This is a genomic window from Acidovorax sp. SUPP1855 (assembly GCF_030158955.1).
Lineage (GTDB): Bacteria > Pseudomonadota > Gammaproteobacteria > Burkholderiales > Burkholderiaceae_C > Paracidovorax.
Genome location: NZ_BQXI01000024.1, coordinates 1 through 56,376 on the forward strand (window position 1 = coordinate 1; position 56,376 = coordinate 56,376).

52 protein-coding genes and 1 pseudogene (1 of these 53 only partly in view) are annotated in these 56,376 nt (G+C 66.3%); 21 read left to right on the plus strand and 32 right to left on the minus strand.

Annotation, left to right across the window (positions count from 1 at the left end; all coding sequences use genetic code 11):
* Positions 1-206: 206 nt before the first annotated feature.
* The 3 genes from ilvC to AVMA1855_RS18745 all read right to left on the minus strand — a co-directional run bounded on the left by ilvC (position 207) and on the right by AVMA1855_RS18745 (position 3,709).
* Complete coding sequence (gene ilvC, locus AVMA1855_RS18735; protein ID WP_272569461.1) at positions 207-1,223, minus strand: ketol-acid reductoisomerase; 1,017 nt, start codon at positions 1,221-1,223, stop codon at positions 207-209.
* Positions 1,224-1,286: 63 nt separating this feature from the next.
* A complete protein-coding gene (ilvN, locus tag AVMA1855_RS18740) occupies positions 1,287-1,778 on the minus strand; it encodes an acetolactate synthase small subunit (RefSeq protein WP_092743827.1) in 492 nt (163 codons plus the stop codon).
* A 143-nt stretch (positions 1,779-1,921) separates the two neighbouring features.
* A complete protein-coding gene (locus AVMA1855_RS18745) occupies positions 1,922-3,709 on the minus strand; it encodes an acetolactate synthase 3 catalytic subunit (protein WP_284426843.1) in 1,788 nt (595 codons plus the stop codon).
* 285 nt (positions 3,710-3,994) lie between these two features.
* On the opposite strand from AVMA1855_RS18745, the gene AVMA1855_RS18750 reads away from it, so the two are divergent.
* The 6 genes from AVMA1855_RS18750 (at position 3,995) to AVMA1855_RS18775 (ending at position 7,478) form a co-directional block, all read left to right on the plus strand.
* Positions 3,995-4,564, plus strand: coding sequence for an RNA polymerase sigma factor (locus tag AVMA1855_RS18750; protein ID WP_284426844.1), 570 nt, complete (start codon positions 3,995-3,997; stop codon positions 4,562-4,564).
* Positions 4,561-5,007 (plus strand): DUF3619 family protein, encoded by a 447-nt coding sequence (locus AVMA1855_RS18755; RefSeq protein ID WP_272569458.1) that lies wholly within the window; start codon positions 4,561-4,563, stop codon positions 5,005-5,007. The genes AVMA1855_RS18750 and AVMA1855_RS18755 overlap by 4 nt, the downstream gene beginning before the upstream one ends.
* A 16-nt stretch (positions 5,008-5,023) precedes the next feature.
* Positions 5,024-5,878, plus strand: a complete 855-nt coding sequence (locus tag AVMA1855_RS18760; RefSeq protein WP_284426845.1) for a DUF3106 domain-containing protein — start codon at positions 5,024-5,026, stop codon at positions 5,876-5,878.
* Positions 5,879-5,912: 34 nt separating this feature from the next.
* Positions 5,913-6,431 (plus strand): RDD family protein, encoded by a 519-nt coding sequence (locus AVMA1855_RS18765; protein WP_284426901.1) that lies wholly within the window; start codon positions 5,913-5,915, stop codon positions 6,429-6,431.
* A gap of 62 nt (positions 6,432-6,493) precedes the next feature.
* Positions 6,494-6,889, plus strand: a complete 396-nt coding sequence (locus tag AVMA1855_RS18770) for a diacylglycerol kinase (RefSeq protein ID WP_284426846.1) — start codon at positions 6,494-6,496, stop codon at positions 6,887-6,889.
* Positions 6,882-7,478: an LOG family protein gene (locus tag AVMA1855_RS18775; RefSeq protein ID WP_284426847.1), complete on the plus strand. Its 597-nt coding sequence runs from the start codon at positions 6,882-6,884 to the stop codon at positions 7,476-7,478. The genes AVMA1855_RS18770 and AVMA1855_RS18775 overlap by 8 nt, the downstream gene beginning before the upstream one ends.
* A gap of 70 nt (positions 7,479-7,548) precedes the next feature.
* On the opposite strand, the gene AVMA1855_RS18780 is transcribed toward AVMA1855_RS18775, so the two are convergent.
* Positions 7,549-7,887: a P-II family nitrogen regulator gene (locus AVMA1855_RS18780; protein WP_092743842.1), complete on the minus strand. Its 339-nt coding sequence runs from the start codon at positions 7,885-7,887 to the stop codon at positions 7,549-7,551.
* Between the two features lie 62 nt (positions 7,888-7,949).
* The gene (locus AVMA1855_RS18785; RefSeq protein WP_284426848.1) at positions 7,950-9,602 is read right to left on the minus strand and encodes an NAD+ synthase; all 1,653 of its coding nucleotides are present in this window, start codon (positions 9,600-9,602) and stop codon (positions 7,950-7,952) included.
* 283 nt (positions 9,603-9,885) lie between these two features.
* Here AVMA1855_RS18785 and AVMA1855_RS18790 point away from each other — a divergent pair, with 283 nt between their 5' ends.
* Positions 9,886-11,157, plus strand: a complete 1,272-nt coding sequence (locus AVMA1855_RS18790) for a GNAT family N-acetyltransferase (RefSeq protein ID WP_284426849.1) — start codon at positions 9,886-9,888, stop codon at positions 11,155-11,157.
* 162 nt (positions 11,158-11,319) lie between these two features.
* Here the strand turns inward: AVMA1855_RS18790 and AVMA1855_RS18795 are convergent, their stop codons facing one another.
* The 3 genes from AVMA1855_RS18795 to AVMA1855_RS18805 all read right to left on the minus strand — a co-directional run bounded on the left by AVMA1855_RS18795 (position 11,320) and on the right by AVMA1855_RS18805 (position 13,555).
* Entirely contained in the window at positions 11,320-11,829 is a 510-nt protein-coding gene (locus AVMA1855_RS18795; protein ID WP_272569450.1) for a chemotaxis protein CheW, read from the minus strand.
* A 270-nt stretch (positions 11,830-12,099) separates the two neighbouring features.
* Positions 12,100-12,741, minus strand: coding sequence for a 3-oxoacid CoA-transferase subunit B (locus tag AVMA1855_RS18800; RefSeq protein ID WP_284400194.1), 642 nt, complete (start codon positions 12,739-12,741; stop codon positions 12,100-12,102).
* 1 nt (position 12,742) lies between these two features.
* A complete protein-coding gene (locus tag AVMA1855_RS18805) occupies positions 12,743-13,555 on the minus strand; it encodes a CoA transferase subunit A (protein WP_284412434.1) in 813 nt (270 codons plus the stop codon).
* 78 nt (positions 13,556-13,633) lie between these two features.
* On the opposite strand from AVMA1855_RS18805, the gene AVMA1855_RS18810 reads away from it, so the two are divergent.
* Both AVMA1855_RS18810 and AVMA1855_RS18815 read left to right on the plus strand, forming a co-directional pair.
* Entirely contained in the window at positions 13,634-14,179 is a 546-nt protein-coding gene (locus AVMA1855_RS18810; protein WP_272569447.1) for a PAS and helix-turn-helix domain-containing protein, read from the plus strand.
* A gap of 273 nt (positions 14,180-14,452) precedes the next feature.
* On the plus strand, positions 14,453-15,229 hold the full coding sequence (locus tag AVMA1855_RS18815) for a hypothetical protein (RefSeq protein ID WP_284426850.1): 777 nt from the start codon (positions 14,453-14,455) through the stop codon (positions 15,227-15,229).
* An 82-nt stretch (positions 15,230-15,311) separates the two neighbouring features.
* Here the strand turns inward: AVMA1855_RS18815 and AVMA1855_RS18820 are convergent, their stop codons facing one another.
* From AVMA1855_RS18820 to AVMA1855_RS18840, 5 genes are all read right to left on the minus strand, one after another.
* Entirely contained in the window at positions 15,312-16,592 is a 1,281-nt protein-coding gene (locus AVMA1855_RS18820) for an NAD(P)/FAD-dependent oxidoreductase (protein WP_272569444.1), read from the minus strand.
* A 166-nt stretch (positions 16,593-16,758) separates the two neighbouring features.
* On the minus strand, positions 16,759-19,014 hold the full coding sequence (gene katG / locus AVMA1855_RS18825; RefSeq protein ID WP_284426851.1) for a catalase/peroxidase HPI: 2,256 nt from the start codon (positions 19,012-19,014) through the stop codon (positions 16,759-16,761).
* A gap of 92 nt (positions 19,015-19,106) precedes the next feature.
* Positions 19,107-22,214, minus strand: coding sequence for an efflux RND transporter permease subunit (locus AVMA1855_RS18830; RefSeq protein ID WP_284426852.1), 3,108 nt, complete (start codon positions 22,212-22,214; stop codon positions 19,107-19,109).
* The gene (locus AVMA1855_RS18835) at positions 22,211-23,371 is read right to left on the minus strand and encodes an efflux RND transporter periplasmic adaptor subunit (protein WP_284426853.1); all 1,161 of its coding nucleotides are present in this window, start codon (positions 23,369-23,371) and stop codon (positions 22,211-22,213) included. The genes AVMA1855_RS18830 and AVMA1855_RS18835 overlap by 4 nt, the downstream gene beginning before the upstream one ends.
* Entirely contained in the window at positions 23,368-24,720 is a 1,353-nt protein-coding gene (locus AVMA1855_RS18840; protein WP_284426854.1) for an efflux transporter outer membrane subunit, read from the minus strand. Before AVMA1855_RS18840 ends, AVMA1855_RS18835 begins: the two co-directional genes overlap by 4 nt.
* Positions 24,721-24,951: 231 nt before the next feature.
* Here AVMA1855_RS18840 and AVMA1855_RS18845 point away from each other — a divergent pair.
* Positions 24,952-25,577 (plus strand): annotated as a pseudogene (locus tag AVMA1855_RS18845) (winged helix-turn-helix domain-containing protein).
* 3 nt (positions 25,578-25,580) lie between these two features.
* Positions 25,581-26,639, plus strand: coding sequence for a HAMP domain-containing sensor histidine kinase (locus AVMA1855_RS18850; protein WP_284426855.1), 1,059 nt, complete (start codon positions 25,581-25,583; stop codon positions 26,637-26,639).
* 62 nt (positions 26,640-26,701) lie between these two features.
* On the opposite strand, the gene AVMA1855_RS18855 is transcribed toward AVMA1855_RS18850, so the two are convergent.
* The 10 genes from AVMA1855_RS18855 to AVMA1855_RS18900 form a co-directional block, all read right to left on the minus strand.
* Positions 26,702-27,637, minus strand: a complete 936-nt coding sequence (locus AVMA1855_RS18855) for an SMP-30/gluconolactonase/LRE family protein (protein ID WP_284426856.1) — start codon at positions 27,635-27,637, stop codon at positions 26,702-26,704.
* Between the two features lie 73 nt (positions 27,638-27,710).
* On the minus strand, positions 27,711-28,613 hold the full coding sequence (locus AVMA1855_RS18860) for an amidohydrolase family protein (RefSeq protein WP_284426857.1): 903 nt from the start codon (positions 28,611-28,613) through the stop codon (positions 27,711-27,713).
* An 8-nt stretch (positions 28,614-28,621) separates the two neighbouring features.
* Positions 28,622-29,581: a Bug family tripartite tricarboxylate transporter substrate binding protein gene (locus AVMA1855_RS18865; protein WP_284426858.1), complete on the minus strand. Its 960-nt coding sequence runs from the start codon at positions 29,579-29,581 to the stop codon at positions 28,622-28,624.
* 108 nt (positions 29,582-29,689) lie between these two features.
* Positions 29,690-30,622 (minus strand): Bug family tripartite tricarboxylate transporter substrate binding protein, encoded by a 933-nt coding sequence (locus AVMA1855_RS18870; protein ID WP_502870349.1) that lies wholly within the window; start codon positions 30,620-30,622, stop codon positions 29,690-29,692.
* Between the two features lie 188 nt (positions 30,623-30,810).
* Positions 30,811-31,749 carry an NAD(P)-dependent oxidoreductase gene (locus AVMA1855_RS18875; RefSeq protein WP_284426860.1) on the minus strand — a complete coding sequence of 313 codons (939 nt, stop codon included), beginning with the start codon at positions 31,747-31,749 and terminating at the stop codon, positions 30,811-30,813.
* A complete protein-coding gene (locus tag AVMA1855_RS18880; protein ID WP_284426861.1) occupies positions 31,746-32,432 on the minus strand; it encodes an RraA family protein in 687 nt (228 codons plus the stop codon). Before AVMA1855_RS18880 ends, AVMA1855_RS18875 begins: the two co-directional genes overlap by 4 nt.
* A gap of 61 nt (positions 32,433-32,493) precedes the next feature.
* Entirely contained in the window at positions 32,494-33,513 is a 1,020-nt protein-coding gene (locus AVMA1855_RS18885; protein WP_284426862.1) for a Bug family tripartite tricarboxylate transporter substrate binding protein, read from the minus strand.
* A 19-nt stretch (positions 33,514-33,532) separates the two neighbouring features.
* A complete protein-coding gene (locus tag AVMA1855_RS18890; protein WP_284426863.1) occupies positions 33,533-34,441 on the minus strand; it encodes an amidohydrolase family protein in 909 nt (302 codons plus the stop codon).
* Positions 34,442-34,489: 48 nt separating this feature from the next.
* Positions 34,490-35,497 carry a Bug family tripartite tricarboxylate transporter substrate binding protein gene (locus tag AVMA1855_RS18895; protein WP_284426864.1) on the minus strand — a complete coding sequence of 336 codons (1,008 nt, stop codon included), beginning with the start codon at positions 35,495-35,497 and terminating at the stop codon, positions 34,490-34,492.
* On the minus strand, positions 35,479-35,712 hold the full coding sequence (locus tag AVMA1855_RS18900) for a hypothetical protein (RefSeq protein WP_284426865.1): 234 nt from the start codon (positions 35,710-35,712) through the stop codon (positions 35,479-35,481). Before AVMA1855_RS18900 ends, AVMA1855_RS18895 begins: the two co-directional genes overlap by 19 nt.
* On the opposite strand from AVMA1855_RS18900, the gene AVMA1855_RS18905 reads away from it, so the two are divergent.
* The 4 genes from AVMA1855_RS18905 to AVMA1855_RS18920 all read left to right on the plus strand — a co-directional run bounded on the left by AVMA1855_RS18905 (position 35,693) and on the right by AVMA1855_RS18920 (position 40,368).
* Positions 35,693-36,448 carry an IclR family transcriptional regulator gene (locus AVMA1855_RS18905; RefSeq protein ID WP_284426866.1) on the plus strand — a complete coding sequence of 252 codons (756 nt, stop codon included), beginning with the start codon at positions 35,693-35,695 and terminating at the stop codon, positions 36,446-36,448. The genes AVMA1855_RS18900 and AVMA1855_RS18905 overlap by 20 nt on opposite strands.
* 50 nt (positions 36,449-36,498) lie before the next feature.
* A complete protein-coding gene (locus AVMA1855_RS18910) occupies positions 36,499-37,071 on the plus strand; it encodes a peroxidase-related enzyme (protein ID WP_284426867.1) in 573 nt (190 codons plus the stop codon).
* Between the two features lie 240 nt (positions 37,072-37,311).
* Positions 37,312-39,324, plus strand: coding sequence for a multicopper oxidase family protein (locus tag AVMA1855_RS18915; protein WP_284426868.1), 2,013 nt, complete (start codon positions 37,312-37,314; stop codon positions 39,322-39,324).
* A 69-nt stretch (positions 39,325-39,393) separates the two neighbouring features.
* Positions 39,394-40,368, plus strand: a complete 975-nt coding sequence (locus AVMA1855_RS18920; protein ID WP_284426869.1) for a DJ-1/PfpI family protein — start codon at positions 39,394-39,396, stop codon at positions 40,366-40,368.
* Positions 40,369-40,401: 33 nt separating this feature from the next.
* Here the strand turns inward: AVMA1855_RS18920 and AVMA1855_RS18925 are convergent, their stop codons facing one another.
* Together AVMA1855_RS18925 and AVMA1855_RS18930 are read right to left on the minus strand one after the other, a co-directional pair.
* On the minus strand, positions 40,402-41,064 hold the full coding sequence (locus tag AVMA1855_RS18925) for a TetR/AcrR family transcriptional regulator (RefSeq protein WP_284426870.1): 663 nt from the start codon (positions 41,062-41,064) through the stop codon (positions 40,402-40,404).
* Positions 41,065-41,185: 121 nt separating this feature from the next.
* Positions 41,186-42,193 (minus strand): LacI family DNA-binding transcriptional regulator, encoded by a 1,008-nt coding sequence (locus AVMA1855_RS18930; protein WP_284426871.1) that lies wholly within the window; start codon positions 42,191-42,193, stop codon positions 41,186-41,188.
* A 303-nt stretch (positions 42,194-42,496) separates the two neighbouring features.
* Here AVMA1855_RS18930 and AVMA1855_RS18935 point away from each other — a divergent pair, with 303 nt between their 5' ends.
* The 3 genes from AVMA1855_RS18935 (at position 42,497) to garD (ending at position 46,343) form a co-directional block, all read left to right on the plus strand.
* Complete coding sequence (locus AVMA1855_RS18935) at positions 42,497-43,456, plus strand: Bug family tripartite tricarboxylate transporter substrate binding protein (RefSeq protein ID WP_284400249.1); 960 nt, start codon at positions 42,497-42,499, stop codon at positions 43,454-43,456.
* A gap of 58 nt (positions 43,457-43,514) precedes the next feature.
* On the plus strand, positions 43,515-44,669 hold the full coding sequence (locus AVMA1855_RS18940) for an L-talarate/galactarate dehydratase (RefSeq protein ID WP_284426872.1): 1,155 nt from the start codon (positions 43,515-43,517) through the stop codon (positions 44,667-44,669).
* 78 nt (positions 44,670-44,747) lie between these two features.
* Positions 44,748-46,343 (plus strand): galactarate dehydratase, encoded by a 1,596-nt coding sequence (gene garD / locus AVMA1855_RS18945; protein WP_284426873.1) that lies wholly within the window; start codon positions 44,748-44,750, stop codon positions 46,341-46,343.
* Positions 46,344-46,385: 42 nt separating this feature from the next.
* Here garD and AVMA1855_RS18950 read toward each other — a convergent pair whose 3' ends face one another.
* Complete coding sequence (locus AVMA1855_RS18950) at positions 46,386-46,808, minus strand: acyl-CoA thioesterase (protein WP_284426874.1); 423 nt, start codon at positions 46,806-46,808, stop codon at positions 46,386-46,388.
* A 340-nt stretch (positions 46,809-47,148) separates the two neighbouring features.
* On the opposite strand from AVMA1855_RS18950, the gene AVMA1855_RS18955 reads away from it, so the two are divergent.
* A complete protein-coding gene (locus tag AVMA1855_RS18955) occupies positions 47,149-48,042 on the plus strand; it encodes a metal-dependent hydrolase (protein ID WP_284426875.1) in 894 nt (297 codons plus the stop codon).
* 83 nt (positions 48,043-48,125) lie between these two features.
* Here AVMA1855_RS18955 and AVMA1855_RS18960 read toward each other — a convergent pair whose 3' ends face one another.
* From AVMA1855_RS18960 to AVMA1855_RS18980, 5 genes are all read right to left on the minus strand, one after another.
* On the minus strand, positions 48,126-48,770 hold the full coding sequence (locus tag AVMA1855_RS18960; protein WP_284426876.1) for an ankyrin repeat domain-containing protein: 645 nt from the start codon (positions 48,768-48,770) through the stop codon (positions 48,126-48,128).
* A gap of 111 nt (positions 48,771-48,881) precedes the next feature.
* Entirely contained in the window at positions 48,882-50,408 is a 1,527-nt protein-coding gene (gene katB, locus AVMA1855_RS18965) for a catalase KatB (RefSeq protein ID WP_284426877.1), read from the minus strand.
* 256 nt (positions 50,409-50,664) lie between these two features.
* Positions 50,665-51,384: an autoinducer binding domain-containing protein gene (locus AVMA1855_RS18970; RefSeq protein ID WP_284426878.1), complete on the minus strand. Its 720-nt coding sequence runs from the start codon at positions 51,382-51,384 to the stop codon at positions 50,665-50,667.
* A gap of 154 nt (positions 51,385-51,538) precedes the next feature.
* Positions 51,539-52,456 (minus strand): DMT family transporter, encoded by a 918-nt coding sequence (locus tag AVMA1855_RS18975; RefSeq protein ID WP_284426879.1) that lies wholly within the window; start codon positions 52,454-52,456, stop codon positions 51,539-51,541.
* A 10-nt stretch (positions 52,457-52,466) separates the two neighbouring features.
* Complete coding sequence (locus AVMA1855_RS18980) at positions 52,467-53,249, minus strand: SDR family oxidoreductase (RefSeq protein WP_272563733.1); 783 nt, start codon at positions 53,247-53,249, stop codon at positions 52,467-52,469.
* Between the two features lie 139 nt (positions 53,250-53,388).
* On the opposite strand from AVMA1855_RS18980, the gene AVMA1855_RS18985 reads away from it, so the two are divergent.
* Both AVMA1855_RS18985 and AVMA1855_RS18990 read left to right on the plus strand, forming a co-directional pair.
* Positions 53,389-55,095 carry an electron transfer flavoprotein-ubiquinone oxidoreductase gene (locus tag AVMA1855_RS18985; protein ID WP_284406895.1) on the plus strand — a complete coding sequence of 569 codons (1,707 nt, stop codon included), beginning with the start codon at positions 53,389-53,391 and terminating at the stop codon, positions 55,093-55,095.
* Positions 55,096-55,288: 193 nt separating this feature from the next.
* The gene (locus AVMA1855_RS18990; protein ID WP_272563735.1) at positions 55,289-55,891 is read left to right on the plus strand and encodes a lipocalin family protein; all 603 of its coding nucleotides are present in this window, start codon (positions 55,289-55,291) and stop codon (positions 55,889-55,891) included.
* Positions 55,892-56,028: 137 nt separating this feature from the next.
* On the opposite strand, the gene AVMA1855_RS18995 is transcribed toward AVMA1855_RS18990, so the two are convergent.
* On the minus strand, positions 56,029-56,376 hold the 3' portion of the coding sequence (locus AVMA1855_RS18995; protein ID WP_272563736.1) for an Lrp/AsnC family transcriptional regulator. Its footprint extends 111 nt past the window's final position; only the last 348 of its 459 coding nucleotides appear in the window; its start codon lies off the right edge, out of view; its stop codon occupies positions 56,029-56,031.

Consider the following 56,376-nt stretch of genomic DNA (forward strand, 5'->3'; position numbering starts at 1 on the left):
ACCTGATCCACCACCGCCAGCTTAAAGGCCAGTGTGTAGTCCTTCTGCGTTCTCTTAACCCATTGATCCACTTGACTTTCCTTTCTGATGAACAGAAAGGTGTCAACCTCATTCAGGACGGGTCAGAAGCCAAAAAAAAAGGCCACCGAAGTGGCCTCTCTGCAATCTTGGTGCCCACGGCCAAAACCGCAGGCACGCGGCGGCAATCAGTTGCGGGTCTGGTCCACCAGCTTGTTCTTGGCGATCCAGGGCATCATCGCGCGCAGCTTGTTGCCCACCACTTCGATGCTGTGGTCGGCCGTGTTGCGGCGGCGAGCCGTCATCGATGGATAGTTCAGGCGGCCTTCCTGAATGAACATCTTGGCGTAATCGCCGTTCTGGATGCGCTTCAGGGCGTTGCGCATGGCTTCGCGCGACTGGGCATTGATCACTTCTGGGCCAGTCACGTACTCGCCGAACTCGGCGTTGTTCGAGATCGAGTAGTTCATGTTGGCAATGCCGCCTTCGTAGATCAGGTCCACGATGAGCTTGAGCTCGTGCAGGCACTCGAAGTAAGCCATCTCAGGAGCGTAGCCGGCTTCGACCAGGGTTTCATAACCCATCTTGATCAGCTCGACCGCGCCACCGCACAGCACGGCCTGTTCACCGAACAGGTCGGTCTCGGTCTCTTCCTTGAAGTTGGTCTCGATGATGCCGGCCTTGCCGCCACCATTGGCCATGGCGTACGACAAGGCCAGGTCACGGGCCTTGCCGGACTTGTCCTGGTGCACCGCCACCAGATGGGGCACGCCGCCGCCTTGGGTGTAGGTGTTGCGCACGGTATGGCCGGGAGCCTTGGGAGCCACCATCCAGACGTCCAGGTCAGCGCGGGGCACGACCTGGTTGTAATGCACGTTGAAACCGTGTGCGAAGGCCAGCGATGCGCCCTGCTTGATGTTGGGGGCCACATTGTTCGTGTAGACCTCGGCGATCTGCTCGTCGGGCAGCAGAATCATGACGACGTCGGCAGCCTTCACCGCTTCGTTCACTTCCAGCACATTGAGGCCAGCCTTGCCGACCTTGTCCCACGAGGCCCCGCCCTTGCGCAGGCCAACCACGACCTTCACACCGCTGTCGTTCAGGTTTTGCGCATGGGCATGCCCTTGCGAGCCATAGCCAATGATGGCCACGGTCTTGCCCTTGATCAGGCTCAGGTCACAGTCTTTGTCGTAGAAAACTTTCATGTTGGCTCCAGGTTGAATCGATGAGGGGGTGTTGAAAAAAGGTGAGGAAATAAGCGGAATGGATCAGACACGCAGAATGCGTTCACCGCGGCCAATGCCGCTGGCGCCGGTTCGCACGGTTTCCAGGATGGCGGTGCGGTCGATGGCTTGCAAAAACGCATCGTTCTTGGACTGGTCTCCCGTCAGCTCGACGGTGTAGCTCTTCTCGGTGACGTCGATGATTCGGCCGCGGAAGATGTCTGCCATGCGCTTCATCTCTTCGCGCTCCTTGCCGACGGCACGCACCTTCACCATCATGAGCTCTCGCTCGGTGTAGGCGCCCTCGGTCAGGTCGACCACCTTCACGACTTCGATGAGGCGGTTCAGATGCTTGGTGATTTGCTCGATCACGTCATCGGACCCCGTGGTCTGGATCGTCATGCGCGAAAGCGACGCGTCCTCCGTGGGAGCCACGGTCAGCGATTCAATGTTGTAGCCCCGTGCGGAAAACAGGCCGACGACGCGGGACAGCGCGCCGGGTTCGTTTTCCAGCAGGACGGCAATGATGTGCTTCATGGGTGCAGATTCCTCTTTTCGCTGCCCTCCCCTGGCGCTGGTAAGCGCCAAGCTCGGCAGGCAATAGATTCGTCGTTGGAGATATTGCTATTCAAAGAATAGCTGGAAACGCTTTATGGCAAAGCGCCGAAGAGCGATTAGGCTTAAAGATCTTCCGATCCCAAAAGCATTTCGGTAATGCCCTTGCCAGACTGAACCATCGGGAACACGTTCTCCGTGGGATCAGTGCGGAAGTCCATGAAAACCGTGCGGTCCTTGAGCTTGCGCGCCTCGCGCAGCGCGGGCTCGACGTCTTGCGGCCGCTCTATCAAAAGACCCACGTGGCCATACGCTTCCGCCAGCTTCACGAAGTTGGGTAACGCGTCCATGTAGCTGTGACTATAGCGGCCAGAATATTCAATTTCCTGCCACTGCCGCACCATGCCAAGGTAACGGTTGTTCAACGCACAGATCTTGATGGGAGTGTTGTATTGCAGGCAGGTGGACAACTCCTGAATGTTCATCTGCACCGAGCCTTCGCCCGTGATGCAGAACACTTCGGCGTCCGGCTTCGCCAGCTTGATGCCCATGGCATAAGGAATACCCACACCCATCGTGCCAAGTCCACCGGAGTTGATCCAGCGGCGCGGCTCATCAAATCGATAGTACTGAGCCGCCCACATCTGATGCTGCCCCACGTCGGAGGTCACATAGGTGTCGGCATCCTTGGTCATGTTCCAAAGGGTTTCGACCACGTATTGCGGCTTGATGACTTCGTTGTTGCTGCGATCGTATTTGAGGCATTCGCGCTTGCGCCAGCCTTCGATCGTGTCCCACCAGGCGGCCAGGGCACCGGCATCGGCCCGCGTGCTCGATTCGCTCACCATGGTGATCAGCTCCGTCAGCACATCCTTGACGTCGCCAACGATGGGAATATCGACCTTGACGCGCTTGGAGATGCTCGACGGATCGATGTCGATATGGATGATCTTGCGATCGTTCTGCGCAAAGTGCTTCACGTTGCCGATGACGCGGTCATCGAACCGTGCGCCGACCGCCAGGAGCACGTCACAGTTCTGCATGGCGTTGTTGGCTTCGATCGTGCCATGCATGCCCAGCATGCCGAGGAACTTGCGATCGCTCGCCGGGTAGGCGCCCAATCCCATCAGGGTATTGGTCACCGGATAACCCAGCATGTCCACCAACGTGCGCAATTCTTGCGTGGCATTGCCCAGCAAAACGCCGCCACCCGTATAGATGTATGGCCGCTTGGCGGTCAGCAGCAACTGCAGCGCCTTGCGGATCTGGCCGCCATGGCCTTTGCGAACAGGGTTGTAGGAGCGCATTTCGACGCTCTGCGGATACCCGTGGTAGGCCACCTTCTTGAAGGAGACGTCTTTCGGGATATCGACCACCACCGGTCCGGGCCGGCCGGTGCGGGCGATGTGGAAGGCCTTTTTCATCGTCATGGCCAGATCGCGGGCATCCTTGACGAGAAAATTGTGCTTCACGATGGGGCGCGTGATGCCCACGGTATCGCACTCCTGGAAGGCGTCCAGCCCGATCGCGGCCGTAGGCACCTGTCCGGAGATGATGACCATGGGAATGGAATCCATGTAGGCCGTGGCGATTCCGGTCACTGCATTGGTCAATCCGGGGCCGGAGGTGACGAGGGCAACCCCCACTTCACCAGTGGCACGGGCGTAGCCGTCGGCAGCATGCACTGCAGCCTGCTCGTGGCGCACGAGCACGTGCTGAATGGTCTCTTGCTTGTAAAGCGCGTCGTAGATGTAGAGAACCGCGCCGCCCGGATAGCCCCAGATGAATTGCACGCCTTCGGCCTGCAAAGACTTGATGAGGATTTCGGACCCCATGAGGTCCTGGGACGGGGAATGCGAAGCGCCCTGCGTGGCAGCGGCCGCCGAAGTGATTTCGGCCTTGGAGATTTCCATGATCAACCTTTGCGAATTTCTCTAACGAAAAACCTTGGGTGCCCCTCGTGCGGACTCTTGTGGAGCCGACTTGGAACTTGAGGCTTCGGACATGGGCGAGATGATTGCTGCGCCGGACCGAAACCCGTTTGCCTTTTGAATTGCAGGTCGGATTATGGCACTGCAACATGGATTCTGGGCACGGCAGGCCCAAAAGACTTGAAGTCGATGCGATAAACTCGGCAATCCACGCGCTGGCGTTTGTCGCCAACGGACCCCAAGCCCCGATCAGCGGGCACCTTTGTCTTGGCTACCGAACAAGAACTCTCCAACTTCCTCAAAAGCGTAGAAAAGCGGGCCTACAAGCGCTCGCTCTATCACGTACGCAATGAGGAGTCGGCACTGGACATCGTTCAGGACAGCATGCTCAAACTGGCCGAGCACTATGGCGACAAGCCGGTGGCCGAGTTGCCCATGCTCTTTCAGCGCATTCTGTCCAACTGCACGCTGGACTGGTTTCGGCGCCAGAAGACACGCAATGCGTTGTTTTCCAGCATGAGCGACTTCGAAGGCCCGGGAGAAAACGGCGCAGATTTCGATCTGCTGGAAGCCTATTCGGGTCCCGAAGGAGGCGAGACAGCCCAAAGCGCGGAAGATCTGGTCAGGCGTGCCCAGGTTTTTCATGACATCGAAGCGGAAATTCAAGAGTTGCCGGCCCGTCAACGGGAGGCGTTTTTGATGCGTTACTGGGAAGAGATGGACGTTGCAGAAACGGCGGCTGCGATGGGCTGCTCGGAGGGCAGCGTCAAAACGCACTGTTTTCGTGCCGTCCAGACCCTCAGCAAAGCACTGAAGGCGAAAGGAATCGAACTATGAATTACCAGTCCTCACCCCATCCTGCGGAGATTGCCGCAGAGCGTTTTGCACGCCGTGTGACGGCGCGTCTCTCCGATGGCACGGCCGAGCTTCCCTACGATATTTCCGAACGGCTCCGTGCTGCACGGGTGCAGGCCCTTGCGAAACGCAAGGTGGTGGCGCCAGTGCGACAGACGGCTCCCGCCGTGTTGGCGTCCGGCAACAGCGCGGTGCTGGGCTGGGGTGGCGAGGGCGGCAGCTGGTGGCGCGCACTAGTGTCGGCCGTTCCGATCACCGCTTTGCTCGTTGGGCTGGTCGTCATCAATGTCTCGCAGGACGAAAAAGGGGTGAACGAAGTGGCAGAGGTGGACGCCGCCTTGCTCACGGACGATCTTCCGCCATCCGCTTATGCCGATCCGGGATTCCTTCAATTCCTCAAGACGTCCGCCAACCCAACCCACTGACCTTATTGCAGATTGCATGCCCACCAGCCCTTTGGATGCCCCCCGCCTGATGCCAGCCGCCGTGCTGGCTTTTGTCTTGCTGGGCGCGCTCGTCGCGGGCGGCTGGCAAGCCTGGACACAGGTGGGGATGGCACCGGTGGCGCCCATGCCGGCCGAGGCGCTGGCCAGCAAACACACAGCCCGCGGGCCGGAGCTTCGGGTTCAGGACCCTGACAGCGCGGGCTCGGGGCCTGCATGGCAATCGTTGACGGCCGCGCAGAAGGAAGCGCTCGCCCCCCTCGCTTCCCGCTGGAACCTGCTCAGCGAAGCGCAAAAACGGCGCTGGATCACGCTGTCCGCGAGCTTTCCCACCTTGTCGCCGCAAGAGCGCGAAAAGATGCTGGGGCGCATGACCGACTGGGCCAACCTCAGCCTTCAGCAGCGCAGTCAGGCCCGCTTGAACTACGCCGCCACCAAGAAACTGGCCGTGGATGACAAGTGGGCCCAGTGGGAAGCGTACCAAGCCCTTCCTACCGAGGAAAAGAAGCAGCTGGCGGCCCGTGCGGCCCCTCGGCCCACCGGCGCGGCCACGGCGATCCGGCCCGTGGCCCCTCGCAAGCTGGCCCGCGTTCCCGCCGCCGCGGTCGCGAATGCGAACCGGCCCAATCCCCCCAAGATTCCACCGGTGAGCGAGTTCCATCCGACCCAGGCATTGCCGGTATCGGTCCCCGCGGCCAGTGTGGCGCCCCCAGTGGAAACAGCCCCAATTTCGGTGCCGATCGCTGTTCCGTCGCCCCTGGCGCCACTGAGCGGCGCAGAGCCGGTGGCCGCCGAGGCAGCCCCCCCTGCCACGCCGCCCCAGGACAACACCCCGCTTCACCCGCCTCAGTGATACCGCCATGTCTGCTTCTCCGTCTCAGAGCACCATGGCCAGCCATGACGTTTCCGGCGCCGCGATGAACGGCACGACCCCTTCGCTGCGCCGTCGCATGGCTTGCTGGCTCTACGAGGGCATGCTGATGTTCGGAGTGGTGTTCATTGCCGGCTATCTTTTCGGCACGCTCAGCCAGACACGCAATGCGCTGGACAACCGCCATGCGCTCCAGGGATTTCTTTTCGTTGTCTTCGGCATCTATTTCGTTTGGTTCTGGGCCAGAGGACAGACGCTGGCCATGAAGACCTGGCACATCCGGGTGGTGGACCGGCTGGGACGGCCCATCACGCAGACCCGGGCCCTCGCGCGTTACGCGCTGAGCTGGCTGTGGTTTTTGCCGCCGCTGGCGGCCATGGCGCCGTTACAGCTGTCTGGTGGCGAGTCGGCGGTCATGCTGCTGGGATGGGTGGCGGTCTGGGCGTTGTTGAGCCGCTTTCAGCCGGAGCGGCAGTTCTGGCACGACATCTGGGCCGGCACGCGGCTCGTGCATTTCGAACACGCCAAAAAGTAAGCCGACAACTTCTTTTGCCGGATGCGATAACTGCCACACAGGCCGGCGAAAATGCCTGGCCTATGTCTGCCCCCTTCACACCCCACCCCCACAAAGCCCGCACCGGCCTGCACCGCCTGCGGCATGCCGGACAGTATTCGTTGCAGGGCCTTCAGGCCGGCTGGGGCGAGAAGGCTTTTCGGCTGGAGGCATGCATGGCCTTCGTGCTGCTGCCCGCAGCATTCTGGCTGGGCCGTGGCTGGTTGGAGGTCGCAGCGCTCGCCGGCACGGTGGTTCTGGTGCTGATCACCGAACTGCTCAACTCCGGCATCGAATCCGCCATCGATCGCATCGGTCCCGAGCTGCACGATTTGTCCAAGCGCGCCAAGGACATGGGCAGCGCTGCCGTCTTGTTGAGTGTGTTGCTGTGCTCAGGCGTCTGGGCCGCAGCCCTGTTTCAGAGGTTTTTCCATGGCTGAGCCATCTTTTTCCCTGTGCGTCTATCTGGGTTCGCGTCCGGGCGAGAACCCGTTGTTCACCGAATCGGCCATCGCTGTCGGCGAATGGATCGGCCGCCATGGTGGCCAACTGGTCTACGGCGGCGGTCGCAGCGGCCTGATGGGTACGGTGGCCGAGGCCACACGGCGGGCGGGTGGTCGCGTGCTGGGCGTGATTCCCCGGGCGCTCGTGGACAAGGAACTGGCCAACCGGGATTGCGATGAACTGCACATCGTCGAGACGATGCACGAGCGCAAGGCCATGATGGCCGAGCGCTGCAACGCGTTCCTGGCCCTTCCAGGCGGCATCGGAACGTTCGAAGAGCTGTTCGAGGTGTGGACGTGGCGCCAACTCGGCTACCACGACAAGCCCATCGGCCTGCTGAATGTGGATGGCTACTACGACGGGCTGCTGGCATTTCTGCAAACCAGCGTGGCCAGCGGGCTCATGAGCGACTGGCAGATGGGGTTGATGACGGCCTCCTCCGACCGCGAAAGCCTCCTGCAGTCCTTGGTCGAGGCCGCCGGCACGCAGGCCGCGCAGCCGGTTCCACTGCGGACGGTGATCTGATGCGCCGAGGGTGAATCTCGCCTGGCCTACCGGCAACGACCGTGCTGCCACCCAAGCGCGGCATCGACCATCAGACGGCGGCTTCGTCCAGGTCGCCCGTGCGGATGCGCACCACACGCTCCACGGCGGTGACGAAGATCTTGCCGTCGCCGATCTTGCCCGTGCGCGCCACGTTGACGATGGCGTCCACACAGCGGTCCACGTCGTCGGTCTTCACGACCACTTCCACCTTCACCTTGGGCAAAAAATCCACCACGTACTCGGCGCCACGGTACAACTCGGTGTGGCCCTTCTGGCGGCCGAAACCCTTCACTTCGGTGACGGTCAGGCCCGTCACGCCGCACTCGGCCAGGGCTTCGCGGACTTCTTCGAGTTTGAAGGGCTTGATGACGGCGGTGATCATTTTCATGGCGGAAACTCCTGGAAAGGTGAAATGCGAGGGATGCTCAAGGCCGCGTCGTCGTCGATCGCTCACGCCCGGAAACGGTTGGTGATGGGATAGCGCCAATCCTTGCCGAAGCTGCGGCGGCTGATGCGGATGCCCACCGGCGCCTGGCGGCGCTTGTATTCATTGAGCTGGATGAGGCGCGTCACGCGCTCCACGTCGGCCCGGTCGTAGCCGGCCTGCACGATGGCATCGATGGGCTCGTCGTTCTCCATGTACCGGGCGACGATCGCGTCGAGCACCTCGTAGGGCGGCAGGCTGTCCTGGTCCTTCTGGTCGGGGCGCAGCTCGGCGCTCGGCGGGCGCGTGATGATCCGTTCGGGAATGGGCTGCGCGCCGGTTCCGAAGGGGTCGTTGGCATTGCGCCAGCGCGCCAGCGAGAACACGGCCGTCTTGGCCACGTCCTTGATGACAGCAAAGCCTCCTGCCATGTCGCCGTAGAGCGTGCAGTAGCCGGTCGCCATCTCGCTCTTGTTGCCGGTGGTGAGCACCACCGCACCGAATTTGTTGGACAGCGCCATGAGCAATGTGCCGCGGATGCGCGCCTGCAGGTTTTCCTCGGTGGTGTCTTCGGGCAGGCCGGCGAACTCCTGGGCCAGCGCGGCCTTGAACGCCTCGAATTGCGGGGCGATCGAGATTTCGTCGTAGCGCACGCCCAGGCGCTCGGCCATGTCGCGCGCGTCGATCCAGCTGATGTCCGCGGTGTAGGGCGAGGGCATCATCACGGCGCGCACCTTTTCTGCGCCCAGCGCATCCACGGCGATGGCCAGGACCAGCGCGGAATCGATGCCACCCGACAGCCCCAGCAGCGCGCCGGGAAAGCCGTTCTTGCCGACATAGTCGCGCACGCCCATGACCAGCGCGCTCCACAGATCGGACTCCAGCGCGGGCAGCGGCGCGACCTCGGCCTTCAATTCGATCGCACCCTGCGCGACGTCCACGAGGACCGGAAAGCAGGCTTCCTCGAAGCCCGGCGCACGCGCGGCCACGAAACCGTTGGACTGCAGGGCGAAGGAGCGCCCTTCGAAGAGCACCTCGTCCTGGCCACCGACCAGGTGGGCATAGACCAGCGGCAGGCCGGTCTCCGTGACCCGCTCGCGCATGATCTGCTCGCGCTCGGCGCTCTTGCCCAGGTGGAACGGCGACGCGTTGATGGTGACCAGCAACTGCGCCCCCGCCTGCGCCGCCCGGCGGGCGGGGCCCTCGAACCAGGCGTCCTCGCAGATCAGCAGGCCGACGCGCACGCCCTCCACGTCAAAGAGGCAGGTGCCGTCGCCCGGCAAGAAGTAGCGCCGCTCGTCGAACACGTCGTAGTTCGGCAGTTCCTGCTTGAGGTAGGTCTGCTCGACCACCCCGTTGCGCAGCACGCTGGCCGCGTTGTAGCAAAGGCCTTCGCCATCCGCTTCGGCCCGCTGCGGATGGCCGACCACGATGGCCAAGCCCTCGAATCGCGCCGTCTCGCGCGCCACCGTTGCCAGCGCATCCTCGCAACCCGACAGAAAAGCGGGCCGAAGGTAGAGGTCTTCGGCGGCATAGCCGCACAGCGACAGCTCGGGCGTGAGCAGCAGGCGCGCGCCGGCAGCATGGGCTTGCTGGGCACAGGCGATGATCTTGCGGGCATTGCCCGGCAGATCGCCCACCACGAAATTGAGCTGGGCGACGCTGATGACGAATGGCATACGGGGATGGAAAAAGGACTCGGACGATTATGTCACCCGTGTCACGCACGGCAGCACCTCGTGCCACAAGGCCCTGCGTTATCCCCGCGGGCACTGGAAAACTCTGTGGATAAGTCGTGGCTTGCCCTGTAAGGCGAGCCTAAGTCCTTATCAGGGCTGAAGGAATGTCCCCGTGCCCTCTTTTTAGGCACCCGGGCCGGTGTGGATGCCATACCCGCCCCGCGGCGGCGCAGCCCGGTTTGGGCCATGATGGCGGCCACCTTCCAACGACCCGCACGCCGCCTTGTCCCAACCCGCCGATACCGCCTACGTCCTGCGCCTGCACCCGTCTCCTGACGACGTGAACGCCGATGCCTGGGACGCACTCCTGGCCGCCCAGCCCCACGCCACCCCCTTCATGCGCCACGCCTACCTTGCGGCGCTGCACAGCAGCGGCAGCGCGGTGCCGGAGACCGGCTGGACGCCCGTGTTCTGCACGCTCTGGCGGGAGGAGGTGCTGCAGGGCGCGTGCGCGGTGTATGCCAAGCCGCACTCCTACGGCGAATACGTGTTCGACCAGGGCTGGGCCGGCGCCTATGCGCGCCACGGCATGGACTACTACCCCAAGGCCGTCGTGGCCGTGCCCTTCACCCCCGTGCCCGGCGCGCGGCTGCTGGCCGTGGACGCGGCGGCGCGGCATGCGCTGGTGCGGGCGCTGGTGCAGTGGTGCGACGAGGCGGGCCTGTCGTCGCTGCACCTGCTGTTCACCGCGCCGCAGGACGTCGAGGCCGCGCAGGCGGCGGGGCTGATGCTGCGGCACACGGTGCAATTCCATTGGACGAACGCGGCGCACCCGTCCGGGAGCGAGGGGCCTGGGCCGATGGCCGACGCGAGCGGCGAAGCGCCCTCGCCTGCCGGCGAACGGCCGTTCGAATCCTTCGACCATTTCCTGGCGAGTCTGTCGCAGGACAAGCGCAAGAAGATCCGGCAGGAGCGGCGCCGGGTAGCCGACGCGGGCGTGGCGTTTCGCTGGATGCGGGGCACCGACATCACGACAGCCGACTGGGATTTCTTCTACCGCTGCTACGAGCGCACCTACCTGGAGCACGGCAACCCGCCCTACCTCACGCGCGAATTCTTCGCCCGCATGGCCGCCGACATGCCCGAGGCCTGGGTGCTGTTCATCGCCGAACGCGACGGCCACCCCATTGCTAGCATTTTGATAGCAGTCGGGGCAAGCGATACTAGGGCACAAGGCACAAAAGACCCGGAACTGGTGGCGTTCGGCCGCTACTGGGGGGCGCTGGAGCGGGTGGACTGCCTGCATTTCGAGGCCTGCTACTACCAGCCGCTGCAGTGGTGCATCGCGCACGGCGTGCAGCGCTTCGAGGGCGGAGCTCAGGGCGAACACAAGATGGCGCGGGCCCTGCTGCCGGTGCAGGCCACGAGCGCCCACTGGCTCGCCCATCCCGCTTTTGCCGAGGCCGTGGACCGGTTCCTGGAACGCGAGGGAGAAGGCGTGGCGCAGTACCTGGAGGAGCTGCAGTCGCGCAACCCGTTCAAGACGGGCCGGTGACCCGAAGCGCGTGAAAGCGCAGGCGCCCGACCCGGCCAGAACTGAGCCCGTGGCGGCGGCACAGCCCGCCGGGATCAGGAGCCAAAAGCCCCTTCAGCGCAATATCCACTAGGGCATATCGCTACAAAAAATATAGCAAACGCTGCTGACCTTGGCAGCGGGCTACGCCACGGCAGCCGAGCGCACCAGCCCCATCTCGGCGCTGCTGAGCAGGGATTCGATGTCCATCATGATGAGCATGCGCTCGCCGACGCTGGCAATGCCGGTGACGAATGCCGAGTCCACCTCGCCTTGGAACTGCGGCGCGGGCCGGATGGCCTCGGCCTGCAGGGGAACCACGTCGGCCACCGCATCCACGACGGCGCCCATCACCGTGCCGCCCACGTTGAGGATGATGACGACCGTGAAATCGGTGTACTCGGCCTGCGCGCAACGCAGCTTCAGCCGCAGATCGACGATGGGGACGATCACGCCGCGCAGATCGATCACGCCCTTGATGAAGTCCGGCGCGTGGGCCATGCGGGTGGGTTGCTCGTACGAGCGGATTTCCTGCACGCGCAGGATGTCGATGCCGTATTCCTCCTGCCCCAGACGGAAGGTGAGGTACTCCGCTGCGTTGGCGGCGGCACCCGTGGCATGGCGGGGAGAGGCGGAAGCGGGGGTCGACAGCATGGCAGGTCCTTCACAGATCAGGGTTCAGCACGCGCAGACGACCGTCTGGCGCGCGCGGCAATGGGCCAGCATATCAGCCGCGCTGTTACTTGTGCTGACATTTAGCCGATTTCACCTATTCAAAGAAGGCCATTGCTGTGCTAGCAACGGCCTGCCCTAGGGCTTGGGCAGCGCTGGTGGCGGCTTCCTGCGGCGGGACGGCGGGAAGCCCGGGGGCCTTCAAGAACCGGGCCGGCTGCCGGCCCTGTCCGGCGTGCCGACAGGACGGCCTCAGGCCGGCAGCAACGTGACGCCCGTCTTGGCCTGCAGCGCTTCGAAAGTCACGCCCGGCGCGAGTTCGACCACCTGCAGCCCCTTCGGCGTGACGTCCATCACGGCCAAGTCGGTGATGATGCGGTCCACCACGCCCACGCCGGTGAGGGGCAGCGTGCACTGGGGCAGGATCTTGAGGTCTTCGGTGCCGTCCTTCTTGCGCGCCACATGCTCCATGAGCACGATGACGCGCTTGACGCCGGCCACCAGGTCCATCGCTCCGCCCATGCCCTTGACCATCTTGCCGGGGATCATCCAGTTGGCCAGATCGCCCTTCTCGCTCACCTGCATGGCGCCGAGGATCGACAGGTTGATCTTGCCGCCCCGGATCATGGCGAACGACTGGTCGCTGCCGAAGATGGAAGAGCCCTTGATGGTGGTGACGGTCTGCTTGCCGGCATTGATGAGGTCGGCGTCCACGGCGTCTTCGGTGGGGAACGGGCCGATGCCCAGCATGCCGTTCTCGGACTGCAGCCACACTTCCTTGTCGCCCGTGAAATTGGCCACCAGCGTGGGGATGCCGATCCCCAGGTTCACGTAGAAGCCGTCTTCGAGTTCTTGTGCCGCGCGCGCGGCCATCTGGTCTTGGGTCCAGGGCATCTCAGGCTCCTTCTTTCTTGTTGACGGGCACCGTCACCGTGGGCACGGCTTCGCTGGTGGCAGCGGCCTGCGCGATCACGGCCTGGGCCTCGACCTTGGCGGCGGCGGCATCGACGGGCGCGGCGGTCACGGTGCGCTTTTCGATGCGCTTTTCAGGGTTGGGGTTGTGCACGATGCGGTGCACGTAGATGCCAGGCAGGTGCACATCGTCCGGCGCGATGTCGCCCGTCTCCACGACCTCCTCCACTTCGACGATGCAGACCTTGCCGGCCGTGGCGGCCGCGGGGTTGAAGTTGCGCGCGGTCAGGCGGAATTGCAGGTTGCCGGACTTGTCGGCGCGCCAGGCCTTGACGAGCGACACATCGGGTACCAGCGAGCGCTCCATCACATAGGTTTCGCCGTCGAATTCACGCAGTTCCTTGCCTTCGGCCACCATGGTGCCGACGCCGGTCTTGGTGAAGAAGGCCGGAATGCCGGCGCCTCCCGCCCGCAGCTTCTCGGCCAGCGTGCCCTGCGGCGTGAATTCCAGTTCCAGCTCGCCGGCGAGGTATTGGCGCTCGAACTCCTTGTTCTCGCCCACGTAGGAAGAGATCATCTTCTTGATCTGGCGCGTTTCCAGCAGCTTGCCGAGGCCGAAGCCGTCCACGCCGGCGTTGTTGGAGATGACGGTGAGGTCCTTGACGCCGCTGTCGCGCAGGGCGTCGATCAGCGCTTCAGGAATGCCGCAGAGCCCGAAGCCGCCGACGGCCAGCATCTGGCCGCCGGCCACGACGCCCTTGAGCGCCTCGGCCGCGGTGGGAAAAAGCTTGTTCATTGGAGACTCCTCAACATCAGGTTGGATGGCCGCTACGATACTACGTACCCCGCTACGTAGTTTTCCCTAAATACTTCCATGGATGTCGCCGATTACCGCCTCGCTTTCGAAATGGCCCCGGTGGGTCTGGTCATTTCGCGCAACCGCACCATGGTCGATTGCAATCGCCAGGTGTGCGAGATGTTCGGCGCCTCGCGCGAGGTGCTGATCGGCCAGTCCTTCCGGATTCTCTATCCCAGCGCGGACGAATACGAACGCCTGGGCAAGCACATGGAGCCCATCCTGAATGCGCGGGGCCACTATGCCGACAACCGCATCATGAAGCGGGCCAGCGGCGAGGTGTTCTGGTGCCATGTCTCGGGCCGGGCGCTCAACCGCGAAGCCCCGCATGAATCGGGCATCTGGAGTTTCGAAGACCTCAGCTCGCAGCGGTCCGTCAAGGCCGAACTGACCGGCCGTGAGCGCGAGGTGGCGGCGCGGCTGCTGGACGGCCTGACCTCCAAGGAGATCGGCCGCGCGCTCGACATCAGCCACCGCACGGTGGAAATCTACCGCGCGCGCCTCATGCGCAAATACGCAGCCTCCACAGCGGCCGATCTGGTGCAGAAACTCATGGCGGGATGACGGCCGGCAGTCAGGGATACCCTACTAACACTTGCTTTCATCTGCGCTCCCTGGGTGGGGTACCGCGGCAAAGGGGTGGCGGATACCGTCTGCGCATCCCAACCTGCCCGTCGGCGGTGTGGCGCATGGTGCGCGGCACTGCAGAGGGCGACCCATTCCAAAACCATGCCCACCAGTTCCCATTCGCTCCGCGCGGTAGCCGCTTTTGCCGCCCTCGCCGCACTGACCGCAGCCTCCCTGACCGCGTGTGGCGGCGGCGGAGGCGGAGGCGACGTGACCACTCCGCCCGGCGGCACCCCGGCGCCGGCGCCCACGCCGGCACCCGCCCCATCGCCATCGCCATCGCCGGCACCATCACCCGCTCCGGCACCGGCCCCCACTCCCGCCCCCGCACCTTCGGGCAGCAGCTCCGCCGCCTGCTACAACGCGGCGGACTTCAACGAGGGAACCGTGCTCGTCGAAGAGGGCCTCACGAAGATGGACGGGCAACCCGACCTCACGACCACCAGCACCACGACGACTGGAGGCCGGCAGGATTTCGCGGGCGCGAAACCGGTCATGTTCACGCCGCAGTCCACCGGTTCCCTCGGCAACAACCGGCTGTTCCGCGACCGCACGGCCAGCAGCGAACTGGCGTATGGCGTCGTCTCCGACACGTCCACCCAGGTGCTGACGCAGGTCTACGATCCACCCGTGTCCACGCCCTTGGACATGCAGCCCGGCCAGACCGTTCAGCGGGACCACAAGAACCAGTTCACGATCGTGCCCAAGGCGGGCTCGGCGCCCAGCTCCTATTCGGAAACCGTGGAAGACCAGTTCACGTACGTGGGCAGGGAGTCGCTGCAGACCGCCATGGGCACCTTCAACGTCTGCAAATTCAACAACGACTTCGTCACGGTGGGGCCGACCGGGCGCGCCGTGGCCAACTTCCAGACCTGGGTGGTCGCAGAAGGCCCTTACCAGGGCCGGACGATCAAGATCGCCACGTCCAGCTCCAACGGCAGGCCCTCGACTTACGAGGTGACGAAGATCACCTATACCCCAAAATAAGGCGCGCAGGCGGGCCGCAGGACGGTGGCGGGCGGCCGGTTCGGAACCGGCATGCCTGCCCCGCCCGGCTGAACCCACGCGCTCAGTGGAGTTTCAGCCGTCCGGACACGCGCTGCTGCAGCAGCCGCGCCAGGGCGAGCACGGCCGTCTTGCCCAGGCCCAGGATGGCCCGGTGGTGGTTCAAGTGCAAGGAGATGTACATCCACTTCGCGATGAGGCCTTCCACGAAGAAGTTGCGTCCCATCAGGCCTCCCATGAGGTTGCCCACGCCCTTGTTATCGCCCAGCGACACCAGCGAGCCGAAGTCGCGGTACACGAACGCCTCGGTCACCTCGCGCTCGCGCAGCATCGCGCCCAGCACCTTGGCCAGGTAGTCGGCTTGCTGGTGCGCGGCCTGGGCCCGCGCCGGCACGGTCTTGCCACCCTCCCACGGGCAGGCGGCGCAGTCGCCGAAGGCATAGACGCCGGGCACCGAGGTGCGCAGACGGTCGTCCACCACGAACTGGTTCAGGCCGTTCACGGCCAGCCCCATGCGGGCGTTGGCATCGGCGGCCTTGATGCCCGCGGCCCAGACGATCATTTCGGCGGGAATGCTGCCTTCGGAGGTGACCAGCGCGCCACGGCGCACCTCGGTCACACGCGTGCCGGTGCGCACGTTGACCTGCTTGCGCTCCAGTGCCAGCCGGGCCTGGGCCGATATCTTTTCTGGCAAGCCGCCCAGGATGCGCGGGCCGCCTTCCACCAGGGTGATGTCGAGCCGAAAGCGCTGGCCGTCGCCCATGCTCTCCTGCAGTTCGGCATGGGCCTCCAGCAGTTCGGCCGACAGTTCCACCCCGGTCGCCCCACCGCCCACGATGGCCACGCCCAGCGCACGGCTCTCGGAGAAAGAGGCACGGGCGCACGCGGCCAGCCAGTCGGCATGGAAACGCTGCGCATCGCGCACGTTCTCCAGCAGGTACGCGTGCTCCACGCCGGGCGTGCCGAAGGCATTGGAGCCGCTGCCGATCGCCAGCACCAAGCGCGTGTAGCTCACGGTGCGCCGGGGCACCACGGCTTCACCCTGCGCATCGCGAATCTCGGACAAGGTGATGCCTTTGCGCTCGGTGTCGAGGGCTGCCATCTCGCCCATGGCAAAGCTGAAATGGTTGCGCCGGGCCAGCACGGTGTAGGAGAGCCCTTCCTGGTGGGCATCGAGCGTGCCGGCGGCCACCTCGTGCAGCGTGGGCTTCCAGATGTGGAATGGGCTGCGGTCCACCAGCAGCACCTTCTCCCGCCCTACCCGGGGCCCCAGGCCCCGCCCGAGGCGTGCCGCCAATTCCAGGCCGCCCGCGCCGCCGCCAACGATCACGATGTCGAAATGCATTCCATCTCCCGCTTTTTGTGCGATGCAGCAAGTTTAGGGCGCGCAGGCCTTCCCCGCGCCCAAAAGGGCTCCTTTGCCGCACGCGGATGCGAAAAAGCCCGCGGCGTCGAAGCCCCGGGCTTTTCTCGAAGAAAGCGCGCCGGCTCAGCAGAGCCGACGCGGCAGGTCAGGCCAGATCGAAGCGATCGAGTTCGGTGACCTTGGTCCAGGCTGCTACGAAGTCGTCCACGAACTTGCGCTTGGCGTCCGCTCCGGCGTACACCTCGGCTTGGGCCCGCAGCAGCGCGTTGGAGCCGAACACGAGGTCCACGCGCGTGCCGGTCCACTTGACCTCGCCGGTCTTGCGGTCGCGGCCTTCGAACACCCCTGGGTCCTGGGCCGAGGCCTTCCACTGTGTGCCCATATCGAGCAAGTTGACGAAGAAGTCGTTGGTGAGCGCGCCGGGCGTTGCGGTCAGGACACCGTGGCGGGTTTCATTGGCATTGATGTTGATCGCACGCAGCCCGCCGACCAACACCGTCATCTCGGGCGCAGTCAACGTCAGCAGCTGGGCCTTGTCGATCAGCAACACCTCGGCAGGCACGCTGTAGCGGCGCTTTTGGTAGTTACGGAAACCGTCTGCCACGGGTTCGAGCACGGCGAACGATTCCACATCGGTCTGGTCCTGCCGCGCGTCGGTACGGCCCGGGGAGAACGGTACCGTGACCTCGAAGCCCGCGCTCTGGGCCGCCTGCTCTACGCCTGCGGCCCCCGCCAGCACGATCAGGTCGGCCAGCGAGATGCGCTTGCCCCCTGCGGCGCCGCGATGGAAGTCGCTCTGGATGCCTTCAAGCACCTGGAGCACCCGGGCCAGTTGCGCCGGCTGGTTGACGTCCCAGTCCTTTTGCGGCGCCAGGCGGATGCGGGCGCCATTGGCGCCGCCGCGTTTGTCCGAACCGCGGAAGGTGGATGCCGAAGCCCAGGCCGTACCCACCAGTTCGGACACCGACAAGCCGGAGGCCAGGACCTGCGCCTTGAGGGCCGCCACATCGGACGCCTCGACCAGCGGATGGTCCACCGCGGGAACGGGGTCTTGCCAGATCAGCACTTCCTTCGGCACTTCGGGGCCGAGATAGCGGGCGCGCGGCCCCATGTCACGGTGCGTGAGCTTGAACCAGGCCCGTGCAAAGGCTTCGGCGAAGGCCTGGGGGTTGTCCAGGAACCGGCGCGAGATTTTTTCATAAGCCGGGTCCATGCGCAGTGACAGGTCGGTGGTCAGCATGGTCGGCAGGCGCTTCTTGGTGGGGTCGTGCGCGTCGGGGATGATGGCTTCGGCGTTCTTGGCCTGCCATTGATGCGCGCCGGCCGGGCTCTTGGTGAGTTCCCATTCGTACTTGAACAGGTTCTCGAAGAAGTTGTTGCTCCACTGCGCGGGCGTGGTGGTCCAGGTCACTTCCAGGCCGCTGGTGATTGCATCGCCGGCCTTGCCGGAGCCGAAGCTGCTGGCCCAGCCCAGGCCCTGCTGCTCGATGCCTGCGGCTTCGGGCTCAGCCCCCACATGGTCGGCGGCACCGGCACCATGGGTCTTGCCGAAGGTGTGGCCGCCGGCGATCAGGGCCACGGTTTCCTCGTCGTCCATCGCCATGCGGCCGAACGTTTCTCGGATGTCGTGCGCAGCGGCGATCGGGTCGGGATTGCCTTCGGGGCCTTCCGGGTTCACGTAGATCAGGCCCATCTGGACCGCGGCGAGGGGGTTTTCCAGGTTCCGTCCCTGGCTGTCCGTGCGGTCGGTTTCCTGGCCGTGCATGGCGGGGTCGGCCACCAAGGTGCCGTCGCCGGGGGCACCCTTGCCGTAGCGGGCGTCGCCACCGAGCCATGTCTTCTCGCTGCCCCAGTACACGTCCAGGTCAGGCTCCCACGTGTCTTCGCGGCCGCCCGCGAAGCCGAAGGTCCGAAAGCCCATGGTTTCCAGCGCGACGTTACCGGTCAGCACCAGCAGGTCGGCCCAGGAAATTTTTTGACCGTACTTTTGCTTGATGGGCCAGAGCAGGCGGCGCGATTTGTCGATGTTGACGTTATCGGGCCAGCTGTTGAGCGGCGCGAAGCGCTGCTGCCCACGGCCCGCACCGCCACGGCCGTCGCCCGTGCGGTAGGTGCCGGCGGCGTGCCACGCCATCCGGATGAACTGCGGGCCGTAGTGTCCGAAGTCGGCCGGCCACCAGTCCTGCGAGTCGGTCATGAGCGCGCGCAGGTCTTTCTTCAGGGCTTCGTAGTCGAGCTTCTTGAACTCTTCGGCGTAGTTGAAGCTGCCGCCCAGGGGGTCGGACTTGGACGAATGCTGGTGCAGCAGATCCACGCGCAACTGGTTGGGCCACCAGTCCTTGTTGATGGTTCCACCATTGACGGCGGCGGCATGGAACGGGCACTTGGTCTCTTGGCTCATGGGGCATTCCTCTTGCGGCTGATTGATGGGTGAATGCTAGAGAAAAGGCTCCCGCCGGAAAAGGCAATTAATCACATGCCTGGAATAGTTTTTCAAAATGGAGAGGGGCCGTCCGATGCGGCGGCTTGCGCTGTGGTGGCCTGCCAGCCGGTGAACCTGCGGCGCAGCCACTCCAGAAGATCGTCCACATAGGTGAACACCACCGGCACCACGAGCAGGCTGAGAAGCGTCGATGTGATCAGCCCCCCGATCACGACGATCGCCATCGGCTGGCGAAAGCTCGCCTCCGCGCCCAGTCCGATGGCGTTGGGCAACATGCCCGCCCCCATTGCGATGGTCGTCATGATGATCGGCCGGGCGCGCTTGTGGCAGGCATCGATCAGGGCTTCGAACCGGTCCATCCCGTGCACGCGCCGGGCCATGATCGCGTACTCGACCAACAGAATCGAGTTTTTAGTCACGATCCCCATGAGCATCAGTAGCCCGATCACCGCCGGCATCGAGAACGACTGCTGCGTCACCAGCAACGCGAAAAGAGCGCCCCCCAACGCGAGCGGCAATGCACACAGGATGGTGGCGGGCTGCAGGAAATCATGGAACAGCAGCACCAGCACCGCGTAGATGCAGAAAATGCCGATACCCATCGCCACTCCGAAGCTGCTGAACAACTCGGACATGCGCTGCAGCTCCCCTTGCTCGACCCGCTTGACGCCGGCTGGCAGCGATTGGAGGGCGGGCAACATGGCTGCCTCCCGCTCGACGTCGCCGATCTGCCGCCCGGCCAGCTCGACGCTGAGGGTGATGTTTCGCAAGCGGTCCAGCCGCGCGATCTGGGAGGGACCGCTGCCAATGGAGATGTCCGCGACCGATCCCAGGCTCACCGTGCCCTGGCCACCCTGGATCCGCAACTGCGCCACGGCGTCCAGATCCTCGCGGACGGCCGGGTCCATGCGAACGCGCACGGGTATCTGGCGCTCCGGCAGATTCAGCTTCGGGAGCGCGGTAGCGTAGTCGCCATAGGTGGCGAGACGCACGGCGTCGGCCAGTGTCTCTGTGGTGACGCCCAGCGCCGCGGCCCGTGCCGGGTCGGGACGCAACTGGATCTCCGGCCTTTGCAAGGCTGCACTCGACGTGACGTTGCCGATCCCCCGAAGGGTACGCAATTGCGTTTCCGCCTGCAATGCTGCCGTGGCAAGGGCTGAGGGATCATTTCCGGCCAGTGTGATCTCCAGCGTTTCGCCATTGCCGCCACCGCCAACGGCAATGCGGGCCCCGGGCACCGCCACGAGCGCCTGCCGGATTCTGGCCTCCACCGCCGACTGCTTGAGCTTGCGCTCGCCGCGGGGAACCAACTCCGCTGTCAGCGTCGCGCTGCCCACGTCGGCCGAAGCGCTTGCGCCCGCACCGTCTCCACTGGTCGCGGTGCCGGCGGATATGAACACACCGCTGACTTCCGGTATGGCGCGCAGCAGTTCTGCCGCATGCTGGCTTGCGTCCACCGTGTCCTGCAAGGTGCTGCCTGGCGCCAGGGTCAGGCTGATGCGCGACTGCGCCTTGTCCTGCGCCGGAATGAATCCGGTCGGAAGCAAGGGGATCATCGCCAATGAAAGCATGAAGAAGACCATCGCCGCACGTACCGCGAGCCTTCGGCGCGACAGCACGGAACGGACCCATCCCAGGTATCGGGCCATAAGGCGCCCATCGGGCTGCGTGTGGTCCCCCGGCGGGGCCGGCTTCAGCAGATAGGCGGCCATCATGGGGGTGAGTAGCCGGGCCACCAGCAAGGACGCCAACACAGCCACCGAGGCCGTGATGCCGAACTGGCGGAAGATCTTTCCGGGAATCCCGCCCATGAACGCGGTGGGGAGAAACACCGCCACCAGCGTGAACGTCGTGGCAATCACCGCCAGCCCGATCTCGTCGGCTGCCTCCATCGCCGCTTCATAGGGAGTCTTGCCCATTTTCAGATGCCGCGCGATGTTCTCGATCTCGACAATCGCGTCGTCCACCAGAATGCCCACCACCAGCGCCAACGACAGCAGCGTGACGGTGTTCAGTGAATAGCCAAGGAGCGCCATGAACCCGAACGTGGGAATGATGGAGAGCGGCAGTGCGGCGGCCGAGACCAGCGTGGAGCGCCAATCGCGCAGGAACCACCATACGACCAGGATCGCGAGAACGGCGCCTTCCATCAAAAGGTGGATCGAGCCTTCGTAGTTCTCCTGGATGGGGGTCACCGTGTTGCTGGCCTCGGCGATCTTCACTCCGGGATGGCCTTGCGCGAAGCGCTCCACGGCAGCGCGCACGCTGTCGGCCACGCCCACGTCGGAATAGCCTTTGGAGCGGGTGACCTGAAAGCCGATCATCGATTGGCCGTCCCGGAACGCGAGGGTGCTCCGGTCCGCATGGGTGTCGGTCACACGCGCAATCTGGTCCAGCCGGACGTAGCGGCCTTCAGCAAGCGGAATGCTGACAGCGGCGATCTCTGCGGCCGAGCCCACCGTCGCGATGGTTCGGCTTGACTGGCGCTGGTCGCCAATGGTGCCTTGCCCGCCCGAACTCTCGCGTTGAACGGCCTTGAGGCGTGAGGACACGTCGGACGGAGCAACGCCGAGTCCGGCCATCAGCGACGGGTCGAGGTCCACATGCACCTCGCGGTCGATGCCGCCGACACGCGCCACCGATGCCACGCCCTTGACGGCCACCATCGCCTTGGAAACCTCGTTGTCCACGAACCACGAGAGGTCCTTCTCGTCCATCTGGCTGGATGCGATGGTGTAGGTCAAGATGGGCGAGCCGGACGAAGTCAGCTTGGACACCATCGGCGATGCCATGCTGGCCGGCAGCTCGGCCCGCGCGCCATCGACAGCATTGCGGACTTCGCTCAATGCCACCTCGCTGTCCTTGTCGATAAGGAAGCTGACGCTGATGCGGACCGACCCGTCGGTGATGGTGGTCGCGATGTGATCCAGTTGCGTCAGCGACGCCAGCTTGTCCTCGATCTTGCGCGCCACTTCGGTTTCCAACTGGGACGGCGCTGCGCCTTCCAGCGAAGCCGTCACCTGGATCGTGGGCAGATCCATATCGGGGAAGTCCTGGATCTCCAGCCGGTGAAAGCCGACGGTCCCCAGCACGGTCAGCAGGAAGAACAAAAGGAGTGCAGGAACCGGGTTGCGAATCGACCAGGCGGAGAAGTTCATCGGTCGCCTCCGGCCGGCGCTGGACGGGCATCCACCGATGCCACCGTGACCGAAGCACCTTCGGACAGGAATGCTCCGCCGCTGGCCACGACGCGCCATCGGGGCTCCAGGCCGGACACGACCTCCACCCGGTCGCCGTGGCGCCGGCCCACGGTGATCACCCGGCTGGTGGCGCGCTGCTGGTCGTCCAGGACATACACGTACGAACGCCCGTCCCGCAACACAATGGCGGATTGGGGCAACGTGATGGCGGCCCTGCTGCCCAGGTCGATCGTGCCGCTGGCGAATTGCCCTGCCTGGGCACCCTGTCCGGGAGCCAGGCTTACGTAGACCGTTCCACGGCCGGTCGTGGCGCTCAACGTGGGCGATACCAGCCGCACCGTCCCATCTGCGTTCATCCCGCTCGGCAGCACGAGGCGTGCCCCCTGCCCCACCCTGACGTTGGCCAGTTGGCGGGCATCCAGTTCAGCGCGCCATTCCACACGCCCCTGGCGCACCAGACGAAACAGCTCTGCTCCGGCGTTAACGACGTTGCCCAGCACCGCGGACCTGGAGGCCACCACACCGTCGTCCGCGGCTACGATCCGGGTGTGCGACAGCTTCAGCCGCGCGCTTTCCAGGTCGGCCTGCGCGGAGGCCAGCGACGCCTGCGCCGTCGCTTCGTTCGCGCGGTATTCATCCATCTTCTGTGGCGCCAACGCGCCGGCCACGTCCACGGCCTGGGCCCTTCGCAGGTTGGTGCCGGCCTGCCCGAGGCTTGCGCGGGCCTGCGCCACCAGCGCTTCCTGCTTGCGCAGTTCCGCCTTCACCGTGCCATCGGCGAGCCGCGCCATCAACTGCCCACGCCGAACGGTGCTGCCCACATCCACCAGCAGTTCCGCAATGCGCAGCCCGCTGGTCTCGGGGCTGACGATGATCTCCTGCCAGGCCGCCAGCGCGCCGCTGGCTTGCAGTGGCTGCGGCCAGGTTTGCGTTTCAGCGCTGACGACCTGGACGGTCAATGCACTGGCGCTTTCACTGCCCTGGCCTTGGGTGCGGGCTGCGGGTGTGCCGGCAACGCCGAGAGAGACCCTCCATGCGAATCCCGCGGCAAGCACCGCGGCCGCGACGACGCCTGCGAGGACCCGTTTTCGATTCGACAGCGCTTTGCTGATCATTGGGAAGCTCCGATTTGCAAGGCGGCATCGCCGGAAGGGGCTGCCAGGATGCCGGGGCGCCAGTCCCCTCCCAACGCCTTGTAAAGGGCGATCCAGTACGTCACGCGATCTCTTTGCAAGCCGATCAGTTCGATCTGCGTGGAAAGTGCCTGACGCCTCGATGCCTCAAGGTCGAGCAGGCTGGTCGTGCCGGCGCGCCACTGCGCTTGCGCCGCGACCAGATACCGCCGGTATTCCTGGGCGGCAAGTTCTGCCTGTTCCGTGCGCTTTGCAGCGCCGTCCAGGCGGACCAGGGACTGCTCGACCTCCTTTACGGCAGTCCGGACCCCTTGCTGCCAGTCGGCATGCGCGGCCCCGTAACCCGCCCGTGCGCTGTCCACTGCGGCGCGCCTTCGCCCCGCGTCGAAGAACGGCACGGACAACGTGGGGCCGAACGACCAGGTGTTCATCGAAGAGGTTGCACCCAGCGCGGACACGCTGATGGAACCGGAGAGCGAAAGGCTTGGATAGAGATCGGCCTGCGCTACGCCGATCTCGGCACTCGCCGCGGCGAGCTCGCGTTCAAGCGAAGCCAGATCCGGCCGCTGGCGCAGCGCTTGCGCCGGTATGCCGCGAACTTCGATGCCCTCTGGCCGCGGCATCTCGGCCCGACCCTGAGCCAGCTGGGTGAGCAGCTCGGACTCCTCGGTCCCCGTCAAGTCCACCAGCGACTTCACCAGCAGTTTGCACTGTGCGCGTTGAGCCAGCGCAGCGGATGCGGTGCTAGCCAGACTCGCGCGGGCCAATGCCCCGTCCGAGCTGGCCGTCAGGCCGGCATGCACCAGGGACTCGGTGGCCCTGGCGGTTTCGTTCATGGAGGTGAGCTCTTCTTCGTAGGCACTGGCCAGCAATCCACAGGCACGGTACTGCACATAGTTGTCCGCGACTTCGGCCGCAAGCGACACGCGCGCGTCGTGCCAGTCGCTCTCGCGCGCCTCCAGCCGGGCCCTGGCAGATTCCACCCCGCGCCGGACCTTGCCGAACAGGTCGATCTCCCACGACGCGTCCAGTCCCGCACTGCGGACCGTGGCGACGCTCCCGGACTGCTGCGTGCCACGCGTCACTGAGGTCTGCCCGCTCACGGCGGGCAGGCCCGAGGTGCTTGCGCTGGACAGCGTCGCCCGTGCCTTTTCGATGTGGGACCATGCCTTGGCCAGGGTGGGACTGGCGGACTCGGCAGAACGCAGGAGCAGGGTCAGCACCGGATCGTCGAACTGGCTCCACCAGTCACCGAGCAACGCACCCCGACCTGCCTGGGGAAGCGGAGCATGCCATGCGGACGGCGCCGCAGGAGCAGGCTGCGCATGCATGGTCGGGGCCGACGACGGCACACCCGCCCAGCAAGGCGGCAAGGCCGAGTGCGAGAAGCGGGATGGAAGGCCGCCAGCCGGCGGTTTGCGAGGTATGCATGCGGTCCTGAAGGGTCAGAAAGCATGGTAGGCAGCGCGAATGTCAACCAGCGTTGACGAGCGTTAAGCTGGGTAAAGAACCGGGGTGCACTGGCGGGCGCAAGCGCCATTGGAGCGATACTGCGGCGCACGATGATCCCGGTCCTGCTCGTTGATGACGACCTCGAACTCACGGCAATGCTGTCACAGTACCTCGTCCGCGAGGGCTTCGACGTACAAGCCGTGCACGACGGCCAGGCCGGCTTGGCGGAGGCCTCTTCCGGGCGCTACGCCATAAGGTGCCGGTGCTGATGCTCACGGCGCGCGGCGACAACGTCGACCGCATCGTCGGGCTCGATATGGGTGCCGACGACTACGTTCCCAAACCATGCACCCCCGGTGAACTGGTCGCCCGCATCCGCGCCATCCTGCGGCGCACGCAGGCGCGCGATGCGGCCGCGCCCAGCACCGGCCCACGCGCCCTGGAAGCCGGCCCGCTGATGCTGTCACCGGCCAACCGGCAAGCCACGTGGCACGGCAACCCCCTGGAACTGACCGGCACGGAATTCAATTTGCTGGAGGTGCTGGCGCGCCACGCGGGTCAGTTGGTGAACAAGCAGGAGATTTCGCTGCAGGCGTTCGGCCGTCCGCTGGCGCGGTTCGACCGGCGCATCGATGTGCACATCAGCAGCATTCGCCAGAAGCTCGGCACCCGGCCTGACGGCGAATCCTGGATCCAGAGCGTGCGCGGGCTGGGCTATCAGTTACTGGAGGACTGACGGATGGCCACGCGCCGCATCGGCCGGCTGTTCTGGAAATTGCTGCTCGCACTTTGGCTGAGCATGGTGCTCTCTTTCGCGGGCACGCTGGCCTACATCACCCTCATGGGACGCCCTCCGCTGCCAGACGGGGACGGCACCTTTGGCTTTGTCCCTTTCGTGCCGTTGATCTCGGCGATGGCGGCCGTTCTCATCATCGGTCCGGCGCTGGCTTGGTACCTTTCGCGTCCGCTGCGCCACTTGCGCTGGGCTTTGCGCAGGGCGGCCGAAGGCCGGTTCGACACGCGCGTACAGCCCCTCATGGACGGGCGGCGTGACGAGATCGCCGACCTGGCGCAGGAGTTCGACAGCATGGCGTCGCAGTTGCAGCACATGAGCGAGTCGCGCCAGGTGCTGCTGCACGACATTTCCCACGAGTTGCGCTCCCCACTCTCCCGGCTGCAGGCCGCCATTGGCTTGCTGCGGCAGGACCCCTCCCAGACGGAGGCGATGGTCGAACGCATCCAGCGCGAAAGCGATCGGCTCGATGTGCTGATCGAGGAACTGCTGACGCTGCACCGCCTGGAGGCGCCGGCTGGCTTGGCGCGCGAAACCGTCGACGTGATCGAACTCCTGCACGCCATTGCCGAAGATGCCGATTTCGAGGCCCGGCCGCTGATGTCTCGCCAGGTCCACATCGATGCGCCCGGACAGTTTGTGGTGCGGGTCAATGGTGAACTGCTCTACCGCGCCTTCGAAAACGTGATTCGCAATGCGGTGAAGTACACGGCGCCCGGCACGGTGGTCGAGATTCACGCTGCGGTCAGTGCACAGAGCGGCCAACTGGTGACCACGGTTCAGGACCGGGGGCCTGGCGTGCCCGCCGCCATGCTGCGCAGGATCTTCGATCCGTTCACCCGCGTCGAAGGGGGCGAATCCGTGCGTGGCGTGGGCTTGGGCCTGGCCATCGCCCTTCGCTCCATGGAACTGCATGGCGGCCGCATTCAAGCCAGCCTGCGCGACGGGGGTGGACTGGTCATGACGCTGTGGCTACCTGCCACACCAGACCCGACCGCCGACTAAGCACCCGTGGCTGAGGTCTCGCTTAGGGCATGCAACCGGGGGGGCGTGCTCTGCCCCTTCATTCAGATGGCAGCAACGGGCCCCGCGCCGGTGTGCAGCGGCAGCCCCGATGCCTCCATTTCCGCACGCAGGATACGACCATGGGTGGAGTCGGTCACATACAGCGTGCCCAGGTCCGCACCGCCGAACGCCACGTTGGTGATGGAGCTTCCCGCCACACCGCGCAGCACCTGCACCGGCTCGGCCCGGGCATTGAGCACCCAGACCCAGCCAAGGCCGGGATTGGCCACCAGCAAACGGCCTTGCACATCCACCGCCAGTCCGTCCGGGCCGCTCGGCCCGTAGGAGGTGAAGAACTGGCTCACCTTGGCCACGCTCCCGTCGGGCAACAGCGGGACGCGCCAGACGCAATTGCCACGCGTCACGGCAAGGTAAAGCACGCGGCCATCCGGCGACAGTGCCACGCCGTTGGGGCTGGGCACATTGTTCAGCAGCAGATCGAGCTGGCCGTTCGGACGCAGGCGGTACAGGCGGCCCGACGGGTCGTGCAGGCCACTCTGGCCCTGGTCGGTGAAGTAAAGGTTGCCTTCGGCATCGAACACCAGATCGTTCACGCCCTTGAAGCGCTCGCTGTTGCGGCGCTCCAGGTAAGGCGTGACGGTACCGCTCGCCACATCCAGTCGCACCAGACCGTTCTTGTAATCGGTGATGAGCAACGTGCCGGCGTCCAGGAACTTCATGCCATTGGGCTCGCCGTCGTACTCCGCGATCAGGCTCCAGCCGCCCTGCGGGTCGATGCGGAAGATGCGCCCCCATGGAATGTCGGTCACGTACAGGTGGCCGGCGGTATCGAACACCGGGCCTTCGAGGAATGAATCGGTGATGGTGCCGCCGCGGTTGGCATCGGCCCATGCGCTGCGCGCCGGGCGTCGGAACGCATCGGGCAACGAGGTGAACGGCTCCAGTTCACGGACCTGTGGGGCCTGTAGCAAGAACATGGGATCGGCTTTCTTTGAAGAAGGACCCGTCCCGGCGAAATCCTGGGCCAGGGCGGGAAACGGAATGCGATTTTCAGACGGCTTCGAACCCGTACAGCTGCGCAGGGTTGTCCACCAGGATGCGGTCCATCGCCGCGGCCTGCGACCCTGTCCAGGCGTGCAGCAGATCCACCAGATCGGCATCGTTCACCGTGCCGGGCGGCTCGGTGGTGTGGGGCCAGTCGCTGCCCCACACCAGCCGCTCGGGCGCGGCCTGCACCAGCGCGCGGCCCAGAGGCAGCGTGTCGTCATAGGTCGGGCCTCGCGCCTTGGAACGCATGTAGGCACCGGAAAGCTTGACCCAGGTATTGCCCCCGTCGAGCAGCCGGTGCAGCACGCCGTAGGCCTGGGCGGACGGGCCTTCGGCCGGGTCGATGCGGCCCAGATGGTCGATCACCAGCGGCACGGGCAACGCCTGCAGCACCGGCCGCAGTGCGACGATCTGATCCGCATCCGCGAAGACCTGGATGTGCCAGCCACCACAGTGCGGATGGCGCGCGACCCGGCTCGCCAGCGTGGTGAGCATCTCGGGCGTGGTCGCACCCCAGGACTGCGGCGATACGAAGTTCACCCGCAGGCCGCGCACGCGGCGCGCGGCCAGGTGTCCCAGTTCGGCATCGCTCACGCCCGCGCCCACCACCGCCACGCCCCGCGCGGTGTCGCCGAGCTGCTCCAGGGCATCCAGCGTGCAGGCGTTGTCCGTGCCATAGGTGGAAGGCGTCACCACCACCGAACGCGCCGTGCCCAGGCGCCGCTGCAGCCGCCGGTAGGCCGCCACCGGCGCATCGGGCGGCAAGCGCTTCCAGTGCACCGACGGTGCAAAGCGCGGATCGAAAATGTGCATGTGGCTGTCGCATGCCATCGCAGGCAGCAAGCGCGACGGGCGGCTCACCCCCGCGGAATGCGGCACTGGTGCGGGAATCGCAGGCAGGTGCATGGTGCCCGTCAGTCCAGTTTGATGTCGCCCTTACGCACCACCTCGCCCCACTTGGCGTCTTCCTTCTTGAGGAAGGTGACGAACTCCGCGGGCGTGGAACCGATCGCCTGGGCGCCCAGATCCGCGAGGCGCTGCTTCACCTCGTCTTCCTTCAGCACCTCGACCAGTGCCTGCTGCAGCTTGGCGGCCACCGGCTCCGGTGTGCCCGCGGGCAGGAACACGCCGTTCCATTCATAGGCCTCATAGCCGGGAATGACGGTCTCGGCCACCGTGGGCACATCGGGCAGGCGCTTGGACCGCTCGGGGGCCGATACCGCCAGTGCACGCAGTTTGCCACCCGACACCAGCGGGTACGAGGCCGCGATGGTGCCGAACATGAAGTCCACCTGCCCGCCCATCACATCAGCGATGGCGGGACCACCACTCTTGTAGGGCACATGCACCATGTCCAGTTGCAGCTTCTGGCGGAACAGCTCCGCCGCCAGCCGCTGCACGGTGCCGCTGCCGCCCGACGCGAAGTTCAGCTTGCCAGGCTCGGCTTTCGCCTTGGCGATCAGGTCGTTCACGTTTTTGAAGGGCGAGTCGGCCTTCACGATCAGCGCGTTCGGAGCCAGCAGCACCAGGGACAGCGGCTGCAACGCCGTGCTGGCATAAGGCATTTTGGGAAACAGGTGCGGATTGATGGAATACGGCGTAGCGTCGTACAGCATGGTGTAGCCGTCGGCAGTGGCCTTGGCCACATAGCTCGCGCCGATCGTGCCGCTGGCGCCGGCCTTGTTGTCCACGATCACGCTGGCACCCAACCGGGCGCCCATGCGCGTGGCCAGCACACGGGCCACGGCATCGGCAGCACCACCCGGGGCGTAGGGCACGACGATCGTGATCGGGCGGTCCGGGAAAGCGGCCTGTGCCACGGTGGCGGCAAAGGCGCAGGCGGCGATCAGGGGGGAGATGACAAAAGCACGCATGAGGTCTCCTGGTTCGAATGGCAAAGCGACAGAGAAAAAGAAACCGCAACCCGCCGCGAGCCCCGCGGCCCGGGCCCAGGACAGTTGCGTTGGAAGGCACGCCGGTGGTCAGTCGGCCTTGAGATTCAGGTCGAGGGCAATCTGCGTATAGGTGGCCACTTCACGCCCGACCCGCGCCACGAAGGCAGCGCCACAGGTGGACTCGGCGTCCAATCCCAGGCCACGCAGTTTTTCGGCAGCGACCTCGCTCTTGGCGAAGTCAGCGGCCACGCGTTCCAGCGCCTGCGCGACCGGCTCGGGGATGCCGGCGGGCGCCAGCACGCCGTACCACGCGTCGGCCGAGTAGTTGCCGCCCCCCGATTCCGCGAAGGTGGCGATGTCGGGCAGCAGGCCGGAACGCTGTGGCGATGCCACCGCCAGCGCCGTCAGCTTGCCGCTGCGGATCTGCGGCAGGACCGAGCCCAGCGTGGCGAAGGAGCTGTCGAGCTGGCCGCCCATCAGGTCCGTCACCACCGGTGCGGCGCCTTTGTAAGGCACATGGTTGAGCTGCAGGCCATTGGCGCGGGCGAACATCTCGGTCGCGAAGTGGCCCGAGCTGCCGATGCCAGCCGTTCCGGCAGTGATGCGGCCGGGCTCCTTGCGGGCCTTGGCCATGTAATCGGCCAGCGACTTCATCGGCAGGCCCGGCCCGACCACCAGCACCGTCGGGCTGGTCGCCACCGTGCACAGCGGACGGAAGGAGCGCACCGCATCGAACTTCACCCGGTTGCTGTACAGCCCGGGAATCATTGTGTGGTTGGTCGCACCGAACAGCAGCGTGTAGCCATCGGCCGGCGCGCTGGCCACCGCCTGTGCAGCCAGGATGGTGTTGGCACCCGGCTTGTTGTCGATGATGAATGGCTGGCCCAGCGCGCGGCTGGCGTGGTCAGCAAACGCCCTGGCCACCACGTCGGTGGGGCCGCCTGCCGCAAATCCCACCACCAGCTTCACGGGCTTGGAAGGATAGCCACCGGCCTGCGCGAAACAGGTGGCGGACACCATGCACAGCGCAACCGCCAGCGCCTTGCGCACCGGCGCTGCCAGCCTTCTGGTTTCAAAACTCTCGCTCATTGAATGTCTCCTGTCAGGGGCCGCACTGGCGGCGGCTTCTTGTTCTGGCGCAACCGGCTCTCACACCGGTCGGGGCCAAGCGGACACGCAACGCTGGCGTGCCCGGCCTTGGGTCTTGGTTACGAAGCCGCGGCAACCGCAGCCGGGGCGCGGGCCAACACCTCCAGCAGGTTCTTGGCAGCCCCCACGCCCATGTTCACGTAGGCATCGCCCGTCACGCCGCCGATGTGCGGGCTCAGGATGAAGCGTGGCTCGCCCTGGAACGGGTGGTTGGCCACCATCGGCTCCACGGAGAAGCTGTCCAGGCCCGCTGCCATCACCTGCCCCGATCGCACGGCAGCCAGCAGGGCGGCTTCGTCGATGAGTCCGCCACGCGCGGTGTTCACCACGATCACGCCGCGCTTGCATCGTGCCAGCGTGGCCGCATTCAGCATGCCCCGGTTCTCGTCGGTCAGCGGGCAGTGCAGTGAAATCGCGTCGGACTCGCGCCAGATCGTCTCCAGGTCCACGCTCTGCACACAGGCCGGCAGGTCCTTGGCGAAGGGATCGAAGCCGATCACGCGCATGCCCAGCGCATCGGCCATCCTGGCGAAGCGCAGGCCAATGGCGCCCAGGCCCACGAGGCCCACCGTGCGCCCACCCAGCTCCAGGCTCTTGTGCGTGGCCTTGTCCCAGTGGCCGGCGTGCATGCGGGCATCAAGTTGCACCACCGACTTGGCACAGGCCAGCAACAGGGCCAGCGCCTGCTCGGCCACCGCCGCGGCGTTGGCACCCGCAGCGGCCACGACCTCTACGCCACGGGCCTTGGCGGCCACCTTGTCGATGGTGTCGGTGCCGCTGCCGTGCTTGGAGATCACCTTGAGCGATGGCGCCGCATCCATCACGGCGGCGCCCACCTTGCCGTAGCGCACGATGATGGCCACCGGGTCATGCTGCTGGCACAACGCCACCAGGTCGTCTTCGGTGGGTGTCTTGCCGGCATAGACGATCTCGAAATCCTGAAGCAGATCGAGTGCCTGCTGCGCCAGGTCGGCGCCGGTCACGAGGATGGCGCTCACAGCGATTCCCCTTCCTTCAGCACGCCGGCGGCGCGCAGCGCAGCGGGCAGCCATTTGGAGGCCGTATCGCCACGGGCGATCGCCTCGATGCGCGCGGCCTCATCGGCCACCTTCTTGTCGGCCAGCACCATCATGGCGGGCGCCTTGGCACGCTCGATGACCACCACGCCATCGGCATCGCCCACCACCAGGTCGCCCGGGTTCACCACTGCGCCGCCGGCCGAGATGGGATGGTTGATGCGGCCCGGCACGTACTTGGTGGGACCGGCCGGATTGAAGCCGGCGCTGAACACCGGGAAACCGAGTTCCAGCAGTTCCAGCTTGTCGCGGATCGCACCGTCCACGATCACGCCGGCCAGGCCGATCTTCTTGCAGGCGCTGAGCATCAGCGTGCCCATGAGCGCGGCGGTCTGGTCGCCTTTGCCGTCGATGACCAGTACGTCGCCCGGCTTCGCCAGCGCGATGGCTGCGTGGATCATGAGGTTGTCGCCCGGGCGGACTTCGACCGTGAAGGCCGGGCCGGCCACCTTCATGTCCTGGTGGACGGGCGCCACGCGGGCATGCAGGGTGCCGCGGCGTCCGGCCACATCGGCCAGGATGGCGGCCTGGAAGGTCGCGGCCTTGGCGACGACCTCGGCGCTGACGCGCTCGATGTCACGGATGACTTCTGGGAGTTGGCTCATGGTGGTTCCAGTGAGTTGGGAAAAAAAGAAAAACGGAAGAAAACGTTGGCCTGCAGCGAGCTCACTCGGCCTTGATGTTTCCGTCCTGGATGACCTTGGCCCACTTGGCGGAGTCGGCCTTCTGCAGGTCGCCCAGCTGCCGGGGCGTGCCGCCGACCAACGTCACGCCCAGCTTGTCGGCCAGCGCGGCCACGCCCGGGTCCTTCAGCGCCTTGCTGAGCTCCTGGTTCAGGCGCTGCACGATGGCGGAAGGCGTCATGGCCGGTGCGAAGACGGCCTGCCACTGCTCCACGACGAAGTCCTTCATGCCGACCTCGCCCATGGTGGGCACGGTCGGCAGGGACTTCAGGCGCTGCGCCGACGTGACGGCCAGCGCACGCAGCTTGCCCGCCTGCACGTGCGGCAATGCAGCGGCGGCAGGCGCGAACATGAATTGCACCTGTTCGGCCAGCGTGTCCTGCAGCGCCGGGGTGTCGCCCTTGTACGGCACGTGGATGAAGCGCACGCCCGTCTGCTGCTGCAGCAACTCCCCCTGCATCTGCAGGATGGTGCCGTTGCCGCCGGAGGCGAAGGCGAGCTTGCCCGGCTGCGCCTTGGCCGCAGCCACCAGATCGGCCAGGGTCTTGAACGGCTGGTTGGCGCCGACCACGAGGATGTGCGGAATGGTGCCGATGGTGATCACGGGTTCGAAACCGGCGATCGGGTCATAGGGCAGTCTCCCCATGAGGTGCGGCGCAATGGCCTGGGGACCGATGGAAGTGCCCAGCAGGGTGTAGCCATCCGGCGGCGCCTTGGCGACGAACGCCGCGCCGATGGTGCCCGTGGCACCGGCCTTGTTGTCCACGATCACGTTCGTGCCCAGTGCCGCGCCGACGCGCTGCGCCACGTTGCGGCCGAGCAGATCGGTGCTGCCGCCCGGCGGGTACGGAACCACCCAGGTGATGATCTTGCCGGCGGGCCAGTCGCCCTGGGCCAGCGCGGGGCGGGTGAGCAACGGGCCGAGCAGCGCGGCGCCTGCAGCGGCCAGCAGGCTGCGGCGTGCGAGGCGGGTCTTCGGAGAGGAAGGGATCGAGGTGGCCATGTGCTTGTCTCTTGTTTGGTCAGGCAAAGGAGGAAGGCGGCGTGAAGCCGTACAGCGCGGCGGGGTTGTCCACCAGCACGCGATGCAGGGTGGCCGCATCGCCGCTCTGGCCGGCCCAGTCGACGAGCCGATCCACCTGTCGCGCGTCGTCCGGCATGGGGTGCGCACCGGACGATGCGGTGGCGTGGGGCCAATCGCTGCCCCAGACCACGCGCTCGGGCGCGCAGCGCAGGTAACTCGCGGCCAGCGCATCGAGGGCGGGGTCTTCGGTCGATTGGCGTTCGCTCACGATGTAGCCGCCGGACAGCTTGATCCACGCCTGTCCGCGCTGCAGCAGGTCCTGCAGCAGCGCGTGTGCGGGGTGTTGCCCGGCCTGCGCCGGCGAAATGCGGCCGAAGTGGTCGCAGACCAATGGAACGGGCAGCCGGCGCAGCACCTCGCCCTGCGCCGCCAGCAGATCCGGGGCCATCAGCAATTGCAGGTGCCAGCCCAGCGGCGCGATGCGGCAGGCCAGCGGCGTCAGCGATTGCACGGTGCCAGACACGCCGAGCGACAGGTTCAGGCGTGCGCCGCGCACGCCGGCGTCATGCAGGCGCTGCAGTTGGGCGTCGCTCTCGCCGCCGTCGATCACCGCCACGCCACGCGCCTGCGGGCCCAGCGCCGCCAGGCCTTCGAGCATGCAGCGGTTGTCGGTGCCATAGGTCGAGGGCGTGACCAGCACGGTGCGCGCGGTGCCGATGCGATGCTGGAGCGCGCGGTAGTCCTGCGCCGAGGCGTCCGGCGGCAGCAGCCTGGCGCCCGGTGCCGCGGGAAAGCGGCCGTCATAGACATGCACGTGGCAGTCGCAGGCGTCTTTCGGCAGCACCGTGCGCGGCGCGGCGCTACCGGCCGAGAAACGCACAGGCGTGGCAAAGCTTTCGCGGTGCATGGCGAGGGCTCGATGGGCGTGGGAGACGGGGCTTTGCAGGGCGCCGCGTCAATCCAGGCTGGCGCCCGAATCCTTGACGATCTTGGCCCAGCGGGGCACTTCGGACTTCAGCAGAGCGCCGAACTTTTCGGGGGTGCCGCCCAGCACGTCACCGCCTTCGGAGCGGAGCTTTTCCGCCACGTCGGGCTGCGCCAGCGCCTGGTTGATGGCCTTGTTCAACTGCTGCACGATGGGGGCGGGCGTGCCGGCCGGGGCCAGCACGCCATACCAGGAAGCGGCCTCGAAATCCTTGTAGCCCGACTCGGCCAGCGTGGGCGTCTGCGGCAACTGGTCGGATCGCTTGAGCGAAGTGATCACCACCGCACGCAGCTTGGCATTGCGCACCTGCCCCAGCAGAGTGGGCACGGCCGACATGTACAAGTCGATCTGCCCGCCCACCAGGTCGGTCATGGCCTGGGCCGCGCCCTTGTAGGGCACATGGCGCAACTTGATGCCGGCGGCGTTCTCTGCCAGTTCACCGGCCAGATGGGCGACAGTGCCGTTGCCGGAGTAACCCAACGTGATGCCGTCCGGCTTGGCCTTGGCGGCGGCGACCACATCGGCGAACGTCTTGTAAGGCGAGTTGGCGGGCGCGGCCATCACGATGGGGGCCGACGACACCAGCGCCACCGGGACCAGATCCTTCAAGGGGTCGTAGGGCAGCTTGGCATACAGCGAGGGGTTGATGGCCAGGTTGCTGGTCTGCCCCATCACCAGCGTGTAGCCATCGGGCGCCGACTTGGCCACTGCATCAACACCCAGGTTGCCGCCCGCCCCAGGGCGGTTGTCCACCACCACATTCCACTTGTGCTGCTCGGTCAGCTTCTGCGCCACGGTGCGCGCGATCATGTCGGTGCCGCCGCCGGGCGGGAACGGCACGATCAGGCGGATCGGCTTGTTCGGGTAGCCGGACTGCGCTTGCGCAGTGCCGGCGGAAAAGGCCACTGCCGCGATGCCCAGCAGGGCGATGGACAAAGGTGCGCCCAGGGCGCGCCGGGTCAGCGAGAAAGTTGGCATGGTTTGTCTCCGTTGTGATGGACCTGTCGCGCCTTGTTCTCAGGCGTTGCCAAGACTTTACGAAAACGTTTCAACCCATACAATACAGTTTCATACAGCGAAACATATTGCACCATGAGCAACGCAACAAGCGGCAGGCCAAAGGCCTCCTCCGCAGCGCCGCAGGGGCCTGGCGAGGCCGCATCCGCCGCCCCGATGTCCTCCTCTTCGGCCATGGCGAAAGAAACCGGCGGGGTCATCGCCGTGACGCGCGCCCTCCAGTTGCTGGAGGCGTTCTCCCTGGGCGAATCGCATCTGCCGCTCGCAGAGCTGAGCCGCCGCTGCGGGTTGCACAAGACCACCGTGCTGCGCCTGGCGCGCACGCTGGCGCAGTCCGGCTTCATGGTGCAGCGCGAGGACGGCGACTGGCGCCTCGGGCCGGCGGCGGGCTGGCTAGGGGCGCGCTACCAGGCGGGGTTCGACGTGCAGAACGTGCTGGAGCCTGCCTTGCGCGAGCTCACCCAGGCCACGGGCGAAAGCGCCGCGTTCTACGTGCGTGAAGGCAACGTGCGCACCTGCCTCGTGCGGGTGGAGGGTCCGCAGGCGCTGCGCCACCATGCCCGCATGGGTGAAGGCCTGCCGCTCGACAAGGGCTCGCCGGGCCGCGTGATCCTGGCGTTCTCGGGCGAGCCCGGCGCGGACTACGAAGACATCCGCCAGCGTGGCTACCACTGGTCCATCGGTGAGCGGGAGCACGGCGTGGCCACCGTCTCTGCGCCCGTGTTCGGCATGCATTGGCGGCTGATGGGCTCGGTGTGCATCTCGGGGCCGGAATCACGCCTGCCCGAAGCCCGTCTGCAGGCGCTGGCCAAGACGGTCACCGCAGCGGCCACACGGCTGTACTATGCGCTGGCGGGCAGTTCCGCGCCCCCCTCCTCCACCGGGATGCGCGCGACCCAGTGGCATCCGTGATAAGTTGCAGGCGACCATTCGCGCCAGCCACAACACAACGGAGACAACCCTTGAGCCGCTACCCCTTCCCCGACCTCGCTGCCCTGCCCGACGACATCCGCGCCCGCATTCTCGAAGTGCAGGAAAAGGCCGGCTTCGTGCCGAACGTGTTCCTGGCATTTGCTCGGCGACCCGCCGAATGGCGTGCGTTTTTCGCCTACCACGACGCCTTGATGCTCAAGGAGGAAGGCAGCCTGACCAAGGGCGAACGCGAGATGATCGTCACCACGACCAGCGCCGCCAACCAGTGCCTTTACTGCGTGGTCGCGCACGGTGCCCTCCTGCGCATCTACGAAAAGAAGCCGCTGGTGGCCGATCAGGTGGCGGTCAATTACCGCAAGGCCGACATCAGCCCGCGCCAGCGGGCCATGCTCGACTTCGCGATGAAAGTGTGCAGCCAGTCGCATGCCATCGAGGAAGCGGATTTTCCCGCGCTGCACGCCCACGGCTTCGATGACGAGGACATCTGGGACATCGCCGCCATCACGGCATTCTTCGGCCTGTCGAACCGCATGGCCAGCTTCGCGGGCATGCAGCCCAATCCCGAGTTCTATCTGATGGGCCGCGTGCCGCGCCAAAAATAGCGCCCTCGAAATGCGTTGACCCGCCCCAGGCGCCTCCGCCATACTGGGACAAAGCAATCACACGGCAAGAGCTGCAGCCAGCAGCCGCCTCGGCTTTGCAATACCCGCAAGAGGGGGAGGAAAACCATGGAACTCGCGTCTCGGAATGCGTGCGCGTCTGCGTCTGCAACCGCCTTTGCCGTTGCGTTGGCATGCACCGCCGCACTGCCCGCACAGGCCCAGTCAGACACCCCACGGCAGGTGTCCAACCCACCCCTGCTGGAGTTGCAGCGCAAGGCGCCTCGCAGGCTCCAGCTGGCAGCGGGCCCGGCCACGCGCGCCGTGTCCCACGAAGCCTCGCTGGACCTGAACGTCGTCTACACCGACGGCAAGCTCTGGAACCCGGCCGAGCAGCGCTTCGACAAGGTGCGCCTGCGCAGCTACCAGGGCACCCGCGTCGACCCCAAGGCGCCTTTCGTCTCGCCCATGCTGGAGATCCGCCCCGGCGACACCATCCGCATCCGCCTGAACAACCAGTTGCCGCCCGACCCGAGCTGTACCACGTTCACCGGCGGGGTCAATACGCCGCACTGCTTCAACGGCACCAACCTGCACACCCACGGCCTGTGGGTGAACCCGGCAGGCAATGGCGACAACGTGCTGATCTCCATCAACCCAACGGTGAGCTTCGAGTACGAATACAACATTCCCTCGGACCATCCCGCCGGCACCTTCTGGTACCACACGCACCGCCATGGCTCCACCGCGCTGCAGGTAGCCAGCGGTATGGCGGGCGCACTCATCATCCGCGGCGACCGGCCGCCGACCCCCACGCAGACGGGCGATGTGGACACCCTTCTGCGGCCCACTGCCCGCCAATCGTTCAAGGAACGGGTGCTGGTGCTGCAGCAGATCCAGTACGCCTGCCGCGACAAGAACAACCGCATCCAGTTCAACCCGGACGGAACCTACCGCTGCAACGAAGGCGACGTCGGTGGCATCGAGCACTACAAGGCCGTGGACAAGGAGGACAAGGACCAGTTCGGCCCCGGGTCCTGGCCAGCCTCCGGGCGCTACACCAGCATCAACGGCGAGGTGCTGCCCACCTTCGAGGGCGCGAAGGCCGGGCAGATCGAACGCTGGCGCACCATCCATGGCGGCGTGCGCGACACCATCAACCTGGAGTTCCGCAAGCTGCGGCCGGGCGCACGCAGCGCACAGGCGCTGCGCGCCAGCGAGCACGATGCCTACATCGAACAAAATTGCACGGGCGCCCCGCTGCCCCAGCACCTGATCGCAGCCGACGGACTGACCACCGCTGCGGCGATCCCCAGCACGCAGACGGTGTACCAGCCGGCTTACCGCTGGGACACCTTGATGGTGTTTCCCGAGGCGGGCGACTACTGCGTGATCGACGCCGCCTCGCCCGCTTCGGCCAGCGTGAACCAGGCGCCCCCGTCGCGCCAGTTGCTGGGCACCGTGAGCAAGGTCGCCCCTGGCAATCCCGTTCCTCAGAACATTTCGGCGTACCTCGCAGCGGAACTCGCCGCCGCTGCCGCCATCAACCTGCCCTCGGACGTGCGGGCCCAGGTCAGCGCTGAATTGAAGGATGGACTGAAGCTCACCAGCTTCGTGCCCCACCCCACCGTGCAGGACAGCGAAGTCACGGGCACGCAGACCCTCGCATTCAACATCGACCTGAACGCCCAGCCGATCCAGTTCCAGGTGAACGGCAAGCCCTTCGATCCGAACCGCGTCGACCGCGTGCTGACCTTGGGCGGGGTGGATGAATGGACGCTGCAATCGGACTTCGTGAGCCACCCGTTCCACATCCATGTGAACCCGTTCCAGATCGTCAAGATCCTCGACCCGGACGGCAAGGACGTGTCCGGACCGGACGGCGACGACAAGGCGGACGGCACCGTCGACCCGCAATACCGCGCGCTCAAGGGCGTGTGGAAAGACACGCTCTGGGTGAAGAACATCGCAACCAAGGAAAAGCCCAACGGCAAGTACACGCTGATCGTGCGAACGCGCTACCAGCGCTACATCGGGGACTACGTGCTGCACTGCCACATCCTGGACCACGAAGACCAGGGAATGATGCAGATCCGTGCGGGTGGCCTTGCCGGACGGCGCTGGCGGGGCCAGCAAGGGCCACCACTGACCTCAAGGCCCGACGCCCCCGACACTGGAGAACCTCCACATGATCAGCAAGAGAAACGCACTGAAAACCGCGGTCGCCGCCGGCCATCACCACGTTCTCGGGCCTGATGCCCCGAGAGACCTGATCTTCAGGATGCACCGGCAACCTCGGCCGCATCTGCCCGTCCGGGAACGCGCGTGGCCGACGGGAGATCACCGCGCTTCGCGGTGTACCCGCTGCGCGCCTTCACCGCGGCGCAGCCACAGCGCAGCCAGCGGTTTCTCGTCTCCCTGGCAGGTGATGCCCCCCTGCCCCCGGCGGGGCAGCCGGTCTGCCTGCTGATCGGTTTTCCCATCGACGGCAGCCCCCACGAGGGCGGGCGAGCCGACCTTGCCATTGAACGCTTTCCCACCATGCCTGCAGCATCCCATTCCACACCTGCCACGGCCTTTCCACGCACCCAACGCATCGGGATTCTGGTGTTTCCCCAGTTCGAGCCGCTCGACGTGTGGGGCTTCATCGAGGCGTTTTCCATCGCACGCTTCATCGGTACCTCCTATGCCGATGCGCCGGCCCTGCCGTTCGAGATCGTGCTGATCTCCAACGAGTGCAGGCCGGCCGCGAACGGTGCCAGCCCCACGCCGGTTCCCGCGCCGGTGGCCAGCTTCAACGGCCCCCGCGTGGCGCCGGATCTGTTCCGCGACGAGGCGCTGGAGCAGCCGCTGGACCTGCTCATGATCCCCGGCGGACAAGGGGTCGGCACCTTGCTGATGGACCCGGACACCGCAACCGTTCAGGCCTTGCTGCAATGGGTGCAGGCCATGGACCAGCACGTGGCCGTGGTCACTTCGGTCTGCACCGGCGCGGCCATCCTGGCGCGATCCGGCCTGCTGGATGGGCGGCCGGCTGCCACCAACCACCAGGCCTTCGGCTGGGTGGCGGGCTTCGGTCCCGCGGTGCTGTGGGACAACGTTTCGCGCTGGGTGGATGCGGGCAAGTACGTGACCTCGGCGGGCGTGTCCGCAGGGACCGACATGGCATGGCACCTGGTCGCTCGCCTGGCCGGCCGTGCCGTGGCCGAAACGGCCGCCCTCGCCGCCGAGTACGACTGGCACCGCGATCCGGCGCAACCCATTTTCTACCCCCAGCAGGCTGCGGTGCCCTCTTCCTGAGTCCTCTGCCGACGGCAGCAAAAGGGGGTGGCGCTAATCCCCCGCGTCGGCGCGCAACATGCCCCACAGCATGCGCACCAGTTCGTCCTCGAACGCGGGCTGGCCCAGCAGGGGCGAGTCCTCCAGCGCGGCGCTGCGGATGGCGCCCATGATGGCGCGCGTGGCAACGAACATCATGGCCGGCGTGGGAGCGCGCACCGAGGTATCGCCCACCTCGATCAGGCGGGCCAGCGCCAGGGCATTGCGCTCCGCCCCTTCGCGCAGCGCGGCCGTCACGCGGTCGTGGTGGTCGATGCGCCAGCCCAGCCGCACCATGCCGCGCCGAACCCGCGAATGGCCGCCGGTGCCGAAGGCCGCGACCAACAGCCGAACCACGTCGCGCAGCACGGCCCGCACCTCACGCCGCTGGGCCACGGCCTCGTCCAACAGCTCGCGCAATTGCTGCTGCACGCGGTTGCGCTCGCGCTCCACCATGGCCAGCACGATGGCCTCCTTCGAGGGGAAATACTGGTAGAGCGTGCCGATGGAAAAGCCCGCCACCTGCGCGACCTTGTTGGTGGTGATGCCCTCCTCGCCTTCCTTTTCCACGATCTGGGCGGTGGCGCCGAAGATGGCCTCGATGGTCTGGCGCGCCCGCGCCTGCGTGGGCTGGCGGCGCATGCCGGAGGAACTGTCGGGGGATGGAGATTTCTTCAAGGGCGGCTTTCGAGCGATGGACGCGGGTACGGCAGGGCCACGCCCCGGAAACTGAATGGTGCTCAGAAACAGTGGCGGCGGCAAGGGTGCGAGCGTCACCTGGCCCCAACCATCCGCCCCTTCAGCCGGCGGGTGCCGTCGATTGCCGCTCGATCAGGCGAAAGCCCAGATCGAAGATGGTTTGCGGGCCCGCGTTCCCCCGGCAGCGGTCGATGACCAGTTGCGCCGCCAGCCGACCGATCTCCGGGCCATCGACATGCACGGTGGTGATCGAAGGCAGCATGTGCTCGCTGAAATCGGCATTGCCGAAGCCGCAGATGGCGAGGTCCTGGGGCACCCGCAGGCCGCGGGCCGCGGCCTCGACGAGCACGCCGTGCGCCAGCGTGTCCGAACTGCACGACACGGCCTGCAGCCGCGGCTCTTGCTCCAGCAGCTCCGCCAGGGCCCTTCGCCCCAGCGCCAGGCTGCTGGGTGCGGGCACCGTGGCGGTCGGCACGTCCCGCCCCAGGGTGGCGACGAAACCTTCGCGGCGCAGCATGGCACGGTGGTCGCCGCCCGTGGCAATTCCCACGCGCTGCCAGCCCCGGGACAGAAAGAACCCCGCCACCGCGCTGCCCACTTTCAGGTGCGAAAAGCCCACCACCATGTCCACGGGGCGGTCGCTCAGGTCCCAGGTTTCCACCACGGGAATGCCGGATCGGCGCAGCCGATCTCGCGCGCGCTGCGATTGCACCAGCCCGGTCATCACCAGCCCGTCGGGCTGGCGGCCGATCATGGTGTTCAGCACGACCTCTTCGCGCTCGGCGTCGTAGGCGGTCTGACCCAGGATGAGCTGGTACCCCTCGGCAGCCAGCGTGGTCGTCAGGCTTTGCACGGTGGGCAGGAACTGCGACACCGACAGCGCCGGAACCACGGCCGCCACCATCAGGCTGCGGCGAGACTTGAGCCCACCCGCCAGCAGGTTGGGGATGTAGCCCGTCGCCTCGACGGCCTGCTGCACCCGGGCCTTTGTCTTCTCGGACACCACTCCCGGATTGCTCAGCGCACGCGAGGCGGTGATCAACGACACGCCAGCGGCCTTGGCCACGTCGTGAAGCGTGGCCGCCTTGAAGTTGGAGGGGGCGTTCATGGGTTTCGGAGCACACCGGTCGGGCGAAAGACGAGGACCATACCGCATTCCACGCCACCGCCCGTCGCCAGTGCACGACTGCACTCCAGGGCGCCTGCGGGACGCCAGCGGCAGCCACGGACAAGGGGAAAACCCCCAGCAGAAAAGCTTGCCGACCGGAAATGACAACGATATCATTTCTAATGCGCGCACACAGCACAACTGAAAAAATCATAAAAACATGTCGATCCTGTAACGTTTTTGGCAGTGATTTTCCCTCGCCCAAAAATGACAACGTTCGCATTTCCACCAAGGAGACAAATCATGAAACGATTCCTGGCAGCCATTTCCCTCGGCATTCTGGCCCTCGGCGCCCAGGCACAGGCCTGGCCCGAAAAACCCGTGACCCTGGTCGTGCCCTTCCCGCCCGGCGGATCGACCGACCAGGTCGCACGCGCCGTGGGGCCCCGGTTGACCGAGAAGTTCAAGCAGTCTTTCCTGGTGGACAACAAGCCCGGCGCCACGGGAACGATCGGCGCCACGTTCGTGCAACGGGCGGCCCCCGATGGCTACACCTTCCTCGTGACCTCCCTGGGCCCGCTGGTCATCGTGCCGCACCTGCTCAAGGGCCTGCAGTACGACGCGCTGCATGGTTTCGACCTGATCACCGTGGCGGTGCAGTCGCCCAACGTGCTGGTGGTGCCGGCCAACTCCCCGCACAAGACCGTGGCGGACGTCATTGCCTACGAGAAAGCCAACCCCGGCAAGATGAGCTTCGCCTCGGCCGGCAACGGTTCGAGCGACCACCTGACCGCCGAGCTGTTCTGGCAGCAGACGGGCACCAAGGGCGTGCACATTCCCTACAAGGGCGGCGCACCGGCCCACACCGACCTGATCGGCGGTCAGGTGGATGCCTCGTTCCAGAACATCAACGCCGTATCGCAATACATCAAGGCCGGCAAGATGCGCGCGCTGGCCATCACCAGCGCCAAGCGCTCGCCGGTGCTGCCCGACGTGCCCACGCTGGCCGAAGCGGGCGTGCCCAATGTCGAGGTCGCTTCCTGGCAGGCCATCGTCGCACCCAAGGGGCTGCCACCCGCCGTGCGCGAAAAGGCCCATGCGGCGTTCGTCGAGGCGCTCAAGGACCCGAAGGTGCGCGAGCAGTTCACGTCGATCGGCTTCGAGATGGTCACTAACACGCCCGAGCAGTTCGCCGCCTTCCAGCAGCAGGAGTTCGCCCGCTGGAAGAAGGTGATCGAGACCGGAAAGATTTCGATCGACTGACCCCCATCCGCCCCGCCTGGCCTGCGCCCCGTTTTGCCCGAATGACCTGCACTGCACCATGACCGCTTCTTCGTCCCCCTCCTCTTTCAGCGACAGCATCGCCTGGGTCCGCATCTCGTCGTGCTACCTGCCCCTGGCCAACCCCATCAGCGATGCCAAGGTGCTGACCGGACGGCAAAAGCCCATGACCGAGATCGCCATGCTGTTCGCCGAGATCGAGAGCAAGGACGGCCACCGGGGCCTGGGCTTCAGCTACTCCAAGCGGGCGGGCGGGCCGGGGCAGTTCGCCCACGCCCGGGAGGTCGCGCCGGCGCTGCTGGGCGAAGACCCGAGCGACATTTCCCGGCTGTGGACCAAGCTCTGCTGGGCCGGCGCGTCGGTGGGGCGCAGCGGCATGGCGGTGCAGGCCCTCGGCGCCTTCGACGTGGCGCTGTACGACCTCAAGGCGCGCCGCGCGGGCCTGTCGCTGTCCAAGCTGCTGGGCTCGCAGCGCGACTCGGTGCGCTGCTACAACACCTCGGGCGGTTTCCTGCACACCCCGCTGGACCAGCTGCTGCGCAACGCCAGCGCCTCGCGCGAGCGCGGCATCGGCGGCATCAAGCTGAAGGTGGGACAGCCCGACCATGCGCTCGACATCCAGCGCGTGGAGGCGGTCCGCAAGCACCTGGGCGATGCGATGCCCATCATGGTCGATGCCAACCAGCAGTGGGACCGCCCCACCGCGCAGCGCATGTGCCGCGTCTTCGAGCCCTTCAACCTCGTGTGGATCGAAGAGCCGCTGGACGCCTATGACTTCGAAGGCCACGCCGCGCTCGCCGCCCAGTTCGACACGCCGATCGCCACCGGCGAGATGCTCACCAGCGCGGCCGAACACGGCGAGCTGATCCGCCACCGCGCGGCCGACTACCTCATGCCCGATGCACCCCGCGTGGGCGGTATCACCCCGTTCCTCAAGATCGCCGCGCAGGCCGAGCACGCGGGCTTGAGCCTGGGCCCGCACTTCGCGATGGAACTGCACGTGCACCTGGGCGCGGTCTATGCCACCGAGCCCTGGGTCGAGCACTTCGACTGGCTCGAGCCGCTGTTCAACGAGCGCCTGGAAATCCGCGACGGCCGCATGATGGTGCCCACGCGCCCGGGCCTCGGCCTGAGCCTGAGCGAGCAGGCCCGCGGCTGGACGCGCGAAGCAGCGGAGTTCGGCACCCGCGCGTGAGCCCGGCGCCATCGACAATCGAGCGGCATGCCGCATGCAAAGCCCCCAGAACATCGCCCCACCCACGACGACCGCCCCATGACCGATTCCGCTTCACCCGCCCGCCCGCCCCTGACCGTGCAGATGCACGCGGCCGACAACGTGGCCATCGTCGCCAACGACGGGGGCCTGCCCACAGGCACGGTGCTGGCCTCGGGCCTCACGCTCGTCGACCGCGTGCCCCAGGCCCACAAAGTCGCCCTGGAAGACATCCCACAGGGCGGCGCCGTGCGCCGCTACAACGTGCCCATCGGCTACGCGATCCAGCCCATCCCCGCCGGCAGCTGGGTGCACGAGCGCCTGCTGCACATGCCCGATGCCCTGTCGCTGGAGGGCCTGCCCCTGGCCACCGTGCGCCCCGAGCCCCTGCCCCCGCTCACCGGCTACACCTTCGAGGGCTACCGCAACGCCGACGGCTCGGTCGGCACCCGCAACATCCTGGCCATCACCCAGACCGTGCAGTGCGTGGCCGGCGTCACCGAATTCGCCGTCGCGCGCATCAAGGCCGAACTGCTTCCCCGCTTTCCCAATGTGGACGACGTGGTGGCGCTGGAGCACACCTACGGCTGCGGCGTCGCCATCGACGCGCCGGACGCCGTCATTCCCATCCGCACCCTGCGCAACATCAGCCTGAACCCCAACTTCGGCGGCGAGGTGATGGTGGTCAGCCTGGGCTGCGAGAAGCTCCAGCCCGAGCGCCTGCTGCCCCCGGGCAGCATCCCGCTGGTGGACGAGCGCAGCGTGGCCGACGTGGGCACCAGCGCCGAACCCAAGCTGGACGTGGTCTGCCTGCAGGACGACGCCCACGTGGGTTTCATGTCCATGATCGACTCCGTCATGCGGCAGGCGGAAAAGCACCTTGAGCGCCTGAACGCCCGCCGCCGCGAGACCGTGCCCGCCGCCGAACTGGTGGTCGGCGTGCAGTGCGGTGGCAGCGACGCCTTCAGCGGCGTCACCGCCAACCCGGCCGTGGGCTTTTGCACCGACCTGCTGGTGCGCGCGGGCGCCACCGTCATGTTCTCGGAAGTGACCGAGGTGCGCGACGGCATCGACCAGCTCACTTCGCGCGCCAGCACCCCGGAAGTGGCCCAGGCCATGATCCGTGAGATGGCCTGGTACGACGCCTACCTGGACAAGGGCCGGGTGGACCGCAGCGCCAACACCACGCCGGGCAACAAGAAAGGGGGCCTGTCCAACATCGTGGAAAAGGCCATGGGCTCCATCGTCAAATCGGGCAGTGCCCCGATCTCGGGCGTGGTCTCGCCCGGGGACAAGGCCACGCAGAAAGGCTTGCTGTATGCCGCCACGCCGGCCAGCGACTTCATCTGCGGCACGCTGCAGCTCGCGGCCGGCATGAACCTGCACGTGTTCACCACCGGGCGGGGCACGCCCTACGGGTTGGCCGAGGTGCCGGTGATCAAGGTGGCCACGCGCAGCGACCTGGCGCGGCGCTGGCACGACCTGATGGACATTAACGCCGGGCGCATCGCGGACGGGCAGGCGACCATCGCGGACGTGGGCTGGGAGATGTTCCACCTGATGCTGGAGGTGGCCAGCGGGCGCAAGAAAACCTGGGCCGAGCAGTGGAAGCTGCACAACGCCCTCGTGCTGTTCAATCCCGCGCCCGTGACCTGAGCGGCCCGGTGGCACCGGCCGCCGAACCCGATGACGACGGCGTCACGCGCCGACCAGCGCACGCACCCAGGCCGGCAGGTCCACGGCTTTCTTGCGCGGAAAGTCCACCCAGATGGTCGTGGCACCGCCGGCCGCGCACACCACGCCGGGCTGGTCCGCGCGCTCCATGGTGCCCCAGGTCTCGAACGTGGTGCGCCCCGGGTCGCTCACGTAAAGCTTGAGCAGCACCTCGGCCGGGTACTCGAGCTGCTGGTAGAAATTGCAGAAGGCATTTACGATCACCGGCCCCTGGCCCTGCGGGTCGGGGTTGCAGCCCGCCGCGACCAGCCAGTCGATGCGGGCCGTCTCCAGATAGCGAAAGTACACGGTGTTGTTCACATGGCCCATGGCGTCCATGTCGCCCAAGCGCACGGGAAAGCGCATCGTGTGCACGAGGGTCTTGGCTTCGGGAATCTCGATCTTCATCGGCGGCCTCGGTTGGTGCCGGGCGTGCGGGGCGGAACGCGCTGCAGACGGCCCGGCGAAGACTGGCGTCCACCCGCACAGCGTATCGCACGGCAGTTCCTGCACAGCGACCTTTTCCCAAACATGAGCACGTCGGCCAGGGCCTGGACGGTCGCACGATCGGCTCACGCCTGAAATGCAGTATCCACGCGGTCCTGGAGCCTTATTCCAGGTGATCGGGCTGCCCCGAAAAACCTGAGCGGTAGGCGAGTAGCGCGTCCGGTCTAAAACTGAATAATCCTCAGAAAACGGAGCCCGGCGGCGTTGCCGGGCCACCGCCGTTTCTGGAAAGTCGCCTCCCATGTCCGAGATCCCCGCCTCCCCCGCGCCCGCCGCAGCAGCCGCCACCACCCTCCCCGTGCGCAAGCTCGAAGTGGACCTGCAAAAGGGCTTCGCCCGCCACTGGCACGGAGGCGATGCCTTCCGCACGCAGTTCTTCAATGCGCTGTCGATGAGCTTTCCGGTGGGCGAGCAGTTCTTCATCGATTCCGTGCGCGATGCCACGCCGCTGCTGGGCAACCCCCATGGGCCGCTGGCCACCCGCTTCCAGGCCCTGCTGCGCGGCTTCATCGGGCAGGAAGCCACGCACCGGCATCTGCACGGGCTCTACAACGCCGAGCTGGAGCGCCAGGGCCTGCAGAACCACTGGCAGCACTGGGCGCGCGGACGCATTGCCCGCCTGCACCTGCGCACCAAGAATCCGCTGCACGCCCTGGCGGTCACCTGTGCCTACGAGCATTTCACGGCCCTGCTGGCCGACGGCACGCTGCGCCATGCGCGCTGGCTCGATGGCGCCGACGCCACGCTGCAGACCGTGTGGCGCTGGCATGCCGCCGAGGAGACCGAGCACCGTGCCGTCGCCTTCGACCTCTACCGCGCCGCGGGCGGCAGTAACGCCTGGCGGGTGCGCTGGTACTTGTATGTGGCGCTGGTATTCACCGTCGATGCGATGCGCCAGACGGTGCTCAACCTGCAGCGCGACGGCACGCTGTGGCGCGCCTCCACGGCCTGGAGTGCGCTGCGGTTCTTCTGGGGGCGCGATGGCGTGGCCTGGCGCTCGCTGCCGGCGCTGGTGCGCTACCTGCGCAGCGACTTCCACCCCGATCAGGAGCACGCATCGCCCACGGCCGCGGCGCTGGCCCAGCAATGGCTGCAGGCGAACGCCGAGCGCTTTCGCGTGGTGGGGCGCAGTTGACCACCGTTACTATTATTTTTATAGCAACATGCCCTAGTTCCCATTGTGCTGGAGGGCGATTTGGCTTGAAGCCCTGCAAAGGCTCACCGCGCGGGTGAACCGGCAAATTCGCCGCGCTGCAGCTGCGACACATCGTTGCCCCGCGCGTCCCTGGCGCCGAGGTCCGCGCCCTTGGCCGCCAGGGCCTGCAGCAGTTCGGTTCGCTGGAACAGGGCGGCGTACATGGCGGCGGTCTGGCCGGCGTTGTTGCGCTGATCGGGGGCGCAGTCGGCCTGCACCAGCCGCCGCGCGATCGCCACCTCGCCCTTGAAGATCGCACCCATCAGGGCGGTGTTGCCGCGCAGGTCCTGCACGCAGGGGTCGGCGCCGGCCTTGAGCAATTGCTCCACCACCTCGCGGTGCCCGTGGTAGGCCGCCAGGATGAGCGCGGTGTAACCTTTTTCATCGCGGACATTGAGGTCGTAGCGGGCGGCGATGAACTCGCCCAGCATGTCGCGCCGCCCCTCGCGGGCCGCATCGAAGAAATAGCGGCGCAACTGCCGCTGGACCTGGGCCGGATCGGTAGGGGCTGCCGGCTCGGCCCCCGCCGCGGCTGCGGGTGGCGACGCATATGCAGCCGCTGCCGTGCCCGGGGCCGCGCTGGGGGCCGCACCCGCTGCGCCAGCCGCCATCGCGCCCACGTACAGCATTGCCAGCACCCAGGGGCACGATCGATGGGAAAGGGACATGCCGATCTCCTTGAAATGGGTGGACGGTCTTGGGAGGGGCACCGCCAGCGGCGCCCCTCGATGCAGCACACGGGCGCCAGGACGGCCACCCGCGCGCATCGCATTTCCGCGTCAGTCTTGCAGCGCGGAGGCCAGTTGCTTCACGCGGGCCAGATCGCCCTTGGCCACGCGGGCCACGCCCGTGCCGTACTCGGGATCGGCCTTGTACAGGAACGACAGGATGATGTGCTTGCTCTCGGCATCGGCGCCGGCCAGCGATTCGCCGAAGCTCTGGATCAGGTCCTCGCGGTCCTTCTTGCCGTAGCTGCGGTACAGATCACCGGCCTGCTTGAAGTTCTGCTCCTTGCCGATCTTGGCCTGCTGCGTGGTGCCGGACAGCGGCAACTGGCTGTAGCGCGCTGCCGAGACCTGGGGACGGGGCTCCAGGCGGCTGGGCTCGTAGTTCACGCCGCTGGTCGTCTGGCCGAAGTTCAGCATGCCGTCCTGGTTGCCGTTGTTCACGCCGACGCGGGGGCGGTTCACCGGCAGGCTCAGGCCGTTGGTGCCCACCCGGTACAGCTGCGTGTCGGCGTATGAGAACACGCGGCCTTGCAGCAGACGGTCTTCCGAGGGCTCGATGCCGGGCACCACGTTGGCGGGCGCCATGGCGACCTGCTCGGTTTCCTGGAAGAAGTTGTCCACGTTCTTGTTCAGCACCATCTGGCCGATCTTGCGCTCAGGCACATCGGGCCAGATCTTGGTAGCGTCCAGCGCGTTGAACTCGAACTTGTTCAGGTCTTCGGGCTTGAGCACCTGCACGTACAGGTCCCACTTGGGGAAATCGCCCTGCTTGATCGCGTTCACCAGGTCATTGGTCATGTGGCTGTAGTCCTTGGCCTGGACGGCGGCGACCTGCTTGGGGTCGAGGTTCTTCAGCCCCTGCAGGCTCTTCCAGTGGAACTTCACGTAGTGCACCTGGCCCTGGCTGTTGACCAGCTTGTAGGCATGCACTCCGTTGCCGTCCATGAACCGGTAGCCGGCGGGCGTGCCCTCGTTCGAATACAGCAGCGTGAGCGTGCGCGTGGCCTCCGGCACGTGCGAGAAGAAGTCGAAACGGCGGGAATCGTCGTCCAGGTTGGTGCGGGGGTCCGGCTTGAACGCATGCACCATGTCGGGAAACTTGATGGCGTCGCGGATGAAGAAGGTGGGGAAGTTGTTGCCCACCAGATCCCAGTTGCCCTGGCTCGTGTAGAACTTGGTCGCGAAGCCGCGGGGGTCGCGCAGCGTCTCGGGGGAATGGTTGCCGTGCACCACGGAAGAGAACCGCACGAACACCGGGGTGCGTTCGCCGGCGCTGAACACCTTGGCCTGGGTCAGCGAAGACAGGTCTTCCGTCGCCACGAACTCGCCGCGCACGCCGGTGCCGCGGGCATGCACGACGCGCTCCGGAATGCGCTCGCGGTCGAAGCGCTGCAGCTTCTGGATCAGCTGCACGTCCTGCAGCAAGGTGGGGCCGTTCGGGCCGGCGGTCTGCGAATTCTGGTTGTCGCCCACCAGGGCGCCGTTGTCGCGCGTGAGGGCGGATTGGGCGAACGCCGCGGGCGCTACAAGCACACCTTGCAGCACCAGCGCTGCGGTGAAGATTTTTCTGGTTGTCATGGAAACTCCGCTCCAGTCGTTAAGGGAAGCGAATGATCCACGTGGCGGAATGTCGCTCACAAGAGGGGTTTGGCTATGGCCGCGATGAATATTGCCGATGGGCCCCTCACAACCCTTTGGATGGAGTGCAGTAAATGCCGGAAAGCGCGCGGACGCGCGCTATTAAAAAAATAGCAATCTACGAATCGAAACACCCCGCCGGTCGCTTTTTATTACATATCCGAAGCGCTTTCCGGGGTCTTTCGGTTAATTGGCGTCAGTCGAGCCAGCCCAGCAACGCCGCCTTGACGGCGGCCGCCGTCTTGTTGGGCGTCTGCAGTTTGGCGGTGGCGTTCTTGAGGTGAAACCGCACCGTGTTTTCGGACACGTCCAGAATCTGCGCAATATCCGCCATGGTTTTCCCGTCGGCCGTCCATTTGAGGGCTTCCAGTTCGCGCGGGGTCAGGAACGCCTTCTGGCGGGTGCCGTGCAAGGCTTTCATGGCACGGCCCATGGCTTCGTACGAGGCGCTTGCAAGGAACGACATGCGGGGCTCGTTCGCCTTGAGCTCCTCCTCCGCCAGGGGAACACGGTAGCGCACCAGGGTCAGAACGCCGCGCAGGCTGCCCGCGCTCTGGTTGGCCTGTGACCAGCCGACTTTCAGCCCATGGGACTGCGCTTCACGCCACAGCTCGGGCGCCGAGGCGAAAAGCTCGTCGCTCCAGACCACGGGCCGCTCGGATTTGCGGCAATGGGCCACGGTGGGGTCGATATGGTGGTATTCGGCGACGGAATATCGCCTTTGCCACGCTTCCGGAAAATCGTCCACCTGGACCACCTGCGGGCAGGAGATGGGGACGGGAATGTAGAGGGTATACGCGCATCGCTCGAAACCCAATTCCGTCGCCGCGGACTTGATTTTGCTGAAGATTCTGTTCTTGCAGGTCTCATTGGAGAAACATTCGGAAACCTCCCGATGCCACGACTGTGCTGCCATCACCACCCCCTTTTTTGATTAACTATTTATTAATCAGTCTACCCAGCAATGTTTTGGGAGGGCGCCCTTTCGCCATGCCGATTGGGATGCGCAATATGAAAACCGCGCATAACCCGGCCCGAATCCACGGACGCTTGGCGGGGCCGGGCAGGACTCAGCGGTGGGCCTGGATGGTGGCCAGAATGCCCAGAGTGAACATGGCGCACGCGGCCCATTGGGCAGGCGCCGGCCAGTGGCCGTCCCAGGCGAACGAATAGACGAGAGCGAACAGGGTCTCGCTCACGATCAACTGGCCGCACAGGCTGGCGGACAGGCGCTGGCTGGCAACGTTCCAGAGGATGGTGGCCAGCCAGGTCGCGCCCAGCCCGATCGCAAGGCAGACCAGCACGAAGGCGCCGAAACCTGGCTGCGCCGCCAGTTCTGCCAGAGGCGTGCCCTTCACCCCCCACAGCAGCAATCCTCCCAGGCCCGTGGCCACGCCCAGCCAGTTGGCCCATTGGGTTGCGCCCACATCCGGGTGGCGCTGCACCCAGGTCGAATTGAGGATGGCGAACGCCGTCCAGAAGACCAGTGCCACCAGCACGATGCCGATGCCACGCCACCAATACGCCCCGCCGCCCGCCGCCGGCGATCCGCCCTCGCCGTGCGGCGCGAACGCCATCAGCGCCAGGCCCGCCAGGGTCAGGGCCAGCCCCGGCACCAGGGCCGCCCAGCGCAGCCCCTTCGGTTTGCCCAGCAGCATCACCCATATTGGAATGGTGCCGATGATGAGGGCCGGCACCTCCACCCCCGCATCGCGGATCGCCAGCACCAGCAGCAGGTAGTAGCCGGTGAAGCCCAGCACGCTCAGGCCCAGGGCGGCCCCGGCCTGGCGGGCGGTGGGCCAGCGCACCGCCCGGCGCGTGCCGGGGCGCAGGCCCCACAGCAGCATGCCCACGGCCATGGCGCCATAGGCCACGAAGCGGCCGGCGGTGAGGTCCACCGACGCGAACCCGGCCGCCATGCGCGGCGCGACGAACACCAGCCCCCAGAGCGCGCCCGCGGCGAGCCCTGCCAGGATTCCAGTCAGCATCGGCCGGCGGTCAGACCGCGAAACCGTCGTCGGCGGCGATCACCGCGCCGTTCACGAAGTGGCTCTGGTCGCTGGCCAGCATGACGATGAGCGCGTCTAGGTCCTTGGGCTGGCCCACGCGCTTGCGCGGGAGCATGTCCAGGAGCTTGCGGCCCTGCTCGGTCTGCCAGTGGTGGTGGTTGATCTCGGTGTCGATGTAGCCCGGGCACAGGGCGTTCACCGTGATGCCGAAGCGGCCCCATTCGAGCGCCATGGCCCGCGTCATGTGCACCACGGCCGCCTTGCTCATGCAGTACGCGCCGATCTGCGGCAGCACCTTGAGGCCGGCCATCGAGGCGATGTTGATGATGCGCCCGCCGGTGAAGCTGCCCGGCGCCGCCCCGCGCGAACGCGCCAGCATGCGCTTGCCGACCTCCTGCGCCACGAAGAAGGCGCCCTTCACGTTGGTGTCGAAGATGAAGTCGAAATCCTCGGGCTCCACGTCCTGCAGGCGCTGGGTGGTGGAGACGCCCGAGTTGTTGACCAGGATGTCGATGGAGCCCATCTCCGTCTCGGCGTGGGCCACCGCCGCCTTGATGGAGTCGTGGTCGGTCACGTCCAGCTCGATCACATGGGCGTCGCCGCCTTCGCCTTCGATGCGTGCGCGCAGCTCCTTGAGCTTTTCCACGCGCCGGCTGGCCAGCACCACGCCCGCCCCGGCGGCGGCCAGCGTGCGGGCGAACTGGGCGCCGAGCCCGCTCGATGCCCCGGTCACGAAGGCGACGCGCCCTTCCAAATCGATGCTGTAAGCCATGGGATGTCTCTCTTGTCAGAAAATAGAACGATCGTTCGATTGTCGGTTTTCCGTGAATACAATCTGTCCGACCGACGGACTGCGCGCAGGCCAGTCGCCCGCGGCGGATCACCCATTATCAAACCACCACGAGACACCCATGACCCCAGAAGAAATCCTCGCCCAACACGGCCCCCGCGAAGCCATGGAGTACGACGTGGTGGTCGTCGGCGGCGGCCCCGGCGGCCTGGCCACCGCCATCCGGCTCAAGCAGCTCGCCACCGAAAAAGGCCAGGACATCTCGGTCGTGGTGCTGGAAAAGGGCTCCGAGACCGGCGCGCACATCCTGTCGGGCGCCATCATGGACCCGAAGGCGCTGACCGAGCTGATCCCCAACTGGAAGGAACTGGGCGCGCCGCTCAACCAGCCCGTCACCGACGACGCCATGATCTTCCTGGGTGAAAAGTCGTCCTGGCGCACCCCCAATTTCCTGCTGCCGCAGTGCTTTCAGAACCACGGCAACTACATCGTGAGCCTGGGCAACGTGGTGCGCTGGCTCACCACCCAGGCCGAAAACCTGGGCGTGGAGATCTTCCCCGGCTTTCCGGCCGCCGAAGTGCTCTACAACGAAGACGGCTCGGTCAAGGGCGTGGCCACCGGCAACCTGGGCGTGAGCAAGGAAGGCGAGCCCACCGCCGACTTCCAGCTGGGCATGGAGCTGCACGCCAAGTACACGATCTTCGCCGAGGGCGCGCGCGGCCACCTGGGCCGCCAGCTCATCAGCCGCTTCAAGCTGGACCAGGGGCGCGACCCGCAGGCCTACGGCATCGGCGTGAAGGAACTCTGGGAAATCGACCCCAAGCGCCACCAGCCCGGCTTCGTCATGCACACGGCCGGCTGGCCCATGGACAGCGACACCTACGGCGGCGCGTTCCTGTACCACGCCGAGGACAACAAGGTCACGCTGGGCTTCATCACCGGCCTGGACTACTCCAACCCCTACCTGAGCCCGTTCGAGGAATTCCAGCGCTGGAAGACCCACCCCAACATCCGCTACTACCTGGAAGGCGACGAGGCCAAGGGCATCAAGCCGGCCAAGCGCATCGGTTACGGCGCACGCGCCATCACGGCAGGCGGCCTGCTGTCGCTGCCCAAGACGGTGTTCCCGGGCGGCGCGCTGGTGGGCTGCGAGGCGGGCTACCTCAACGTGAGCCGCATCAAGGGCAGCCACGCGGCCATCAAGACCGGCATGCTGGCGGCCGAAGCGGCCTACGACGCGGTGCACGCGGGGCGCCAGCACGACGAACTCACGGCCTACCCCGAGGCGTTCGAAAAGAGCTGGCTCTACGCCGAGCTGAACAAGGCGCGCAACTTCAAGGCGTGGTTCAAGAAGGGCCTGGCCACCGCCACGCTCATGAACGGCATCGAGCAGTTCGTGCTCAAGGGCAACATTCCCTGGACGCTGCACCGCGACAAGCCCGACCACGCCTACCTGAAGCCCGCTGCCGAGTGCAAGCCCATCGTGTACCCCAAGCCCGACGGCAAGCTCACCTTCGACCGGCTGTCCAGCGTGTTCATCAGCAACACCAACCATGCCGAGAACCAGCCGGCACACCTGACGCTCAAGGACCCGAGCGTGCCGGTCAACATCAACCTCGCCAAGTACGCCGGCCCCGAGGCGCGCTACTGCCCCGCCGCCGTGTACGAGTTCGTGCCCGACGAGGCCAAGGGGGGCGATGCCCAGCGGCTGCAGATCAACGCGCAGAACTGCGTGCACTGCAAGACCTGCGACATCAAGGACCCGACGCAGAACATCGTCTGGGTCACGCCTGAAGGGGGCGGCGGCCCGAACTACTCCGGCATGTAATGCCTCGCCCGCCCACGCCAGGGCGACCCGAAGGGCCTGCTTTGCAGGCCCTTTTTCGTGGGGATTCCGACGGCCTTTGCAGGAACGCGCCTACAGGGTTGCCCTGACCTGCGGGCGAGACTGTCTGGCCTTTCCGCGCCGCGCACTGCAGCGCAGTATCAAAACCCACCACGCCATCGAAGCAGGAGACCCCATGGCCCGTTCCCCCGCCCCACGCTACCGCACCCACCGTCGCCCGCTCTGGCCTCTGGCCGTGGGCGCAGCCGCCGTGGGGGCAGCGCTGGCATTCTCGGCCAGCGCATCCGTGCGGGCCCCGCGTGGCGTCGAGGTGGTGGAGGATTTCAACGTGGACCGCTATGCCGGGCACTGGTACGAACTGGCCCGCATCGACCACCGCTTCGAAAAGGGCCTGGTCCAGACCAGCGCCCACTACAGCCGGGGGCCGGACGGATCGGTGCAGGTGCTCAACCGCGGGTTCGATCCGGCTCGCAAGCGCTGGCGAGAATCGCGCGGCCGGGCGGTGTTCATCGGCCGCCCCGACCAGGCCTCGCTCAAGGTGTCGTTCTTCGGCCCCTTCTATGGCGGCTACCACGTGGTGGCGCTGGACGAGGACTATCGCTGGGCCATGGTCGTGGGCGCGAGCCTCGACTACCTGTGGATCCTCTCGCGCACTCCCACCCTGCCCCGCGGCGTGCGGCCCCGCCTGCTGGCCCAGGCGCGCGCGATGGGGGTGGACATGGACCGCATCGTCTGGGTGCCGCAAGATGAGGACGGCGCCGTGCGCATCGCGGCTTGATGCGACACGGCGCCAACGCTTCACCCCATTGCTACAAAATTAATAGTAACCAAGACAATAAGAACTAGGGCAAGCGGCACTTTTCAGCAAAATCCGCTGGCCGTAGCGCCCTGGAGCACCGCGCAGCCCCTTAACCGTCACTGCGCGAACAAGGGCAGGTCGGCCCGCTTGAGCGTGCGCAGCACGAAGCTCGACCGGCTGTGGCGAATACCCTTGATCTTGTAGAGCTTCTCGCGCAGCAGCCGCTCGTAATCGCGCGTGTCCTTGACCACCACGCGCAGCAGGTAGTCGTAGTCGCCCGACACCAGGTGCGCCTCGATGACCTCGGGAATGCTGGCCAGGGTTTCGCCGAACTTCTCCAGCGTGTTGTCCGAATGGCTGTCGAGCGTGACCTGGACCAGCACCGTGTCGTTCAGATCGAGCGCCTTGGGGTTCAGGCGCACGGTGTAGCCCTCGATCACGCCCGCCTCCTCCATCTTCTTGAT

Bases quoted from the DNA above. Each gene is read 5' to 3' on its own strand.
- AVMA1855_RS18890 (WP_284426863.1), bottom strand. From the start codon at position 34,441: ATGCACCGCGAAAGCTTTGCCACGCCTGTGCGTTTCTCGGCCGGTAGC.
- AVMA1855_RS18880 (WP_284426861.1), bottom strand. From the start codon at position 32,432: ATGAGCCAACTCCCAGAAGTCATCCGTGACATCGAGCGCGTCAGCGCC.
- ilvC (WP_272569461.1), bottom strand. From the start codon at position 1,223: ATGAAAGTTTTCTACGACAAAGACTGTGACCTGAGCCTGATCAAGGGC.
- AVMA1855_RS18930 (WP_284426871.1), bottom strand. From the start codon at position 42,193: ATGAACGCCCCCTCCAACTTCAAGGCGGCCACGCTTCACGACGTGGCC.
- AVMA1855_RS18970 (WP_284426878.1), bottom strand. From the start codon at position 51,384: ATGGCAGCACAGTCGTGGCATCGGGAGGTTTCCGAATGTTTCTCCAAT.
- AVMA1855_RS18785 (WP_284426848.1), bottom strand. From the start codon at position 9,602: ATGCCATTCGTCATCAGCGTCGCCCAGCTCAATTTCGTGGTGGGCGAT.
- AVMA1855_RS18830 (WP_284426852.1), bottom strand. From the start codon at position 22,214: ATGAACTTCTCCGCCTGGTCGATTCGCAACCCGGTTCCTGCACTCCTT.
- ilvN (WP_092743827.1), bottom strand. From the start codon at position 1,778: ATGAAGCACATCATTGCCGTCCTGCTGGAAAACGAACCCGGCGCGCTG.
- AVMA1855_RS18990 (WP_272563735.1), top strand. From the start codon at position 55,289: ATGGCCCGTTCCCCCGCCCCACGCTACCGCACCCACCGTCGCCCGCTC.
- garD (WP_284426873.1), top strand. From the start codon at position 44,748: ATGACCGATTCCGCTTCACCCGCCCGCCCGCCCCTGACCGTGCAGATG.
- AVMA1855_RS18800 (WP_284400194.1), bottom strand. From the start codon at position 12,741: ATGCCCTGGACCCAAGACCAGATGGCCGCGCGCGCGGCACAAGAACTC.
- AVMA1855_RS18960 (WP_284426876.1), bottom strand. From the start codon at position 48,770: ATGTCCCTTTCCCATCGATCGTGCCCCTGGGTGCTGGCAATGCTGTAC.
- AVMA1855_RS18940 (WP_284426872.1), top strand. From the start codon at position 43,515: ATGACCGCTTCTTCGTCCCCCTCCTCTTTCAGCGACAGCATCGCCTGG.
- AVMA1855_RS18870 (WP_502870349.1), bottom strand. From the start codon at position 30,622: ATGGTGTCCGCCACCTGTTTCGCGCAGGCCGGTGGCTATCCTTCCAAG.
- AVMA1855_RS18805 (WP_284412434.1), bottom strand. From the start codon at position 13,555: ATGAACAAGCTTTTTCCCACCGCGGCCGAGGCGCTCAAGGGCGTCGTG.
- AVMA1855_RS18820 (WP_272569444.1), bottom strand. From the start codon at position 16,592: ATGCATTTCGACATCGTGATCGTTGGCGGCGGCGCGGGCGGCCTGGAA.
- katB (WP_284426877.1), bottom strand. From the start codon at position 50,408: ATGACAACCAGAAAAATCTTCACCGCAGCGCTGGTGCTGCAAGGTGTG.
- AVMA1855_RS18760 (WP_284426845.1), top strand. From the start codon at position 5,024: ATGCCCACCAGCCCTTTGGATGCCCCCCGCCTGATGCCAGCCGCCGTG.
- AVMA1855_RS18770 (WP_284426846.1), top strand. From the start codon at position 6,494: ATGTCTGCCCCCTTCACACCCCACCCCCACAAAGCCCGCACCGGCCTG.
- AVMA1855_RS18895 (WP_284426864.1), bottom strand. From the start codon at position 35,497: ATGCCAACTTTCTCGCTGACCCGGCGCGCCCTGGGCGCACCTTTGTCC.
- AVMA1855_RS18905 (WP_284426866.1), top strand. From the start codon at position 35,693: ATGTCCTCCTCTTCGGCCATGGCGAAAGAAACCGGCGGGGTCATCGCC.
- AVMA1855_RS18860 (WP_284426857.1), bottom strand. From the start codon at position 28,613: ATGCACCTGCCTGCGATTCCCGCACCAGTGCCGCATTCCGCGGGGGTG.
- katG (WP_284426851.1), bottom strand. From the start codon at position 19,014: ATGAGCCAAGAGACCAAGTGCCCGTTCCATGCCGCCGCCGTCAATGGT.
- AVMA1855_RS18955 (WP_284426875.1), top strand. From the start codon at position 47,149: ATGTCCGAGATCCCCGCCTCCCCCGCGCCCGCCGCAGCAGCCGCCACC.
- AVMA1855_RS18975 (WP_284426879.1), bottom strand. From the start codon at position 52,456: ATGCTGACTGGAATCCTGGCAGGGCTCGCCGCGGGCGCGCTCTGGGGG.
- AVMA1855_RS18840 (WP_284426854.1), bottom strand. From the start codon at position 24,720: ATGCATGCGCAGCCTGCTCCTGCGGCGCCGTCCGCATGGCATGCTCCG.
- AVMA1855_RS18775 (WP_284426847.1), top strand. From the start codon at position 6,882: ATGGCTGAGCCATCTTTTTCCCTGTGCGTCTATCTGGGTTCGCGTCCG.
- AVMA1855_RS18950 (WP_284426874.1), bottom strand. From the start codon at position 46,808: ATGAAGATCGAGATTCCCGAAGCCAAGACCCTCGTGCACACGATGCGC.
- AVMA1855_RS18980 (WP_272563733.1), bottom strand. From the start codon at position 53,249: ATGGCTTACAGCATCGATTTGGAAGGGCGCGTCGCCTTCGTGACCGGG.
- AVMA1855_RS18835 (WP_284426853.1), bottom strand. From the start codon at position 23,371: ATGATCAGCAAAGCGCTGTCGAATCGAAAACGGGTCCTCGCAGGCGTC.
- AVMA1855_RS18780 (WP_092743842.1), bottom strand. From the start codon at position 7,887: ATGAAAATGATCACCGCCGTCATCAAGCCCTTCAAACTCGAAGAAGTC.
- AVMA1855_RS18900 (WP_284426865.1), bottom strand. From the start codon at position 35,712: ATGGCCGAAGAGGAGGACATCGGGGCGGCGGATGCGGCCTCGCCAGGC.
- AVMA1855_RS18810 (WP_272569447.1), top strand. From the start codon at position 13,634: ATGGATGTCGCCGATTACCGCCTCGCTTTCGAAATGGCCCCGGTGGGT.
- AVMA1855_RS18865 (WP_284426858.1), bottom strand. From the start codon at position 29,581: ATGCGTGCTTTTGTCATCTCCCCCCTGATCGCCGCCTGCGCCTTTGCC.
- AVMA1855_RS18765 (WP_284426901.1), top strand. From the start codon at position 5,913: ATGGCCAGCCATGACGTTTCCGGCGCCGCGATGAACGGCACGACCCCT.
- AVMA1855_RS18795 (WP_272569450.1), bottom strand. From the start codon at position 11,829: ATGCTGTCGACCCCCGCTTCCGCCTCTCCCCGCCATGCCACGGGTGCC.
- AVMA1855_RS18755 (WP_272569458.1), top strand. From the start codon at position 4,561: ATGAATTACCAGTCCTCACCCCATCCTGCGGAGATTGCCGCAGAGCGT.
- AVMA1855_RS18855 (WP_284426856.1), bottom strand. From the start codon at position 27,637: ATGTTCTTGCTACAGGCCCCACAGGTCCGTGAACTGGAGCCGTTCACC.
- AVMA1855_RS18850 (WP_284426855.1), top strand. From the start codon at position 25,581: ATGGCCACGCGCCGCATCGGCCGGCTGTTCTGGAAATTGCTGCTCGCA.
- AVMA1855_RS18885 (WP_284426862.1), bottom strand. From the start codon at position 33,513: ATGGCCACCTCGATCCCTTCCTCTCCGAAGACCCGCCTCGCACGCCGC.
- AVMA1855_RS18985 (WP_284406895.1), top strand. From the start codon at position 53,389: ATGACCCCAGAAGAAATCCTCGCCCAACACGGCCCCCGCGAAGCCATG.
- AVMA1855_RS18935 (WP_284400249.1), top strand. From the start codon at position 42,497: ATGAAACGATTCCTGGCAGCCATTTCCCTCGGCATTCTGGCCCTCGGC.
- AVMA1855_RS18745 (WP_284426843.1), bottom strand. From the start codon at position 3,709: ATGGAAATCTCCAAGGCCGAAATCACTTCGGCGGCCGCTGCCACGCAG.